Source organism: Gemmatimonadales bacterium, assembly GCA_036279355.1.
Classification (GTDB): domain Bacteria; phylum Gemmatimonadota; class Gemmatimonadetes; order Gemmatimonadales; family GWC2-71-9; genus DASQPE01.
Genome location: DASUJH010000040.1, coordinates 1 through 52,561 on the forward strand (window position 1 = coordinate 1; position 52,561 = coordinate 52,561).

Annotated in this window: 49 protein-coding genes; 25 read left to right on the plus strand and 24 right to left on the minus strand. The window is 69.9% G+C overall.

Annotated elements, in window-relative coordinates:
- Nucleotides 1–528: 528 nt before the first annotated feature.
- The 6 genes from VFW66_10105 to VFW66_10130 form a co-directional block, all read right to left on the minus strand.
- Complete coding sequence (locus VFW66_10105) at nucleotides 529–1,656, minus strand: hypothetical protein (GenBank protein HEX5387042.1); 1,128 nt, start codon at nucleotides 1,654–1,656, stop codon at nucleotides 529–531.
- Nucleotides 1,656–2,780, minus strand: coding sequence for a hypothetical protein (locus VFW66_10110; GenBank protein HEX5387043.1), 1,125 nt, complete (start codon nucleotides 2,778–2,780; stop codon nucleotides 1,656–1,658). Before VFW66_10110 ends, VFW66_10105 begins: the two co-directional genes overlap by 1 nt.
- A 51-nt stretch (nucleotides 2,781–2,831) precedes the next feature.
- On the minus strand, nucleotides 2,832–5,501 hold the full coding sequence (locus VFW66_10115) for a DUF5916 domain-containing protein (protein HEX5387044.1): 2,670 nt from the start codon (nucleotides 5,499–5,501) through the stop codon (nucleotides 2,832–2,834).
- Nucleotides 5,502–5,562: 61 nt separating this feature from the next.
- A complete protein-coding gene (locus VFW66_10120; GenBank protein HEX5387045.1) occupies nucleotides 5,563–7,236 on the minus strand; it encodes a HEAT repeat domain-containing protein in 1,674 nt (557 codons plus the stop codon).
- On the minus strand, nucleotides 7,236–7,964 hold the full coding sequence (locus VFW66_10125) for a hypothetical protein (GenBank protein ID HEX5387046.1): 729 nt from the start codon (nucleotides 7,962–7,964) through the stop codon (nucleotides 7,236–7,238). Before VFW66_10125 ends, VFW66_10120 begins: the two co-directional genes overlap by 1 nt.
- Nucleotides 7,965–7,975: 11 nt before the next feature.
- Nucleotides 7,976–8,509, minus strand: coding sequence for a sigma-70 family RNA polymerase sigma factor (locus VFW66_10130; GenBank protein HEX5387047.1), 534 nt, complete (start codon nucleotides 8,507–8,509; stop codon nucleotides 7,976–7,978).
- A 524-nt stretch (nucleotides 8,510–9,033) separates the two neighbouring features.
- Between VFW66_10130 and gyrA the strand changes: the two genes are divergently transcribed.
- The 4 genes from gyrA (at nucleotide 9,034) to VFW66_10150 (ending at nucleotide 14,782) form a co-directional block, all read left to right on the plus strand.
- Nucleotides 9,034–11,520, plus strand: coding sequence for a DNA gyrase subunit A (gene gyrA, locus VFW66_10135; GenBank protein HEX5387048.1), 2,487 nt, complete (start codon nucleotides 9,034–9,036; stop codon nucleotides 11,518–11,520).
- A gap of 95 nt (nucleotides 11,521–11,615) precedes the next feature.
- Entirely contained in the window at nucleotides 11,616–13,046 is a 1,431-nt protein-coding gene (locus tag VFW66_10140) for a diguanylate cyclase (GenBank protein HEX5387049.1), read from the plus strand.
- Nucleotides 13,043–14,161, plus strand: a complete 1,119-nt coding sequence (locus VFW66_10145; protein HEX5387050.1) for a protein kinase — start codon at nucleotides 13,043–13,045, stop codon at nucleotides 14,159–14,161. The genes VFW66_10140 and VFW66_10145 overlap by 4 nt, the downstream gene beginning before the upstream one ends.
- Before the next feature lie 120 nt (nucleotides 14,162–14,281).
- Nucleotides 14,282–14,782, plus strand: coding sequence for a hypothetical protein (locus VFW66_10150; GenBank protein ID HEX5387051.1), 501 nt, complete (start codon nucleotides 14,282–14,284; stop codon nucleotides 14,780–14,782).
- Here VFW66_10150 and VFW66_10155 read toward each other — a convergent pair.
- Nucleotides 14,731–15,894: an FAD-dependent oxidoreductase gene (locus tag VFW66_10155; GenBank protein ID HEX5387052.1), complete on the minus strand. Its 1,164-nt coding sequence runs from the start codon at nucleotides 15,892–15,894 to the stop codon at nucleotides 14,731–14,733. The two genes, VFW66_10150 and VFW66_10155, sit on opposite strands and share 52 nt — an antisense overlap.
- 272 nt (nucleotides 15,895–16,166) lie before the next feature.
- On the opposite strand from VFW66_10155, the gene hemA reads away from it, so the two are divergent.
- Complete coding sequence (gene hemA, locus VFW66_10160; protein HEX5387053.1) at nucleotides 16,167–17,369, plus strand: glutamyl-tRNA reductase; 1,203 nt, start codon at nucleotides 16,167–16,169, stop codon at nucleotides 17,367–17,369.
- Nucleotides 17,370–17,405: 36 nt separating this feature from the next.
- Here the strand turns inward: hemA and hemH are convergent, their stop codons facing one another.
- The 3 genes from hemH to VFW66_10175 are packed head-to-tail and all read right to left on the minus strand — an operon-like array spanning nucleotide 17,406 to nucleotide 20,938.
- A complete protein-coding gene (gene hemH, locus VFW66_10165) occupies nucleotides 17,406–18,467 on the minus strand; it encodes a ferrochelatase (GenBank protein HEX5387054.1) in 1,062 nt (353 codons plus the stop codon).
- A gap of 30 nt (nucleotides 18,468–18,497) precedes the next feature.
- The gene (locus VFW66_10170; GenBank protein ID HEX5387055.1) at nucleotides 18,498–19,160 is read right to left on the minus strand and encodes a response regulator transcription factor; all 663 of its coding nucleotides are present in this window, start codon (nucleotides 19,158–19,160) and stop codon (nucleotides 18,498–18,500) included.
- Entirely contained in the window at nucleotides 19,157–20,938 is a 1,782-nt protein-coding gene (locus VFW66_10175) for a GAF domain-containing sensor histidine kinase (GenBank protein HEX5387056.1), read from the minus strand. Before VFW66_10175 ends, VFW66_10170 begins: the two co-directional genes overlap by 4 nt.
- A gap of 245 nt (nucleotides 20,939–21,183) precedes the next feature.
- On the opposite strand from VFW66_10175, the gene VFW66_10180 reads away from it, so the two are divergent.
- Nucleotides 21,184–22,635: a HEAT repeat domain-containing protein gene (locus VFW66_10180; GenBank protein ID HEX5387057.1), complete on the plus strand. Its 1,452-nt coding sequence runs from the start codon at nucleotides 21,184–21,186 to the stop codon at nucleotides 22,633–22,635.
- Between the two features lie 3 nt (nucleotides 22,636–22,638).
- Here VFW66_10180 and VFW66_10185 read toward each other — a convergent pair whose 3' ends face one another.
- Nucleotides 22,639–23,319, minus strand: a complete 681-nt coding sequence (locus tag VFW66_10185) for a hypothetical protein (protein ID HEX5387058.1) — start codon at nucleotides 23,317–23,319, stop codon at nucleotides 22,639–22,641.
- A 134-nt stretch (nucleotides 23,320–23,453) separates the two neighbouring features.
- On the opposite strand from VFW66_10185, the gene VFW66_10190 reads away from it, so the two are divergent.
- Complete coding sequence (locus tag VFW66_10190; protein HEX5387059.1) at nucleotides 23,454–23,615, plus strand: hypothetical protein; 162 nt, start codon at nucleotides 23,454–23,456, stop codon at nucleotides 23,613–23,615.
- Between the two features lie 8 nt (nucleotides 23,616–23,623).
- Here VFW66_10190 and VFW66_10195 read toward each other — a convergent pair whose 3' ends face one another.
- Nucleotides 23,624–23,995, minus strand: coding sequence for a hypothetical protein (locus VFW66_10195; GenBank protein HEX5387060.1), 372 nt, complete (start codon nucleotides 23,993–23,995; stop codon nucleotides 23,624–23,626).
- Nucleotides 23,996–24,163: 168 nt separating this feature from the next.
- Between VFW66_10195 and VFW66_10200 the strand changes: the two genes are divergently transcribed.
- The 7 genes from VFW66_10200 to VFW66_10230 all read left to right on the plus strand — a co-directional run bounded on the left by VFW66_10200 (nucleotide 24,164) and on the right by VFW66_10230 (nucleotide 32,357).
- Entirely contained in the window at nucleotides 24,164–27,241 is a 3,078-nt protein-coding gene (locus tag VFW66_10200) for an efflux RND transporter permease subunit (protein ID HEX5387061.1), read from the plus strand.
- 5 nt (nucleotides 27,242–27,246) lie between these two features.
- Nucleotides 27,247–28,542 (plus strand): TolC family protein, encoded by a 1,296-nt coding sequence (locus VFW66_10205; GenBank protein ID HEX5387062.1) that lies wholly within the window; start codon nucleotides 27,247–27,249, stop codon nucleotides 28,540–28,542.
- A 119-nt stretch (nucleotides 28,543–28,661) separates the two neighbouring features.
- On the plus strand, nucleotides 28,662–29,669 hold the full coding sequence (locus VFW66_10210) for an efflux RND transporter periplasmic adaptor subunit (GenBank protein ID HEX5387063.1): 1,008 nt from the start codon (nucleotides 28,662–28,664) through the stop codon (nucleotides 29,667–29,669).
- Nucleotides 29,669–30,148, plus strand: a complete 480-nt coding sequence (gene bcp, locus VFW66_10215; protein ID HEX5387064.1) for a thioredoxin-dependent thiol peroxidase — start codon at nucleotides 29,669–29,671, stop codon at nucleotides 30,146–30,148. Before VFW66_10210 ends, bcp begins: the two co-directional genes overlap by 1 nt.
- Before the next feature lie 138 nt (nucleotides 30,149–30,286).
- Nucleotides 30,287–31,039 carry a signal peptidase I gene (gene lepB, locus VFW66_10220; protein HEX5387065.1) on the plus strand — a complete coding sequence of 251 codons (753 nt, stop codon included), beginning with the start codon at nucleotides 30,287–30,289 and terminating at the stop codon, nucleotides 31,037–31,039.
- A gap of 545 nt (nucleotides 31,040–31,584) precedes the next feature.
- Nucleotides 31,585–31,917 (plus strand): plastocyanin/azurin family copper-binding protein, encoded by a 333-nt coding sequence (locus VFW66_10225; protein ID HEX5387066.1) that lies wholly within the window; start codon nucleotides 31,585–31,587, stop codon nucleotides 31,915–31,917.
- 74 nt (nucleotides 31,918–31,991) lie between these two features.
- A complete protein-coding gene (locus tag VFW66_10230) occupies nucleotides 31,992–32,357 on the plus strand; it encodes a hypothetical protein (protein HEX5387067.1) in 366 nt (121 codons plus the stop codon).
- Here VFW66_10230 and VFW66_10235 read toward each other — a convergent pair whose 3' ends face one another.
- Nucleotides 32,358–34,052, minus strand: coding sequence for a methyl-accepting chemotaxis protein (locus tag VFW66_10235; protein ID HEX5387068.1), 1,695 nt, complete (start codon nucleotides 34,050–34,052; stop codon nucleotides 32,358–32,360).
- The gene (locus tag VFW66_10240; protein ID HEX5387069.1) at nucleotides 34,049–35,143 is read right to left on the minus strand and encodes an ABC transporter substrate-binding protein; all 1,095 of its coding nucleotides are present in this window, start codon (nucleotides 35,141–35,143) and stop codon (nucleotides 34,049–34,051) included. Before VFW66_10240 ends, VFW66_10235 begins: the two co-directional genes overlap by 4 nt.
- Nucleotides 35,144–35,292: 149 nt before the next feature.
- Here VFW66_10240 and VFW66_10245 point away from each other — a divergent pair, with 149 nt between their 5' ends.
- The gene (locus VFW66_10245; protein ID HEX5387070.1) at nucleotides 35,293–35,574 is read left to right on the plus strand and encodes a Smr/MutS family protein; all 282 of its coding nucleotides are present in this window, start codon (nucleotides 35,293–35,295) and stop codon (nucleotides 35,572–35,574) included.
- 29 nt (nucleotides 35,575–35,603) lie between these two features.
- Here VFW66_10245 and VFW66_10250 read toward each other — a convergent pair whose 3' ends face one another.
- From VFW66_10250 to VFW66_10260, 3 genes are all read right to left on the minus strand, one after another.
- The gene (locus VFW66_10250; GenBank protein HEX5387071.1) at nucleotides 35,604–36,197 is read right to left on the minus strand and encodes a hypothetical protein; all 594 of its coding nucleotides are present in this window, start codon (nucleotides 36,195–36,197) and stop codon (nucleotides 35,604–35,606) included.
- 66 nt (nucleotides 36,198–36,263) lie between these two features.
- Nucleotides 36,264–36,464, minus strand: coding sequence for a cold-shock protein (locus VFW66_10255; GenBank protein HEX5387072.1), 201 nt, complete (start codon nucleotides 36,462–36,464; stop codon nucleotides 36,264–36,266).
- 196 nt (nucleotides 36,465–36,660) lie between these two features.
- The gene (locus VFW66_10260; protein HEX5387073.1) at nucleotides 36,661–37,182 is read right to left on the minus strand and encodes a methylated-DNA--[protein]-cysteine S-methyltransferase; all 522 of its coding nucleotides are present in this window, start codon (nucleotides 37,180–37,182) and stop codon (nucleotides 36,661–36,663) included.
- Between the two features lie 96 nt (nucleotides 37,183–37,278).
- Here VFW66_10260 and VFW66_10265 point away from each other — a divergent pair, with 96 nt between their 5' ends.
- The gene (locus VFW66_10265; protein ID HEX5387074.1) at nucleotides 37,279–37,890 is read left to right on the plus strand and encodes a hypothetical protein; all 612 of its coding nucleotides are present in this window, start codon (nucleotides 37,279–37,281) and stop codon (nucleotides 37,888–37,890) included.
- Nucleotides 37,891–38,274: 384 nt separating this feature from the next.
- Here VFW66_10265 and VFW66_10270 read toward each other — a convergent pair whose 3' ends face one another.
- Nucleotides 38,275–39,267: an HD domain-containing protein gene (locus tag VFW66_10270; protein ID HEX5387075.1), complete on the minus strand. Its 993-nt coding sequence runs from the start codon at nucleotides 39,265–39,267 to the stop codon at nucleotides 38,275–38,277.
- A gap of 121 nt (nucleotides 39,268–39,388) precedes the next feature.
- Between VFW66_10270 and VFW66_10275 the strand changes: the two genes are divergently transcribed.
- Nucleotides 39,389–39,805, plus strand: coding sequence for a helix-turn-helix domain-containing protein (locus VFW66_10275; protein ID HEX5387076.1), 417 nt, complete (start codon nucleotides 39,389–39,391; stop codon nucleotides 39,803–39,805).
- A 9-nt stretch (nucleotides 39,806–39,814) separates the two neighbouring features.
- On the plus strand, nucleotides 39,815–40,405 hold the full coding sequence (locus tag VFW66_10280; GenBank protein ID HEX5387077.1) for a YceI family protein: 591 nt from the start codon (nucleotides 39,815–39,817) through the stop codon (nucleotides 40,403–40,405).
- A gap of 146 nt (nucleotides 40,406–40,551) precedes the next feature.
- Here VFW66_10280 and VFW66_10285 read toward each other — a convergent pair whose 3' ends face one another.
- Complete coding sequence (locus tag VFW66_10285; protein HEX5387078.1) at nucleotides 40,552–40,998, minus strand: GspH/FimT family pseudopilin; 447 nt, start codon at nucleotides 40,996–40,998, stop codon at nucleotides 40,552–40,554.
- Nucleotides 40,999–41,189: 191 nt separating this feature from the next.
- Between VFW66_10285 and VFW66_10290 the strand changes: the two genes are divergently transcribed.
- Genes VFW66_10290 through VFW66_10300 form a run of 3 tightly spaced genes read left to right on the plus strand, consistent with a single transcriptional unit; the run spans nucleotide 41,190 to nucleotide 43,467 of the window.
- Nucleotides 41,190–41,834, plus strand: a complete 645-nt coding sequence (locus VFW66_10290) for a MerR family transcriptional regulator (GenBank protein ID HEX5387079.1) — start codon at nucleotides 41,190–41,192, stop codon at nucleotides 41,832–41,834.
- Between the two features lie 21 nt (nucleotides 41,835–41,855).
- Nucleotides 41,856–42,425 carry a LemA family protein gene (locus VFW66_10295; GenBank protein ID HEX5387080.1) on the plus strand — a complete coding sequence of 190 codons (570 nt, stop codon included), beginning with the start codon at nucleotides 41,856–41,858 and terminating at the stop codon, nucleotides 42,423–42,425.
- Nucleotides 42,426–42,444: 19 nt separating this feature from the next.
- Nucleotides 42,445–43,467: a M48 family metallopeptidase gene (locus tag VFW66_10300; GenBank protein HEX5387081.1), complete on the plus strand. Its 1,023-nt coding sequence runs from the start codon at nucleotides 42,445–42,447 to the stop codon at nucleotides 43,465–43,467.
- 22 nt (nucleotides 43,468–43,489) lie between these two features.
- Here VFW66_10300 and VFW66_10305 read toward each other — a convergent pair whose 3' ends face one another.
- The 3 genes from VFW66_10305 to VFW66_10315 form a co-directional block, all read right to left on the minus strand.
- A complete protein-coding gene (locus VFW66_10305; GenBank protein ID HEX5387082.1) occupies nucleotides 43,490–44,554 on the minus strand; it encodes an HD domain-containing phosphohydrolase in 1,065 nt (354 codons plus the stop codon).
- An 84-nt stretch (nucleotides 44,555–44,638) separates the two neighbouring features.
- A complete protein-coding gene (locus VFW66_10310; GenBank protein HEX5387083.1) occupies nucleotides 44,639–45,481 on the minus strand; it encodes an MqnA/MqnD/SBP family protein in 843 nt (280 codons plus the stop codon).
- A 10-nt stretch (nucleotides 45,482–45,491) separates the two neighbouring features.
- Nucleotides 45,492–46,373: a zinc ribbon domain-containing protein gene (locus tag VFW66_10315; protein ID HEX5387084.1), complete on the minus strand. Its 882-nt coding sequence runs from the start codon at nucleotides 46,371–46,373 to the stop codon at nucleotides 45,492–45,494.
- Nucleotides 46,374–46,483: 110 nt separating this feature from the next.
- Between VFW66_10315 and glnA the strand changes: the two genes are divergently transcribed.
- Nucleotides 46,484–47,869, plus strand: coding sequence for a type I glutamate--ammonia ligase (glnA, locus tag VFW66_10320; GenBank protein ID HEX5387085.1), 1,386 nt, complete (start codon nucleotides 46,484–46,486; stop codon nucleotides 47,867–47,869).
- On the opposite strand, the gene VFW66_10325 is transcribed toward glnA, so the two are convergent.
- Nucleotides 47,870–48,637: a DUF3108 domain-containing protein gene (locus VFW66_10325; GenBank protein ID HEX5387086.1), complete on the minus strand. Its 768-nt coding sequence runs from the start codon at nucleotides 48,635–48,637 to the stop codon at nucleotides 47,870–47,872.
- A 22-nt stretch (nucleotides 48,638–48,659) separates the two neighbouring features.
- Between VFW66_10325 and VFW66_10330 the strand changes: the two genes are divergently transcribed.
- The gene (locus VFW66_10330; protein ID HEX5387087.1) at nucleotides 48,660–49,484 is read left to right on the plus strand and encodes a TIGR01458 family HAD-type hydrolase; all 825 of its coding nucleotides are present in this window, start codon (nucleotides 48,660–48,662) and stop codon (nucleotides 49,482–49,484) included.
- Nucleotides 49,481–51,115 (plus strand): hypothetical protein, encoded by a 1,635-nt coding sequence (locus tag VFW66_10335; GenBank protein ID HEX5387088.1) that lies wholly within the window; start codon nucleotides 49,481–49,483, stop codon nucleotides 51,113–51,115. The genes VFW66_10330 and VFW66_10335 overlap by 4 nt, the downstream gene beginning before the upstream one ends.
- 12 nt (nucleotides 51,116–51,127) lie before the next feature.
- On the opposite strand, the gene VFW66_10340 is transcribed toward VFW66_10335, so the two are convergent.
- Complete coding sequence (locus VFW66_10340) at nucleotides 51,128–51,487, minus strand: hypothetical protein (GenBank protein ID HEX5387089.1); 360 nt, start codon at nucleotides 51,485–51,487, stop codon at nucleotides 51,128–51,130.
- A gap of 209 nt (nucleotides 51,488–51,696) precedes the next feature.
- Between VFW66_10340 and VFW66_10345 the strand changes: the two genes are divergently transcribed.
- A partial coding sequence (locus VFW66_10345; protein ID HEX5387090.1) for a hypothetical protein occupies nucleotides 51,697–52,561 on the plus strand: 865 nt, incomplete at its 3' end.

Genomic DNA, 52,561 nt, shown 5'->3' on the forward strand with positions numbered 1-52,561 from the left:
CCGGAAGTACCGTGCTCCCTACAGTGTACGTCATCAAGCTCGGGAACAGCGGCTACGCGGTCAAGGACCCGAATCACCACGCTGGGCACTTCGACGTGGTGATGATCTTCGATCGACGCTGGAACCGAATCGGCGGCTGGACCGGTTAAGGGGCGGCTAGATTCGATCGGTCACACCTCACTTCTCGAATCCTAACGCGCCCGATTCTCGGCGACGCGTGTAACACTTAAACAAAGCAGTGGGCGTGACCTTCTCGCCTCAGGCTGGAGCACATAGACTGGGACTCTCCACCGCGGCCTGCGGGCCGAAGAGAGCCCACGAAGAAGCGCCGGTTCACCGAAGAGCAGATGGACTACAACACGGTCCGGCCCCACAGCAGCCTGGCAGACCGCACCCCGGCCGCCTTCGCCGACCACCGGCGATTGGTGCTCGTCACCCTGAGCGTAGCAGCCTAACTGCTCCAACGTCGGGGAGAAGGTCAGCTCGGATGAAAGCCCCTCCTGCACGCCGCTCGAATTCGCGTTCGCGCTACCCCGCCGTGAACCGCCCCACCGTCCGCCGCTCGCCGTCCTTGATGATGCCGTAGATCGCGCCGCCCTTGCCGAAGCCCGCGAGCGACACGCCGTCGGGCAGCGTCATCGCATGCTTCCACTTGGCGTCGGGCCCGTACACGTCGTACACCATCGGATCGTTGTCCGACGCCCGCGAGCGCTGCAGCCAGACATCCCCCTCGGGCGTCGCCATGCCGGACACGAACGGCGGCTTGTACTCCGCGAATGGCCAGACCAGGCGAAGGGTGTCGGGCAGCCCGTGCCCCCGGCCCTGCTCGCGCACCCGCGCGATCACCCGCGCCTTGTCCGCTTCGGTCACCGGAAGCTTCGTGTACGGCCGCGATTCGCCGTGGATCCACACCCCGCCAGGGCCGCGCCAGTCGATCCGATTCTCCCGCCCGCGCGCCACCCACACCCGCCCGTCCGGAAGCACGCCGAAGATGTCGTTCGGTGAGAAGATCTTGGGCACCTGCTGCACCTGGGTGCCGAATACCGCGTCGCCCTTCTCGGGCGCGGAAAGCTGCGCAACCGTATCCACCCGGCCGCTCGCGAACTGGATCCGTACCACAGGCACGCTGTCGGTGAGGACGCTATGCCCCGCGTCGGGGCCGCCCAGGATCGGGGTGAAGTCGGTCTTGTATCCGAACCCCTGGTGATCGTATATCAGCACCGGCGTGGGGCCGCCCACCGGCGGGATCGCGAGCACCGCGAGCGGCTGCGCGTGCTCATCCCAGAGCGTCGTGCGGATGGCCGCGTAGTCGACGAGCGCCACCGTGTCGCCCGCGAGATGCGCCACCCACCCGGGAAACTTGTACACCGAATCGGGCGCGCCCTGGGGGAGCGAATCCACCCGGGTGCCGACCGTGTCGAGCGCGCCGCTCTTGAAATCGGCGTTGAAGAAGAGGCGGTCGTGCGTGTCGGTGAAGGCGATGCGTCCGTCACCCAGCTCCACCACGTTGCTCACCTGCGCGAACGACGCCGGCAGCTTGGCCTCGAGCCGCACGTCCGGCTTGCCCGCTCCCGCGGCTTTGCCGCAGCCCGAGATACCGATCAGCGCGGCCGCGGCGACCACCGCCAGCGGCCCGATCCAGTTCACCTGCTTCATCAACTCTCTCCTCGGCTCACGATGTCGGCCGCCGGGGCCCCCACGGGCCGTGGCAGCACGAATTGCAACAGCCTCAACCCCGCGCTGTCCGCCTCGACCGCGAGCGCGTGCGCGGGGCCGGCCGCGAGAATACGACCATGGCCCGGCACCCGGATCTCGCGGACGAGCCGTCCCCGCCGGTCCACCACCTGATAGCGGCCGAGCGTATCGGTCACGGCCCGGCTCTTCTCCAGCCAGACCGCGCCGTCCGCCGAGGTGAACCCCGCGACAAACGGAGGTTTGATCGCGGCGAACGGAAGCTGCTCGGCCGTGCTCCGAAGCTCCGGCGGAAACGTGCGGGTAAAGAGCTCGCGGTCGGCGCGGGTCACCTCGAGGACGCGGTCCGGCAACGGGTCTCCCCGAATCATGGCGCCCGTCGGAAGGTGCCACTCGACCCGGTTCTCGTTCACCCGCGCGATCCAGACGGCTCCGTCCGGCTCGACGCCCCACACATCGGTGCCGCTCAATGCACGCCGCTCGAACCGGTGTCCGGCATCGCTCTCGACTTCGGCCACGTCCAGCGGCGCGAGCCGCGCCACCGTATCGATGCGCGCGAGATCGGGCGTGGTGCGCACGACGGCCGCCGAATCGCGCGCGCCGCTGCCGTCGGCGCCGGACGGCGCGATCATCAGCACGTAGAACCGACCCGCCCGGTCGCGCCCGCGCGGCAGCGCGCCGCGCGTGGCATCGGTGGCGCGCACGCTGCGGCCAAGCTGCCCGTCGCGAGTCCAGAGCGTCACCCGCCGGAGCCCCCAGTCGGAGACGCCGATCGAGTCGCCGGCCGTAAAGACGGCGAACGGGTTCTTGAGCGCGCTGGTATCGCGCCCGGCGAGCGGACGCACCGCGCGCGCGCCGAAGTCCGCCACCCCCACGAGACCGCTGCCCTCGGAGACGATGGCCCACCGGCCGGGAGCGAGCCACACCGCGCCCGCGGCATCGTGGAAGGTGGCCGTGAGCGTGTCCGCGGCCGGCGGCAGCTCGACCATGGGAACCGGCGCTCGCTTGTCGCACGCGACAGCCATTGCGACGAGCCCCAAGACGAGCCCGGCGCGCCGGCCGGCGGCGGAACGCGCTGGGAACAGCATGGGCGCAATGTAATGGGAGAGCGGCGGTACGGCGGCGGGCAGGCTGCGGCGCTACGGCCGCCACCAATACGAGACCTTCACCAGAAAGACGTTGTCCCCCGGGGACGAGAAAAGGCGGGAGAGGCCGTCTCCCACCCGGAATTCGCCGTTGGTGATCGTGTCCGAGCGGTTCTGCGTCCACACGAGATAGAGTGTTGAGCCGGGGCGGTACTCCCAGCGGAGCACGGCGTTCCCGCGGAGGGATGCGAGCGAAAAGTTGGGGTCGGCGAACTCGATCGGCGCAGCCCCGGGGTCGGCGGGCTGCACCACGATCGAGTCGGCAGCCGCCGGTGCCGGTGCGCCGGTCAGGGTGAACTGGTAACTCCGCGGCTGCGCCAGCTCCTTGTAGTTCCGGTACGCGCCGGACGAAAGCAGGGGCTGCGCGTAGAGCTCGAGGCTCAGACTCGGCGTGAAGATCCAGTTGAGGCGAAGGCTCGCGGAAAGCGTCTTCTGGTCGAGCGCGGCAAAGAGATAGCGGTGGCCGAAGGTCGCCGTGGCGCTCGCGTCGTCGAAGGTGCCGACGTACTGCGCGGTGGTCTGCAACCGCGCGAGCGTCGGGCCCACGCTCACCAGCAGCCGCGAACTCGGCCGCCAGTCGAGCGTGGGCCCGAAGCTCCAGCTCGACTGGCGATCCTGTGCGTATTCGTAGCCGTTGGCCGCTAGCCCGAAGACCCACGGCTTCCGCTGGTCGGACTGGAACGTCATGTCCCAATAGAAGCCCGGCGGATTCACGGTGAGCGGGCCGCCGCGGGTGCGCCGGGCGTTGAGCGAGCGCCGATCGTATCCCGCGTCCCACTGCCAGGTCGAGAAGTTGCGGAGCTCGAAGGTACCGCGGGTAAAGAATCCGGTGCCGGTGGGATTCCCGCCGAAGGTCCACGCACCGAACGTGGCGACGTCCAGGCGCGCGTTCTGGAACAGTGCACTTGGCCGCGTCCACCGATAGCCGGTGAGCAGGTGAGCATTTATCTCGTCGGCAAAGCTCTGGAAACCGAGGTCGTTGACCTCGAAACCCGGTGAGACCATGCCGAACGCCGAGTTGAACACCCAGTTGCCCTTCTGCTTGTTGATGGCGAGCCGGCCCGCGAATCCGGAGAGCGACCTGGCGGTGGAGTCGACCCCGAGATATCCGGCGTCGGGTCGCTGATAATAGTGCACCGAGCTCTCCTCGAGCGCGGCGATACGCGCTGCGGTGCCGCCCACCCGGGAGCCCCCCGCCCAGCCGGTGAGCACCCACTTGGCGCCGCGATCGAGCGTGATCCAGCCGTCGACGCCCCCGGTGAACGCCGTCCGGTCGAGCTCGTCGGGCAGCCGCGCGTCGGCAAAGCTCCGCGCCGTGGCTGTGCCCATAAAGCCGAGCCCTTGGCGCCCCTGCTGGAACTCCTTCTCCGCGCGCCACACGCCGTAATAGCTGAGCGGCTCGACCTCGGATCGCGACTGCACGCCGCCGGTGGACAGGGAGGCATACTCCGGCTTCGTAAGCGCGCTCAAGCCGCCAAGACTCCAGCTTCCGACTTTGCCGGTGAGCTTGGCCGCGCCCAGGATGTGGGTGCCGGATGGCATCGAGCTGTAATCGGCGTCCGGCAGGCTCCCCTCGGGTGCGCGGCCAATCCGGCGGCTGTAGAGATACTGCGGATTGTCCCAGTTGAAGCCCCAGAAGTCGTTCGCGCCGTCTGAGCCGAAGTTGAAGATGCTGGAGCCTTCGACGAAGAACGGCCGGCGCTCGGGATAGAACGTCTCGACGTCGGTGAGGTTGACGACGGCAGGATCCACCTCCACCTGGCCGAAGTCCGGGTTCACCGTCCCATCGAGCGTGAGGTTGCTACCGAGCCCGACCTTGAGATCGGCGCCGGCCCCCGGGCTCGCGCGAGTTCCATCGTTGAATGGATCGCCAGCCGTGTGGGACAGGTACTCGGCCTTGGCCGTGACGTATGGCATCACCTCGATGTGGGCCGGCGGCGCCACGTGCTCGATGCCCACGAGATCGGCGAAGCGCGAAACGAAACCGGCCGCGTCGGTCGGCTGCACCACGAGGTAATCGTCCTCGCTGCGCCGAGCGATGGTGCGCTTGAAGTTGATACCCCACACATAGGCGTCGCGCCGCTGAAAGCGGAGCTGCGAGTAGGGAATTCGGAGCTCGGCCGTCCAGCCGGCGGAGTCGCGGGCCGCATGGCCCTCCCACACCGCATCCCAGCTATCGTCGTTCCAGTCGTCGTTGTAGAGCGTGCCGTCGTACTGCGTGCCCGCCGCATTGATGCCGAAGTAGACGCCGGTGCGGCGGTCGTGGTACGGATCGAGATAGACCATGAACACGTCCGCGCTCGCCGTCCGGTCGCGCCGGGCGAGCAGCGCCACGACGGAGTCGGGCGCGGTATCGCGAAGCCTCGCGCCGATGTAGAGCGCGTCGTCATCGAAGAGCAGGCGAACGTCGGTGGGCTCGGTCGATGCGGCCCCCTCGTGCGGGCTCCGCTGGGTGAGCGCGGCCGCGGGCACGGCACCCGCCCAATCGGGCTCGTCGAGCCGGCCGTCGATCGTGATCGGGCCGCGGCGCCGGGTGGCGTGCACCTCTGCCGAGGCAGACGCCGCGGACGCGCCGCGGCTCGTCGAGGCGGAAGCCACCACGGAGTCGAATTGCGCGGCCTGGACCGGCGCCACGAAGGCGAGCAGGAGAGCGGGGACGATCATGAGCGCTCGCCTTAGATGGATCGGGGCGGCCAAGGGTTGCGCCGCGCCCGGCAGGCGCCCGCTACTGCTCCAGGATTTCCTGCAGGACGCTGGCGATGCGCGGGTCGTCCATCTGGCCGAGCCAGAACACGGCCTTCTTGCGCAGCTCGGGATCCGGATCGTGCTTCGCGATGTCAATCAGCTTGTCCGCCGCCGCGCTGTCGCCGCGTTGGGACAGGACGAAGATCACCTGACCGCGCAATTCGCGGCCCGCCTGCGGCGTGTAGATCGATGCGAGGTCGGCGGTGGAAGCGCCGCCCTGCTCCGCCCAGAAGAGCGCCTGCTTGCGCGACTCGAGGCTCTCGGCCGGGTTCCGAGCGATGCCGACGAGCCATTTGCCGCTCGCAGGCGTTCCGGTCTGCGAGACGGAGAAGAGCACCCGCTTCTTGAGCTCTTCGTTCTTGAGCCGGCCGTAGAGCGAGCGCAGGAACGCCGTGTTAGCCTCGCTGCCGCTCTGGCCCAGCCAGAAGATTGCGCGCTCCCGCGCGGCCTCGGGCACATCGTCGCGCCCCGCGTAGGTCTGGAGCGCCTTCTCCGCACGGGGCGAACCCTGCTGGGACAGCGCGAAGACCGCCTTCTCCTGGATCTCGGGGTCCTTCGTGGTGCGCAGGATCGAATCGAGCGCCGCCACCGAGCGATCGGTGTCCACCTGGGAGAGCCAGAACACCGCCTGCGCGCGCACCTCCGAATCGGGATCGGTGCGCGCGGCGCGCAGGAGTACGTCCACGGCGCCGCTGTCCTGACCTTGCGCCACGAGGAACAAGGCCTTCCGCCGGAGGCACACCGACGACGAATCCCGCCGGGCCAGCACCTTGTCGAGGATCGGTGCCGCGCGGGCCGGGTCCATCTGCTGCAGCGCGTTGAGTGCGGCGACCTTGATGTCGTCATCGTACTCGGCGCAGCGCGAGTCGCTGCCGAGCCCATTGATCACGACGGGCGGTCGGGGCGATCGCGGCGCCTTCGGCGCCTTCGGTGGTCGCGGGGCCCGAGGCGGCCGCGGAACAACGACTACCCCTGGCCCCATCGCGACCCCGGCGCGTCCGAGCTCGGAGGCCGCCTCTGCCATATCCGCCCTGGCCGCGGCCGTCGCTTCGGCCGCATTCTCGGCGCCTGCGGCCGCAGTCTCAGCGATGGTCCGCGCGGCCTCGGCGATTGACTGAGCGGCATCGGCATCGCCGCGCCGCGCGAGCTCGCCCTGGATGCGACGCTCGAGCGCCGCGGCGTCGCCGCGCGTTGCGGCTTTGGGGTAGGTGTCCCGCTGAGCTCGAAGCGAGCCGAGCGCCAGGTGGAGGTCGGACTGACCACCCAGGCGGTAGAGCGCAAACGCACGCCAGTAGAGCGCGTCGGCCGCGTAGCCCGACTTGGGGTAGCGCGCCACGATCCGCCCGAACTCGTCGGCGGCTCGGCGATAATCACGCGCGTTGAGCGCGGCGCGTCCCGCCCGGTAGAGCGTATCCGCCGGATCGCCTTGCAACCAGGGCGCCGGGGCCTCGCTCCGCGGCTCGGCCGCCTGCGGCGCTTCCGCCTGCGGCGCTTCCGCCTGCGGCTCCGCCACCCGGAGCGACGGGAGGAGCGCCGCCATGGTCGGCACACCGAGCGGCACCGGCATGTCCGCGGCGGCCCCGTGGGGTGCTCCGGGCGCAACCCCGAGTCCGATGGCGGCCGCCAATGCCGCGCTGCTCCAGGTCTGTCGCATTACAGCGCTCCTTGACTGAAGGTCGCGGCGGAGCCGGAAGGCACCGACGCCCTGAGACGCACCAGCATGCCGTCGCGCTCGAGCGCGGCGGTGATCGATTGGATGTCTTCGTGGCGACGCTGGGGCGAAAGCTCGGCGATCTGCGCCAGCACCAGCTCCACGTCCTGCAGGACCAGCTTGAGCTTGGGATCGTCCGCCGCGGGCGAGTCGAGCAGCAGCCGGTTCGTGGCGAGCAGTTGGCGCGCCGTGGCCGGAGCCAGGGCCAGCGGCTCATTGCGCCGCTCGTGGGCGGCGGCGCGGAAAAGCGTAAGGAACGCCTCCGCCTGGCCCAGGTGCTCGGCGGCCACGAGGCGATATGCGGTGCCTTCGCTCCGCGCGCGCGCGAGCGGAGCAGTGCCGTTCGCGCTCTTGGCCGCAGCGTCGTTCGCCGGCACGCCCGCGCCCGGCCGCGCGCTGCCTGGCAGCGCCGCCCCGCCGCCTACATGGACGGTGAGTCGCCCGATGCCTACGCCGAGCGCGAGCAGCGCGGCGATGCCGCTCACCCATGCGAGCCGGCGCACCCGCCCGCCGCCCGCTACCAGCACGCCGTGCGCCGAGGTGCGCGGCGCCATCCGGCGCCCGGCCTCGATGGCGCGCCACATCTCTTCGCGCGGCGCCGGCGGCGGCTCGTGGTACGTCGCGGCCAGCTTCCGGAGCTCGGGATCCAACGGATCGTCGGAGTCGAACATGGGCGTCCTCGTCAACCGGTCGCGAAATCGGCGAGCGCCTGGCGCAGCCGGGCGCGCGCCCGGAAGAGCTGCGCCTTCGAGGTGCCGGGACGGGTACCGAGAGCGCGGGCAATCTCCTCGTGGGTATAGCCCTCGACGTCGTGCATCACGAACACGGCGCGGTACCGCTCAGGCAGCGCGTCGATCGCCTGGTGCAGCCGGGCCTTGAGGTCCGGGTCCGGCGCGCGCTCCGCCAGGTCGGGCAACTCGGCCTGGTCCATCACGACCTCCCGCACCTCACGCCGCTTGGTCCGGCGCAGGCCATTGAGCCCTACCGATGTCGCGATCGCGCAGAGCCAGGTCGAGAGTGAGGACTCGCCGCGGAACTCGGCCAGCCGCGCGAAGGCTCGGATGAAGGTCTCCTGGGTGTAGTCCTGCGCACGATCCATGTCGCCCGCCAGCCGGTATACGAGGCGGAAGATCCGGTCCACGTATCGATCGTAGAGCTCGCGTTCGGCGCTCGCGTCTCCCGCCAGCACGCGCGCGATCAGGATGCGGTCGTCCACCGGGCTCCAAGGCGAGGGGTCGTCCGGCGTCTGCCCTCTGACACCGGCGGCCGGGAAAGGGTTGCGCGTAGTCGTACCGGGCTCAGCCGGGCCGCACCGCCTGCGCTCCGCTCTACGGGCAGCAACCCAATCGCGATTCAGTGCATCTCACTGCTCGTATGGATGACACTTCGACCGGGCACACGCCGCCGGATGCGCCTCCGATGCAGACGGAGCCGGCGCGCGGCGCTGGAGACATGATGATGCAGCAGGAAAGTCAGAGGTCGGTCTATCGCATGCTCGACGCGGACGGCCGCACGGTCGGCCGGATCGTCGACGCGACCGGCCAACCGCCGGTCGGGCGGGGTGCCGGAACGGTGCTCCTGAGGCCACCCCTGCCTGGGTCGGCGACAAGGGCGCAAGTCATTATTCCGCAATCGCTTCGATAGCAGCATCAGGATTGCCTCGCGGGGCCGGGCCCGAGTATATTTGTAGGTTCTCGGGCCGGACCTCCGGCTCGTCGTGTACCCTCGCCTCCGGCGCCCATGACCGCACCCAACTCGCGCGAACGCATCCTGCCCCGGCTCATCGAAGAGGAAATGCAGCAGTCGTTCATCAACTACTCGATGAGCGTCATCGTCTCCCGCGCCTTGCCGGACGTGCGTGACGGCCTGAAGCCGGTGCACCGCCGGATCCTTTACGCGATGAACGAGCTCGGCCTGGTGCCGGGCCGGGCGTACAAGAAGTCGGCGACGGTGGTCGGCGACGTGCTGGGCAAGTACCACCCGCACGGCGATGCGTCGGTTTACGACGCGCTCGTGCGCATGGTGCAAGAGTTCTCGCTGCGCTATCCGCTCATCGACGGCCAGGGCAACTTCGGCTCGGTTGACGGCGACCCCGCGGCGGCCTACCGATACACCGAGGCACGCCTCACGCGGGTCGCCATCGCGATGCTGGAGGACATCGACAAGAACACCGTCAACTTCCAGCCCAACTTCGACGACCGACTCCAGGAACCCACGGTCCTCCCGTCGAAGATCCCCAACCTCCTCGTCAACGGCTCGAGCGGCATCGCGGTGGGCATGGCCACCAACATTCCGCCGCACAACCTGCGCGAGGTGGCCAAGGCGGTCGAGATTCTGATCGACAACCCCGACGCGACCATCTCCGAGCTCAGGAAGGCGATCAAGGGTCCCGACTTCCCCACCGGCGCCTACATCTACGGCCGGGAGGGCATCAAGGACGCCTACGAGAACGGCCGCGGCCGCGTGGTCATGCGTGCCCGGGCGCAGATCGAGGAGAAGGAGTCGAGCGGCAAGTCGCAGATCGTGGTCACCGAGATCCCGTACCAGGTGAACAAGGAGAACCTGGTCAAGTCCATCGCCGAGATGGCGATGGCCAAGAAGATCGAGGGCATCTCGGGGGTGAACGACGAGTCGGACAAGGACGGCATGCGGATCGTGATCGAGCTCAAGCGCGACGCGATTCCCAACGTCGTGCTGAACCAGCTCTACAAGCACACCGCCATGCAGTCGACCTTCGGCGTCATCATGCTCGCCCTCGACCACGGCGCGCCCAAGGTGATGAACCTGAAGGAAATCCTCGGGCGCTTCGTCGAGCACCGGCACGAGATCGTGGTCCGCCGGACCCAGTTCGATCTCGAGGCGGCCGAGGCCCGCGAGCACATCCTCGAAGGGCTCAAGATCGCGGTCGATAACATCGACGACGTGGTCGCGATCATCCGGCAGTCGAAGGACGTGCCGGATGCTGATGCGCGGCTTCGCAAGCGGTTCGGCCTCTCCGAAAAGCAGAGCGACGCGATCCTCAACATGCGGCTCGCCAAGCTCACCGGGCTGGAGATCGAAAAGCTCGAGGCCGAGCTCAAGGAGGTGCGCGCCACGATCAAGGAGCTGAAGAGCATTCTCGCCTCGCGCCCCAAGCGGATGGCCATTCTCAAGGACGAGATGGCCGAGGTCGCCAAGGATTTCGGCGACGACCGCCGCACCGAGATCGTGGCCGACCAGGGCGAGTTCACGGTCGAGGATCTGATCGCCGAGGAAGATATGGTCATCACCATCTCCCACTCGGGCTACATCAAGCGGATTCCGGTCTCGACCTACAAGCGCCAACGGCGCGGCGGGCGCGGGCTCAACGGCGCCGACCTGAAGGAAAACGACTGGGTCGAGCACCTGTTCATCGCGAGCACGCACGACTACCTCATGTTCTTCACCACCCGGGGACAGGCGTACTGGCTCAAGGTGCACGAGATCCCGCAGGCGAGCCGCGCCGCGCGGGGCAAGCCGGTGGTGAACTGCGTCGCGATCAAGCCGGACGAGCAAATCGCGGCACTCGTGCCGGTGCGCGACTTCACCGAGGACAAGTGCCTCATCTTCGCCACCCGCGGCGGCACGGTGAAAAAGACGGTGCTCTCGGCCTACGGAAACGTCCGGACCAACGGCATCTGCGCCATCAACGTCGAGAAGGGCGACGAGCTGATCGATGTCCAGGTCTGCGATGCCAACAGCGACGTGATCCTCGGCACCCGGCAGGGCATGAGCATCCGGTTTCACCAGGGCGACGTGCGCGACATGGGCCGCGCCACGACCGGAGTGAAGGGCATCGAGCTGGACAAGGACGATGCGGTCATCGGCATGGTCGTCGTGCGGCGTGACGCCACGATCCTCGTCGTAAGCGAGAAGGGGTACGGCAAGCGGAGCGAACTCACCGAGTACCGGGTTCAGCGGCGGGGCGGGAAGGGGATCATCACCTTCAAGGTGACCGAAAAGACCGGCACCATCGTGGCACTCAAGGAAGTGATCCCCGAGGACGAGCTCATGATGATCACGCGCCACGGCATCATCATCCGCGTGCCGGTGAACGGCATTCGCGTCATCGGGCGCAACACCCAGGGGGTGCGGGTCATGCACCTCGATCCGGGCGACGCCGTGGTGGACGTGGCCCGCGTGGTGAAGGAAGACGAGACCGGGACCGAAGTGGTGGGCGACGTGGAGCCGGAGCCCGCCGCCGAGTGATGCGGCGGCGCGATCCGCGCTCGTACGACCGCCCCACGGCCTGACCGCCCGCCCGGCCTTCTGCCCAGGGCGGTGGATCGCGTACCTTTGACGCTATGAGCCCCGCACAGAAACTGCTGGTTGCCGACGACGACCCGGTCCTCTCCCGCACGCTCTGGTGGATTCTGCGGGAGAACGGCTACGACGTGACCACCGTGCCCGGCGGCGAAAACCTGCTGGAGCACCTCGCGGCCGAGTCGTACGACCTGCTGCTGCTCGACATCATGATGCCCAAGGTGGACGGGCTTCAGCTCCTCGAGCGGGTAAAGACCGACGAGCGATTCAAGGACCTCCCGGTCCTCATGATCTCGTCCATGCCGCCGGAGGAGGCCACCGTCCGCTCCTTCGGTCTCGGCGCCAGCGACTTCATCCCCAAGCCATTCAAGACCAAAGAGCTGCTGGCCCGGGTGCAGGCGCACCTCCGGGCGAGGCGCGAGTTGAGCGAAGCCCGCGCCGAGGCCCGCACCCGCTCCGAGATGGTGGACATCATGCAGGAGGTGGCCACCTCGCTCAAGCCGGACGAGATCTACGCGGTCCTGGTGCGCCGGGTGGCACAGGCGCTCAACATCTCGCGTTGCTCGATCATCCTCGCCGGTCCGGGCGAAGGGGGCGCCACGGTCGTCGGCGCCTACGAAAATCCGATGCTGCGAAACCTTCCGGTGGACCTCCGGCGGTACCCGGAGATCCGGCAATGCCTGGAGACCGGCGAGGTGGTGCTCGCGCGGGATGTCTGCACCGACCCGCTGTATCGCGAGGTGCGTGACGCGTGGGAGGCCGAGGGGCAGCGCGTGCCGACCCGCTCGGCCATCTGCATCCGCTTTCCGCTCAAAGGCCAGCCGGCCGGCGTCTTCTTCCTCCGCACCACGGGTGATGACTCGCCACTCACCGAATCCGATCTCGAGTTCGCCGAGCAGGTGATCCGCTCCGCGGTGACCGCGCTGGAAACGGCGTACGATCTGGAGCACGCCGTCGCCGGCCAGGAGGAGATGCGGCAGCTCGCCGAGACCGATCCGCTCACGGCGGTCTACAACCGCCGCGCGCTCATGGAGAAGCTCGAGCAGGAAATGGATCGCGCGGCCCGATACGCCACGCGGCTCACCTGCATGATGATCGACATCGACAACTTCAAGCAGATCAACGACAGCCACGGGCACCTGGTGGGCGACAAGGTGCTGCGGCAGCTCGCGGCGCTGCTCCGCCGCGAGCAGCGCTCGGTGGACATCGTGGCGCGCTATGGCGGCGAGGAGTTCGTGGTCCTGCTGCCGGAGACCACGGTGGCCGAGTCGCGCAACTTTGCCGAGCGCATCCTCAAGCGGGTGGCCACGCACGATTTTGGCGAGGCGGGGCGGGCGGTGCGGGTCACCATCAGCATCGGACTCGCGTCCTTCCCCGACGAGCGCATCTCGGATGGCCAGTCACTCCTCAAATTGGCCGACAACCACCTCTACCGCGCCAAGAACGACGGCCGCAATCGGTTCCGCGATTGAAGAATCGCCGCTGCCCGCGGTGTCACGCCCACTACGCTTCACCCGCCCGCTTCTGCACCCGCGACGGCACGCCGCTGGTCGAAGTGGACGCCGGCGCCGGGCCCCGCCCCGCATCGCGTGTCCCGCCTGAACAGGAGGCCGGGGGCGCACTGGACGGCGGGGCCGAATCGTCGGCCGGAGCCGGTCCTGGCGCGCGCGCCGACGCGATCTACACCAGCCTCACCGGGCAGGTGCTCGACGGCCGCTATCAGATAACCCGGCGCCTGGGCGAGGGCGGGATGTCGTACGTCTATCTGGCCCAAGCCATCGGGGACGGACGGGCAGTCGCGGTCAAGGTGTTGACGCCCCGGCTCTCGCGGGACCCCGGCTCGGTCGAGCGACTTCGGCGGGAAGCCTCGATCGCGATGCGGCTCGATCACCCGAACGTCTGCCCCATTCTCCGCGTCGGCGAGACGCCCGATGGTCTGCTCTATCTCGTCATGCCGTACCTCGAGGGCGAGGCGCTGAGCGACGTCGAGACCCGCCGCGGACCACTCTCGCCCGCCGAAGGGATTCCGCTGTTGGTCCAGATGTGCCGGGGCCTTCAACACGCCCACGAGCTGCAGATCGTCCATCGCGATCTCAAGCCGGAGAACATCATGCTGGTGCCGGACCGGGCGGCGGCCGAGCAGCCGGGTGCGGCGCTCCGCACCCGCGCGGTGGTCATGGACTTCGGGCTCGCCAAGGAGCGGCGCGCCGGCCCCGAGGTCGTCAAGCTCACGGCGACCGGGATCGTGCTCGGCACCCCGGAGTTCATGAGTCCCGAGCAGATCCGGGGCAAGCCGCTCGACGGGCGCAGCGACGTCTACTCGCTCGGCGTGCTCGCGTTCGAGATGTTCACCGGACGCTTGCCCTTTTCGGGCAAGACGGCGCAGGAAGCGATGCTCGCCCGGCTCAAGGGCGGGCCGCAGCGGCTCCGCGCCGTACGCCCCGAGCTCCCCTCCAAGCTCGACGCCATCATCGCGCGCGCGCTCGAGATCCGCCCTGACGACCGCTATGCCTCAATGAACGAGATGTCCGACGCGCTGGCCGGCGCGGGCAGCACCGGCGTGTTCGCGCGGATCTTCGGCCGCTAGGTCGGCGCACCGCGGGGCGCCAGCGCGCCCGTGACGGCCGACACCGCCCCTCGCCCCTCCGCAACGTTCAATTGACCCGGCGTACCGCCCGCCCCGACTCCCACCGTGAGGTCCCGGATCATGCGCGTCCACCAGTTCCCACTCGCGACGCTGCTGGCTGCGGCCATCGCGCTTCCCGCCTGCGGCAGCAAGCCCTCGCCCGATGCCAACCCGGCGGGGACGGCGTCCGTCTACTCGTCGCACGGCGACAGCGGAGCCAGGCAAAATGGTATCGCGCAGACCGCGACCGGTTCCGAGCTCGAGGCGCCGGCGCGGCTCCGCGGCTTCGTTCCCCGGATCGATGCGATGGCACAGGAGCCGCTCGACCGCTTCAACAAGAACCTGACCGCCTACAAGAACACGTTGGGCGATGTGGTGAAAGCGATGGCTTCGGATCGGACCCGGCTGGGCCTGCCGGGCACCGGTACCTTCAGTGAACTAAGCGATTCGATGCTGAACGAGATCGGCGGCGGTACCGGTTTCGCGCCGCCGATGAGCGACGCGCAGCGCCAGCGGCTGATCGGCCAGCTTCACCGGCTGATCGGGATGTACGAGTCGGACGTGGGGAGGGCGAGCCGCTGAAACCGCCGCATGAATCGCCGATCGATGCGATCCTTGAGTCGCATCGCCCAGCGGGCCCTGAGCGCGAGCGGGCCGTACGAGAGAATGGCCCGCCCATCGCCGGTGTTGAAGAGCGCGAGAAAGCGGTGCTGCGGGGAGTAGGATCGCGAGGGGTCACGTCCGTGGCATGCGGCGGCGAGGTTGTCGCGGAGCACCGGGCCTTCGCGCACGGCGTATACGCCGGCCTTGGGGGTCGCCGGGTACGCGGCGAGCGTGGCGGCGTCGCCGGCGGCGAAGATGCGTGGGTCCGAGAGGGAGCGGAGCCGGTCGTCGACCAGAAGAAATCCGCGCGCATCGGTCTCGAGCGCGGAGGCGCGGAGCAGGTCGCTCGGGCCCGCGCCCGCCGCCCAGACCAGCAGATGCATCGGGACCGTGCTGCCATCGGCCAACGTTGCCCCGCGGCCATCGACCGCGTGGACTTGGGCGCCGAGCTTGAGCTCGATGCCGTTGAGCGCGAGGGCTCGACGCACCTTCCGCCGCGCCGCCGGCGCACGGTCGGGCACCACCTCGGAGCCCGATTCCAGCAGCGCCACCCGCGCCGATGCGGCCGCAGAAAGCGTCCGGAGCCGCGCCCGGAGTGCCAGAGCCACCTCGGCGCCCGCGGCGCCGCCGCCCACCACGACCACGCGCAAGGCACTGCCGTGCTCGGCCGCTGCTTGCTCGAGGGCCGGCACGATCACTTCCGCGCGATCGATGGGCTTTACGACGAGCGCGTGCTCCCGCACGCCGGGGAGATCGGTGCCGCGCACGGTCGAGCCGGTGGCGACCGACAGAAGATCGTAGCCGATGCGGCGACCGTCCTCGAGCTCGACCTCGCGCTCGGCGGGCAGGATCCGCCGCGCACGGCTGCAGACAAACGTCACGCCCGCCCGCGCCGTGGTCGCCTCGAGGTCGAACGACAGCTCTTCCGTCCGATATCGGCCGCCGATCAACCCCGGCACCATCCCGGAGTACGCCTGGTGGCGCACCGGCGAGACCAGCGTCGCGTCGACCGGACCGAACAATCCGCGGGCAAGGCCCTCGAGCACGAAGAGGTGCGCATGGCCGCCGCCGAGCAGCACAAGACGGGTCATGGGGTTCCAGTCACCTCGAATGAACCGTTACCGACAGCGAGTCCGAATATGCCGACGAACCCGCGAAAGGGCAGACCGAAGTCTCCGCGCCCCGCCCCCCAGGATCCGGACCGGCGCACGACAAGCCAGCCGCCGCCAGAGAAGGACCCGGCCGAGGAGGGCTCCTCGGGCCGGGTGCCGCGTCCGCCGGAGCCGTCCCCGTAAGATTACGGAGGTGGATCTCCGCGCCTGCGCGGATTGCGGCAGCACGCGGCCTGCTCTAGCGTTGATCCGTGCCCACCGCGCTACAGCTCCAGCTTGCCGGCATCAGCCATCACACGGCCGACGTGGGCCTCCGGGAGCGGCTTTCGCTCGAACCGGAGGCGATTGCCGCGTGGCTCGCGCGCGAGCGCGACGCCGGGCGGCCCAGCGTGGTCCTCGCGACCTGCAACCGCGTCGAGCTCTACTGGTGGGGCGACGCGGAGGAGCGCCGGCTGCACGTGCTCGCGGCCGAGCGGGGCGTCGCGCTGCCACCACCGGCGAGCTACGAGCTGAGCGGTACCCAGACCGTGCGGCACCTCTTCCGGGTCGCAGCGGGGCTCGACTCCCAGGTGTTCGGCGAGCGCGAGATCCTGGGCCAGGTGCGGCGCGCGCACGAGCTCGCCCGCGCGGCCGGCGCCACCAACTGGCAGATCGACGCGGCGTTCTGCGCCGCGCTCACGGCCGGGCGCCGCACTCGGCACGAAACCACGCTGGGCCTCCACCCGGCGTCGGTGAGCAGCGCTGCGCTTTCGCACGCGCGGCTCTGCTGGGGAGGCTCGCTCGCGGGGCGCGCCGTGCTCGTGCTCGGCGCGGGCGAGGCGGCCGAGGGCGTGCTCCGCGCACTCGAGGATGAGCCGGGCGGCTCGGCCATCGTCGTGAATCACCACGACGACCGCGCCAGCGCGCTCGCCGCGACGAGCGACGTGGCGGCCAGCGCGCACTGGGATGAATTGCCCGCTGCGCTCGCCGATGCCGACGTCGTGGTCACGGCGACGGCGTCGCCGCATCCCGTCCTCTCGGCCGCGGCGCTCGAGGCGGCCGTGGCGGCGCGCGCGGGGCGTCCGATCGTGGTGCTCGATCTGGCCGTGCCCCGCAATGTCGAATCCCTCGCCCGCGACGTGCCGGGCGTGCGGCTGTTCGATCTCGACGATCTCCGCATGCAGCACTGCCCCGTCACCGCAAGCACGTCGCCCGCGCTCGACGCCGCCGAAGAGATTCTGCGGCAGGAGCTGGTGCAGTTCCGCCGGCTGCTCCGAAATCGCGCCGCCGCGCCGCACCTGGCCGAGCTGCACCGGCTCGGCGCGCGGCTTGCCGCCGAAGAAGCAGAGCGCGCGCTGGCCGAGCTGCCGTCGCTCACCGAGCGCGAGCAGGAGGTACTGCGCCGGATGACGAGCCGGCTCGTCCGGCGGCTGCTCTACCCTGCCAGCAAGGCAATCCGCGAGCGCGAAGGCTGACGCAGCAGCGACGCCGCCTCGCGCGCGGCGGGTGCATCATCCGATGGGCCGCAGCACCTTCCGACATTGTGGATTGGTACATCCCGCGCACGTCGTCGCGTACTGCGAGCCGTACGGTCGTCCGGACGCGAGATGCTCCCGCACCAGGTCCGCCATCGCATCGAGGAAACGCGGCCGGTCGTTGAGCGCGGGCGCGCGGTGAAAGTGGGTGATGCCGCACTCCCGCGCCAGGTGGCCGTACTCGCGGTCCAGCTCGGAGAGCGTCTCGATGTGATCGCTGGTGAACGCGATCGGCACCACGAGCACGTGCCGGTGGCCCCGTGCGGCGAGCAGCTCGATCGTGCGCTCCGTGCTCGGCCCCAGCCACTTCACCGGTCCCACCTCCGACTGATACGCCAGCACGAAGGGGTGGGAGAATCCGAGCGCCTCCATCACCCGCTGCACGCTGGCCCCGACCTCCTGCGGATACGAGTCGCCGCGGTGAATCACGCTCATCGGCAGCGAATGCGCGCTGAAGAGGATGAGCACCTTGCCCCGATCCTCCTCGGCAAACCGCGCAAGGCCCTCGCGCACCGTTTCCGCCATCGCGGCGATGAACCCCTCATGCACCGGCCAGCGATCGATGATGCTCCAGCGGAAGGCGTTCTCGAGCCCGAGGCGCGCCGAGGCGCGCCACAGCTCGTTGAGACTCGACCCGGTGGTGGTGCAGGACCACTGCGGATACTGGGTAAACGCAACGGCGCGCTCCACCCCATCCGCCCGCATGGCGCGGAGGGCGTCCTCACTGAATGGCGTCGTGTAGCGGAAGGCGATGTAGAAGCGATGCGGCGCCGTGGCCGGCGAGAGGCGGTCGAGCCGCTCCACCATGCCGCGCCCCTGCGACTCGGTCCAGCGCCGAATCGGTGAGCCGCCGCCGATGGCCTCGTAGAGTCCGCGCACCTTGGGCGCCCGGCGCTTCGCGATGAATGGTCCAAGGAATCGCTGGAACGGAAGCTGGATGATCTCACGATCCTCGAAGAGGCGGAGCAGGAACGGCTCGACGGCGTCGAGTGTCGCGGGGCCGCCCAGATTGAGCATGACGATGCCGGTTGGTGCCATGATGCGTTGGTTGGGGTGTATGGCCTTTGGTCAGGCGCCGCCGACGACGCCGGTCTCGAGGGCGAACCTGGTGAGGCCCGCGACGGTGCGGATGCGGAGCTTGCGCATGAGGCTCTCGCGGTGGCTTTCGACTGTGCGGTGGCTGATACCGAGCCCGGCCGCGATCTCCTTGTTGGTGCGGCCGAGCGCGATACCGAGCAACACCTCGCGCTCGCGCGCAGTGAGAGAGCCGAGGTCGCCGCTCAGCCGCTCCCGCTCGAGCTCGCCGCGTACGAGGTCGGTGAGCCGCCGCGCCACCGGCGGACTGAAGAACGCCTCGCCCTCGTGCACCGCGCGCACCGCGCGGCGGAGCTCGGTGGCGGCGGTGTCCTTGAGCAGGTACCCATGCGCACCGGCGCGCACGCTTTCGAGCACGTACTCGGGGTTGTCGTGCATGCTGAGGATGAGCACCCGCGTTTCGGGCGCCGCCCGGCGGAGATGCGCGGCCGCTTCGAGCCCGGATTCACCCGGCATCGAAATGTCGAGCACCGCCACGTCAGGGCGGTGGCGCTCGACGAGCTCCGCCACATCGGCGCCGCTCGCCGCCTCGGCCACCACCTCGAACCCCGGTTCACTCTCCAGGACGTGCCGAATACCCTCACGCACGACGGTGTGGTCGTCGGCCACCAGCACGCGGATCGGTGCGTCGCTCACCCCCGTGCTCCGGCGGGCGCCGGCACCCGCACCTCGACCCGGGCACCTGCACCCGGCCGGCTCTCGACCACGACGGTGCCGCCCAGCGCGCTGATGCGCTCGCGCATGCCCGCAAGCCCCATGTGCCCGTTGCGCTCGAGCTCGCGCCCTGCCGCGGAACCCGGAAAGCCGGAACCGTCATCGCAGACCGCGAGCACGAGCCCGTCGCCGCGCACTCCGATCGCCACCTCCACTGCCCGCGCCCCCGCATGCCGCGCGATGTTGGAGAGCGCCTCCTGCAACGCGCGGAAGAGTGCCACCTCCGCTTCCTTCGAGATCTGCGGCAGCGCCGGCGGCGCGTCGAGCGCCACGGCGAGGCCGCTCCGGTCGCCGAACTCCGCCACCAGCGAGCGAAGCGCCGGCAATAGCCCGAGGTCGTCGAGCAGCGACGGGCGCAGCTCGTTGGTGACGTTGCGGATGCTGCGGATGCCCGCGTCGACCAGCTCGAGCGCGCGGTCGAGCCGCTGCACCGCCGGCGGTGCGGCGCTCTCCCGCACCACGCCCAGCTCCATCTTGACGGCCGAAAAGACCTGAGCCGTCTCGTCGTGCAGCTCGCGGGAAAGGCGGCGCCGCTCCTCCTCGTGCTGCTCCACCATGCGGGCGGAGAGACGCCCGAGCTCGACCGTGCGCGCCTGCAACCGCTCGTAGAGCTCCGCGTTTTCGAGCGCCGCGCCCACCTGCTGGCCCAGCGCGACCAGGAAACCGTCGTCCAGCGCGGTGAACGGGTCGCGCGTGTCGCCCACGATGATGAGCGCGCCGGTCACCACGTCCCCCGTGAGCACGGGGAGCACGGCCGCGTAGGCGTACCGCGCCGCGCGTTCAGGGCAGGGGTCGACCCAATCGTTAGTAACCCTCGGCCGGCCCGCCGCAACGGCCTGCGCAAGAACCGCCGCTGCGGCGCCGGTCGGATGGATGTCGGTCCAGGGCGCCGCCACACCATGGCCGTGGACGAAGCGGCCACCGCCCGCGCCGTCGAGCAGATAGAGCGCGCTGCCGGTCACGGCCGGGAGCGTGAGCGGGCGCGCGAGCAGCCCGTCCAGCACGTCGCCGGCGCGGCCTCGACGCTGGAGATCGCCCGAGAGCGCGGAAAGCGCGCCGAGGCCGCGGCGCAGATCATCGACGACGAGCAGCAGAATGCCGGCGCCCACCGCAAGCTCGAACAGAATATCGAGGTAGTAGCCCCAGGGCGCCCATGCCCCCCGCGCGCGGAGGAACGGATAGTCCAGATGGTGGAGGCCCCAGAGCCCGAACGCCGCCGCGAGCAGCGCCGCGCCGGTCGACGCCACTCGGAAGCGGTAGCGCAGGAACACCCACCCGGTCCACAGCGTCGCGATGCTCAAGAATCCGACGGCCGGCCCCGCAGCCCAGGCGAATCGATCGATGCGGTAGATCGCGATGTACGACCAGACGACTGGAAAGAGGGCGATCGGCAGATAGGCCCAGCGCCAGCGGAAGCCGCGCGAGAAGACGAGCGCCGCCCCGAGGAGCGCGAGCGCCGTCCACCCGGTCACAACCTGATGCCAGAAGAGCCAGCTTCGCTCGCCGCTGGTGAGGAAACTGAGTATCGCCCCGAGGCGCAGGAGGTAGAGTGCCCAGGCGGCGCTCCACCAGGCGAAGTAGGGCTTTCGGTAGCGCTGGAACAAGAACCCGCAGAGGACGGCGAGCGCGGCGGTGACGGCAGCCTGGAGCAGGGCCGCCGCGAGCTCGACATCTCCGGCGACCGGAGGCTCGACTGGCATGGCTCTCAAGAAAAGGAGATCCCGGAAGCGGCGCAATAGAGGCGCAACGGGGCCACGGTTCGAGGGGCCCGCGCTACGGAGTTACGTGGGCGACTACTACACCATCCTGCGTCTAAATGACTATCGCCGCGATATTTCGCACCGCCGGTCCGCTGACGCACGGTTGGTATGTCGAGTGCACGTTGTCCGCGGGTCACCGCGGCTATTGAGCCCTTGGAGCGCCGGTGGAATCTCACGCTGACTTTGTGAAGCGGTTTGGAGATCTGGTTGCGCTGCTCCGGGTCGACCCCGGCAACGATGCCGCCCAGGACCTGGCGCTCGCCGCCGCCTGCCGAGCCGTATCGGCGCGCGCCGTGAGCGTCGAGGGCGGCGTAGAGCGCGGCATTCCCGACGACGGGCTCTCGCTTTCCGGCCGCCTGCGCGCGCGGCAGATCGACGCGCTGCACGTAGCGGCGGGCGCGAGCGCGCGAGAGTTGCTGGTGCTGGCGCGCGCGCTCTCGCACGATACCACCCCGGTCGTGGCCAGCGCGCACGTGCGGATCGAGGCGCTGGTCGCGGTCGCGCGTGCGGGCTTCGATTTTACCGGCGGTCCCGCGAGCGATCCGCTCGGACCCCCGCGTGACGACACCGACCGCCGGCATTGGCTCGAGCGCCGCCGCGCATTCGGGGCCCGCTGGCGAGCGCGCGAGCATCGCACTGCCGCTGACCGCCGCGCCCGCGGCGAGCGCCGCCTTCGCGCCCTCAAGCATCACGAAATCGAAATCGCGCAACTCCTCAACCGACTCGATCACGCCGCGCTCCTCAGCAGTTGGAAGCACGCGCTCGAGCTGGCCGATTGCCTGCGCGCGTACGCGCCGCGGGTCCCGGCAGAAGCGCGGCGGACGTTCGGCATCGTGGCGCGTCGCCACCTCCCGCCCGCCGCGCTCGACGGGATGGTGGGCGTGGCGCTCCGCGAGCCCGGCCTCCGCAACGCCGCCGCGGGCGTGCTCCAATGGGCCGGGCTGGCCGGCGCCGAGGTCATGCTTGCGGCCATCTGCCGGAGCGAGGGCGTGGCGGGGAGCGAGTTCCTCTACGACGCGCTGGGGGAAATGGACGAGGCGTTCGTGTGCGTGGCGCCGCTGCTCGCGAGCCTGCACTGGCACGAGGTGCGTCACGCCGCGCTCATCCTGGGCCGCCAGCGCAGGCCTGAGGCCCTCGAACCGCTGCAACGGCGCCTCGGCCACGGCGATGAGCGCGTGCGGGCGGCGGTGCTGCACGCGTTGGCGGAATTTCCGCTCGATGCATCGGCCGATGCGTTCCGATCCGCCCTCGCGCATCCCTCTGCGGGCACGCGCGCGGCCGCTGCTGCGGCACTCGCCCGCCCCGAGGCAGCGGCCTTCGCCGACGCGCTCACCTCGGCGCTCCGGCAGGAGCGCGATGCCGCCGCCTGGGCTGCCGTGGCGCGCGCCCTCGGCGCGATCGCGTCGGCGGACACATGCGACGCGCTGGCGAGCGCCGCCCTCGCGCGGCGCAAGCTCTTTGCGATGCGTGGATTCGGCGTGACCCGGCGCCGCGCCGCGGTGGCCGCACTGGCGCGGGCGTCCGGCGGGCTTGCGGCGGCAGCACTGGAGCGGGTGGCGCGGGAGGGTGATGCTCCGGTCCGGGAGGCCGCGCGCGCGGCGCTCGCCTCCCGGTACAAGGCCGTTACCGCTCCCTAGCGGCTACTGCTTGGTGACCGTGTAGTCCGCGATATGCAGGTCCAGGTTGTGATTGATCCTGAGTCCCACGATGCCGGCCGCATCGAAGAGTCGCGGGTCGGCATTGTAGACCTCCCGCCCGTTCACCATGAAGCTCGCCTTGTCCGGCGCCATGACCACCTCGAGGTCGTTGGTGGCCTTGCCGCTCCGGTCGGCGTGCACGATCGCGGGATGGCGCGACCACCCCGAAATGATGCTCGAGGTACTGTCGCCGCTGCGGCGCTTTATGAGGTACCGGCCGTCCCCGCGGATCATGAAGTAGGTGTATTGCCGGGCAGGGCCGTCTAGGTTCTTTCCGCCGATGAAAATCCCGTAGCCCTCCGGATGGGGTGGCGCCTTGGTCTGGGTGAACGTGACCGACACGTGGAAGGGGCCGGTCATCTTGTCGGCCGCCCGATAGAGGATCGCGGCGGGCCCCAGAGTCACATGGTAGCCGGGGGCCATAGTAACGAATTTCACGTCTACGAGATCGGAATCGCTGTCCGTCCGAGCGGTCCATCCGGGCGGTAAGTCGGCGTCGACCTTCGCGGCGCGGTCGTGATCGGCGGCCTTGGCGGGGCGCTTGGCGCCCTGCGCCGCAAGCCGAGTGGTGGCGAGCGGCGCCACAATGAGCGTGAGCGCGGCAAGTGTCAGATGCAGGCGCATAGGGCGACCTCCGATTAGCGACATCGGCATCCGCCGCGGGAGCGGCGGGAGCGGCGCCGGCGGTTGCGGGCCGGCGTAGCGTCGGCTAATCTACCGGCTCGCCGCATCCGACGGCCCTCTCAAGGAGAGCGACAGTGTTCTGGTACTGGTTCGGCGTGCTGTTCGCGGCAGTCGGGGCCGGGGGTATCCTCTTTGCGCTCGCGTTCGTCTCGCTTCTCATCGGCGTGCTGGTCAACGCGGCGATCGTCCTCATGCTCGGCCCCGTGATCGATCGGATGGTGGTGCGGCGCCGCTGAGCCGCGGGTCAGCCGCCGGTCGGGCACCCATCGCCGGCCGCGGGCTCCGGTGTCGTTGCCTGGCGCAGCGCGCCCTCGTAGTTGACCTTGAGACTCCCCCAAAGCTCACGCAATCCCCGCACCTTCATCTGGATGCCGCCGCCGCGCCGGGCGAGAGTGGACATGAGGCCGGCCGTCTCGGCCAGCGCCGAGAGATTGAGGGCGCTGGTATTTGCCTTGAGCTCGTCGAGCGACCGGGTGAAGGCGCGGATCGTGGTCTCGTCCGCCTGAAGCGCCCCCATCTGCTCGATCACGCTGCGCATCCGGTCGAGCTTGGGCGCAACCGTCTGGAGGTACGCGGCCTGCGCCTGCTGTCGTGAGGTGAGCCTGGGCGCGTTCATGCGAGCCTGTCGAAGGTGCGAGCGTGACGGGGTGGAGAGGGACAATGTAACCCGAAACGCGGGCCGGCTGAATCTCCCCGGCCAGCGGCGCGTAGTACACCCAAGGATTCCTGACGCTCCCGCGATCGGCTTCACGACTGCTCACGGCTTCACCGCCCGGCGCCGACGATGAAGATCTCCGACCTGTCGATCCGACGCCCGGTGTTTGCCAGCATGGTGAGCGCGGGGCTCGTCCTGTTCGGCGTCATCGGGTACACCCGGCTCTCCGTGCGGGAGTACCCCGACGTGGACCCGCCGATCGTCTCGGTCTCGACCGAGCTCCCCGGGGCCAACCCCCAGGTGGTCGAGTCGGCCGTGACCGACATCCTGGAGGAAGAGCTCAGCACCGTGGAGGGCCTCCGCACCCTCACGAGCTCGAGCGAAGAGCAGTTCAGCAACATCACGCTCGAATTCAACCTCGACCGCCCGGTCGAGGCGGCGGCCCAGGACGTCCGGGATAAAGTCGCGCGGGTGCGCGGCCGGCTTCCCGAAGACGTGCGCGAGCCGGTGGTGGCCAAGCAGCAGGCCGACGCCAACCCGTTCTTCTGGCTCGCGCTTTCGGGCGCGAACTACGACCTGCTGCAGCTCAGCGACATTGCCGACCGCCTGGTCAAGGCGCGCCTGCAGACACTCCCGGGCGTGGGCCAGGCACGCATCTACGGCGAGCGGCGCTTCTCGATGCGCGTCTGGCTCTCGGCTGAGGAGCTGGCCGCACGCGGGCTCACGGTGCAGGATGTCGAGAGCGCCATCCGGAGCCGCAACGTCGAGATCCCCGCCGGACGCATCGAGTCGGACCGCCGCGAGTTTACCGTGCGCTCCCTGGGCGAGCTCAAGTCGCCGGCAGAATTCGCCGAGCTCACGGTGTCGAACGCCGGCGGCCGGCTGGTGAAGCTCAAGGACCTGGGCCGGGTCGAGCTCGGGGCCGAGGACGATCGCAGCGCGCTCCGCTACAACCAGACGCCGTCGGTAGCCATCGGCGTCATCCGGCAATCGAAGGCAAACCTCATCGAAGTCTCCGACGAGATCCGCCGCGCATTGCCCGCGATCCAGCAGGGGCTCCCGCCGGGCGTCAAGCTGGACGTGGCGTTCGACGATGCGATCTTCGTCAAGCGCTCGATCCGCGAGGCGGAGGATACGCTCCTCATCGCGGGCCTGCTTGTGGTGGTGATCATTTTCGTGTTCCTCCGTAACCTCCGGGCCACGATCATCCCGGGCCTCGCCATCCCGGCGTCGATCGTCTCGACGTTCGCGGTGATGTACTTCCTCGGCTTCTCCATTAACAACCTGACGCTGCTCGCGCTCACGCTCGCCATCGGCATCGTGGTGGACGACGCGATCATCGTGCTGGAGAACGCCTACCGGCACCAGGAGGAGCTGGGCGAATCGCCGGAAGAGGCGGCGACGCAGGGAACGCGCGAGATCGCCTTTGCCGTGGTGGCCACGACGATCTCGCTCATCGCGGTGTTCACGCCGCTCGCCTTCCTCAAGGGATCCACCGGTCGGCTGTTCAACGAGTTCGGCATCGCGGTGGCCGGATCGGTGGCTATCTCCGGCCTCGTGGCGCTCACGCTCACGCCGATGCTCTGCGCCAAGATTCTCCGCCTGCCCGCGCGCCATGGCCGGATCTACCGCGCGCTGGAGCACGGATTCGACCGGCTTGCCAACACCTATGCCCGTCTGCTCGACCGCGCGCTCCGTGCGCGCGGCGCCGTGGTGCTCGGCGCGCTCGCGATGGTGGGGTTGGCCGTGGCGCTCTTCGCCGCGCTCAAGCGCGAGTTCGTGCCGCCGGAGGACCGCGGGTGGTTTCTCTCGTTCATCATCGCGCCGGAGGGCTCGTCGCTCGGCTACACCGACGGCTACCAGCGGCGGATCGAGGCCATCCTCGGCCGCACGAAAGGTGTCGAGAGCTTCTTCAGCGTCGTCAACGTCGGCGACGGCGTGAGCCGCGGCCTCATCTTCACCAACCTCGAGGACTGGTCGCGGCGCACGCGCTCGGTCGACGCCATCCTGGCCGAGGTGCAGCCGCAGTTCTTTGCCGTACCGGGCGTGATGGCGTTCGCGAGCAACCCGCCGGCGTTCGGCTTCGGCAGTCCGGTGCAGTTCGTGGTGCAGCATCCGGATTTCGGCCTGCTTGCGTCGGCGGCGGACAGCTTCGTGGCGCGGGCGCGTGGCATCAAAGGCCTGATCAACGTGGACACCGACCTCCGGGTGAACAAACCGGAGCTCACGGTGAGCTTCGACCGCGACCGCGCCGAGGATCTGGGCGTGCCGGTGCGCGACGTCGCCACCACATTGCAGACCCTGCTCGGCGGCACGCGGGTGAGCACCTTTACCCGCAACAACAAGCTGTACGACGTCATCGTGCAGCTCGAGCCGAAGGAGCGGGCTACGCCGAGCGACATGACCGGCCTCTATGTGCGCGGCCGCGACGATGCGCTGGTCAAGCTCGACGCGGTGGCCAGCGTCAAGGAGGGCGTCGGACCGCGGGCGCTGAACCATTTCGACCGGGTGCGGAGCTTCACGCTCACCGCGAGCCTCGCCCCGGGCTTCACACTGGGTGAGGCTCTCGACTCGCTGCGCCGGGCGGCGAACGAGGTGCTGCCCAAGGGGAGCACGACGGCGCTCGCCGGGGAATCGCGCGAGCTGGAGGAGAGCGGCGGCGCGCTCTACTTCGCCTTCCTCCTGGCGCTGTTGGTCGTGTTCATGGTGCTCGCCTCACAATTCGAGTCGCTGATCCATCCGTTCACGGTGCTGCTCGCGGTGCCACTCGCCGTGACCGGGGCGCTGGTGACCCTCTATCTGGCCGGGTCCACCATCAATCTGTACAGCCAGATCGGCATGATCCTGCTCATCGGCCTCGTCACCAAGAACTCGATCCTGCTGGTCGAGTACGCCAACCAGCTCAAGGAGCGCGGGCTCGATGCCGCGGCGGCCGTGCGCGAGGCCGGCCGCATCCGGCTCCGGCCCATCCTCATGACCTCGGTCGCAACCATCATGGGCGCCTTGCCCGTGGCGCTCGGCCTGGGCGCGGGGTCGGCCAGCCGGCGCCCGCTGGGTTACGCCATCGTCGGCGGCGTGCTGGTCTCCACGCTGCTCACGCTGTTGCTGGTGCCCGTCGTCTATGTGCTGCTCGACGGCCTGCGCGCGCGGGCGGGCGCCGTCCGGCCCGTCGCCGGCGCGCGGCCGGCCGCCGCGGAGGCGGAGTGAGGGCGATGTTCGCGGCGGCCCTCGTGGGCGGCGCGCTCGCCGCGCCGATCGCAGCTTCGGCTCAGGACTCGATCCCGCAGGTCACCCTGGCCGACGCGCTCCGGCGTGCCACGCGCCTCGACCCCGATTATGTGCGCGCGCTCGGCCAGATCGACAACGCCGAATGGGGGCGCAAGGCGGCCCGGCTCGCGTTCGTAGTGCCGGCGCTCACTGCCGAGCTCGACGCCACGCGCTACTCCACGGAATTCTTCAACATCGGCACCGGCGAGCCGACGGCCTCGTCGGTGAACGCGACGCTCACGGCTCGCTACGAGCTGCTGAGCGTGCGCAAGCTCACCGACCTGCGCGCGACGACGGCCGAGCTCGAGAACGCGCAGTCCACCGGGATGCAGCAGCGGTTCCGCACCGCGTTCCTGGTCGAGTCCGACTTCTACGGCGTGCTGGCCGATCAGGCGCTGCTCACGGTCGCGACGGATCGGGTGCGCCGTGCCGAGGAGCAGCTCGCCGTCGCCCGGGCCCGCGTCATCTCCGGCGCGGCGGTGCAGACCGATTCGCTGCAGCTCGTGCTGGAAGTCACCCGGGCGCGCATCGACCTCACGCGGCAATCGGCCGCGCTCAGGGTGGCGCAGCTTCAGCTCGGCCGCAGGGTGGGGGAGAGCGGCGCGGTGGCGGCCGAAGCGGCTGACACGGTCCCCCCGGCGGAGCTGCCGGTGACGCTGCCGGCTGCCGTGCAGGAGGCGCTCCAGCAGGGGCCGCAGTATCGCGCCGCGCGGGCCAACGAGCGCGCTGCCGCCGCCGTGCTGCGCGGGCGTCGCGGCGAGTACCTGCCGACGCTCACGCTCTCGGGCACGAACACCACGTTCGACACTCGCTTCTTCCCGAAGGCGCGGAACGTTTCGGCGCTCACGCTCACGGTGAGCCTGCCGGTATGGGATCTCGGCGTCCGCGAAGCGGGGATCACGGCTGCCCGGGTCGACCGCGACGTCTCGCGCGCGGTTCGCGAGGACCTGGAGCGCGGGGCGCGCCGCGACGTGACCGAGGCATACGACGCCTACGGTACGGCGCAGGCGACGATCGCGCTCTCGCGCAGCGCCCTCGCAGCGGCGGCCGAAAACTTCCGCGTGCAGGACGCGCGTTACCGCTCCGGCGCCACCACGATCCTGGAGCTGCTCGACGCGCAGATCAGTCTCACCCAGGCGCAGGCCGATCTGGTGCAGGCGAACTACGCCACCCGGCTTGCGCTCGCCGGCCTCGAGGTAATCCTCGGCCGCCGGCTCTTTCCGAGCGGGGGCGCCCAGTGAAGAGAGTACTCGGCGTGGCACTCGCCGCCGCACTCGCGGCGTCTGCGTGCGGCAAGGCGGTGCCTGAGTCCCGCGCGGGCGGCGGTGCGAAAGGCGCTGCTGCCGGGGGCCCCCCCGCGATGCCGGTCGAGATCGCCGTCGCGCGCACCGACACGGTGGTGGACGCCATCGAGGCGTCGGGGCAGATCGAAGCGGTGCAGTCGATCGAGCTCAGGCCGGATGTCGAGGGGCGGCTCGTGGCGATTCTAGTGCGGGAAGGCGCCCAGGTCACCCGGGGGATGCCGCTCTTCAAGGTGGATGACGCGGAGCTCCGCGCGGAGGTGGCGCGGGCCGAGGCCGACCGCGACCTCGCCCGGCAGGCCCTCGCGCGCACCCGCGACCTCATGGCGCAGCGCGCCTCGTCCCAGGCGGATCTCGAACGCGCGGAGGCCACCGCGCGGAGTACGCAAGCCCAGCTCGATCTGCTGACGTTGCGGCTCACCCGGACGACCGTACGCGCCCCGTTCTCCGGCGTCGCGGGCCGGCGGCTCGTGAGCCTCGGCGACTACCTGACGACCGATTCGCGCCTCGTGATGCTCCAGACCTTCGATCCCGAGCGCGCCTCCTTCCAGGTGCCCGAGCGCTATGCCGACCAGCTCCGGATTGGACAGCGCGTCGCGTTCCGGGTGGCCGCGCTGCCGGGACGTGAGTTCAGCGGCGTCGTGGACTTCGTCGATCCGGTGGTGCAGCTGCCGGCCCGCACGATCACGGTGAAGGCGCAAGTGCCGAATCCCAGGCGGGAGCTGCAGGCGGGCATGTTCATCGAGGCGCGCCTCGCAACCGCGGTGCGGCCCGGTGCGGTCGTGATTCCGGAGGACGCGGTGGTCCCGCTCCACGGCTCCACGTTCGTCTGGGTGGCGCGCGGCGGCACGGCGACGCGGCACGAAGTCGAGCTCGGCGTGCGCACGCCCGGGTTCGTCGAAGCGCGGAGCGGCGTCGACGCCGGCGACCAGGTGGTCGTGGGCGGACAGGAACGGCTCTTCGAGGGCGCGCCGGTCGCCGCTCAGGTGGTTCAGCGGGAGGTGGTGACTCCGGCGGACAGCGCTGCGGCGCCGAGCCGGGGCGCTGCCGACAAGGCACCCCGGTAGTGCCTACGCGTAAGCCCGCCGCCAAGCTCGCCCCCGGCGACGGGGCACCCAACTTCACCCTGCCGGCCGACAACGGCTCGATGGTGTCGCTCGCCGATTTCGCCGGGAAGCCGGTGGTGCTCTACTTCTATCCCAAGGACGACACCAGCGGCTGCACCCGCGAGGCCTGCGGATTCCGCGATCATTGGCGCGATGTCCAGCAGCGCGGCGCCGTGGTGCTCGGCGTTTCCCCGGATGGGGTCGCCTCGCACAACAAGTTCAAGCGAAAGTACGAGCTGCCGTTCCCGCTTCTGGCCGACGAGCAACACGACGTGGCGCAGGCGTATGGAGTCTGGGGCGAAAAGTCGATGTACGGCCGGACCTACATGGGCATCCTGCGCACGACGTTCCTGATCGGGCCCGACGGTCGGATCGCCCGCATCTTCGAAAAGGTCAAGCCCGAGGGGCACGCCGCCGAGGTGCTCGCGGCGCTCGGCTGAGCGCGCGCGTGGCGCACGTGCGGCACAAGCTGGCGGCCGTTTGCGCGTGAGGGCATCTTTCAGGATGCCGCGCCGGAGCTCCAACGTTCCCGGCGCGCGATTCCAATATCCCTTTGAAGCAGATCGAGTACCGCCGACATGACCGTGTCCTCCCGCAACGAAACGTCCTATACCGCGACGCCCACTCCGCCCGGCCGCTCGTTCGCGACCTGGCTCTGGGAATGGACCAAGTCCATCGTGGTGGCGCTCGCCGTCTGGTTCCTGCTCCGCACCTTCCTGGTGGAAGCGTTCCGGATCCCGTCAGGGAGCATGGAGAACACGCTGCTCATCGGCGACTTTCTCTTCGTGAACAAGGCGCTGTACGGCGCCGAGGTGCCGCTGGTGCACGCGCACCTGCCGGCCGTGCGCGAGCCGGAACGCAACGACGTGCTGGTTTTCGATTCGGTGGAAGAACCGGGGCTCAAGATCGTGAAGCGGCTCGTCGGCATGCCGGGCGACACGCTCTCGATGGAAAACGGCGAGCTCTATCGCAATGGCCGGAAGGTGGACGAGCCGTACGTGATCCACACCGATCCGACGCGCTCGGAGGATGCGGCGGAGCGAGCCAAGATGCGCGCGTGGCAGTTGCCCCACCTGGTCAATCGCGACCGGGCCACCTATCGCCCCGACCTGCAGGATTGGGGACCGATCGTGGTGCCGGCCGATTCGTTCTTCATGATGGGAGACAACCGGGACAGCTCGTACGACGGCCGCTACTGGGGCTTCCTCCCGCGGGAAAATGTGCGGGGGCGCCCGCTCCTGGTGTACTTCAGCTACGATCCGGCCAGTTGGCGCTCGCTGCCGTTCGTTTCGGCGGTTCGCTGGGGACGCCTCTTTACCGTGCCTGAGTGATCCCTCGGCACCGCGTCGCGGTGATCCGCCGAGCCAGGGCGTCAGCGCGGTGACGCAGGCGGCGTGACCGCGCTAACGCCGTGGTCTCGACGCGTCGGCCGTGGCCGCGCGGGTCGGCCCGCGGTCGATGTAGACCGCCGTGCGACCACACGAGCCGCAGTGCAACGTCACCCGGCCGCCATGCTGATCGGAGTCTGCCGCATCCCGCGGAGGGATGCGCTCGATGGACGCCGAACTACACGAGGGGCAAACCAGAGGCTTGTGGTCCCGATCGGCCGCGATCAAGATCAACGCCTCAGGTGCTCGATATTCCTTGACTCCCCGACGACCCACAGTCGGCCCTTCCGGTGGGACAACAGTGAACAGGGGACGACAAAATCCCACCCACGCCCAATCTAGAACGAGCCGAAGGACGACGCAAAGTGTCTGACGCACATTCGGGCTGTGCCATGGCCCCGAACTCGGGTCGGCCAGCCCTTGCCTTGCTCGTTGCCCTCGGGCTCGGGGTGGCCGCACCGCGCGCTCTGACCGCGCAAGCGGTGCACGTGGTGAGACTCGAAGTCGAGATATCCGAACAGCTTCACCGATTCGTTCCGGAGCGGGTGACCGCCCGAGTCGGCGACGTGCTCCGTTTCCGGGTGGTGAGCGGCGCCCCGCACAGCATTGCCTTCGAGCCGGCCGGCATCTCGCCCAACGCCCACGCGGCCCTCAACGCCGCCATGCCGGACCGGTCCGGCGACTTGAGCGGTCCCGTGCTCCCCGCCAACGGTGCCGAGTACCGGATCGTTGTGCCTCCGCTCCCGCCAGGCCGATACGTGTTCTACAGCGTTCCCCACCGGGCGTACGATATGCGGGGAGAGCTTGTCGTAGCGAAGTAGCAACCCATACGCCGCTTGACGTCCCCACTCACCCGTGATACGTTGCCGCCTCGGAGCTTGGCCAAGGAGGCCCAGTGGCGTCGGAGCTCGGCGGTTCCCAGATCTCGACCCTTCTCGAGACCCTCCCGGGGATCGCAAACGTGTTGCGGAGCCCGGTGGCGGATGCGCTCGTGAACACGATTCGCGCCGCCGCCCGGATCGGTGAGTTCGCGCTTGCCGATGCCGAGGAGTTGGTTCGCTATGCGGTGCGGCGCGGGCTGCTCGCGGCGGACGAGGGCGACCGCCTGCTTGCCGACGTGCAGGAGGCCGAGCGGAAGCGGGTCGAGCGCGCGGCGGCCCACGCCAAGGCTCAGAAGGCAAGGGCCAAGGCGAAGGCGGTGAAGCCCGTGAGGACGGTAAAGACGGTCAAAAAGGCGGCAAAGAGCGGCCGGCGCCGCTAGTCAGATCTTGAAGTCGCCCATGAGCCCGGAGAGTCGCTGAGCCCCTTGCACCAGATCGCTGGCGGACGAGGCGATCTGTTCCGTCGAGGCGCTCTGTTCCTCCGCCGCCGCCGTCACCTCCTCACCCATCGCGGCGTGCTCCGCCGCCGTGCGGCTCGCCTCGGCCGTCTTGCTCCCCAAATCATCGACCAGCTTCCGGTTCTCCGTGGTCCGCCGGGCCACATCGCCGGCGGCACGGGTCACGTCGTCGACGGCGACGGTGATCTCCTCGAGCCCCCGCGCCGCACCCGACGCGATGTCTTCCACCCCGCCCACCTTGCCGGATCCGGCCGCCATCGTCGCCGAAACCTCCCGAATGCGGTCGCGGATCAGCTCGACGGTCTGGGTGACCTCCTCGGCTGCCGCAGCGCTCGAATCGGCGAGGCGCCGGACCTCTTCCGCCACGACGGCGAATCCGCGGCCATGCTCGCCGGCGCGCGCCGCCTCGATGGCCGCGTTGAGCGCGAGCAGGTTGGTCTGCGACGAGATCTGCTTGATGAGATCGATGAAGTCGGTGATCGAGTCGGACAGCTGCGCGAGCTGCTCCACCTGCGTCGCGGAGGTCGTCACCACCTCGCGCACGTCGAGCAGGGTGGCGCCCGCGGCATCGACACTCGCGCGGTGATGCGCGGCCAGCTCGCGAATCCGCTCGCCCAGACTGACGACGCTTGCGGCAGCGTCGGCGTTGCTCCCGACCGCGCCGCGCAGCGTCGAGAGGAGCGCGTCGGCGTCGCGCATGCCGCCCACCTGCTGCTCGGCGCTCGTCGTGAGCCGCACCATCGCCGTCGAGATCTCGCCGCTGCTCGACGCCAGCTCCTCGCTCATGGCCGAGAAGTCGCTTGCGCTCGCGGTGATCTGGTCGGTCTCGCGCGTGACCGCCCCGACGATGCTGCGGAGGCGGCTCGCCATCGCGTCCATCGCGTCGCCCAGGCGAGCAAGCTCGGCCGGCATGGCGCCGAGCTTGGCGGCGCGCAGGTCGCCCGACCCGAACCGGTCGGCGGCGCCGGCCAGCCGGCGGAGCGGCACGTTGACCGACCGCAGCGTATACAGCAGGGTGACGAACGCTACCGCGAGCGCGAGCGCAAAGATGAGCCACACCAGCGCCCCGCGCCGCGAGGCGCTCCCTTCGAGCTCGGCGGCGCGCGCCATCGAGCGGTTCGTCTGTGCGAGCGTCAGCGCGGTCACGTCGCCCACCAGGGTGTCGGCCATCGGGCGCGCCGTACCGGCGAGGGCGCGGGCCTCCTCGGTGCGCCCCAAGTCGGTAAGCGCGTGCGCGCGGGCGTACGTCACCTCGAGCCGCGCCTGCAGCGCGCCGACGCGGTTCAGGATGTAGCGGTCGGAGGTGGTGAGCGAGGGGAGGTCGCGATAGCTCCGCTGGTAGGCGTACGCCGAATCGCCCTGGCGCACGAACTCGAACCGCTGCTCGGGCGAGGGCAGGTCGAGGTACTCCTCAGCTCCGCGAATTTCCGCGGTGAGCGAATTGACCAGCGCGCTGCTCAGGCTCGTCGTGCGGAGGAGGAGCGCCAGCTCCTCGCTCACCGAGCGGTCGAGCGAGCGGATCGCGCCGACCGCCAGCACCGCGAGCGCGAAGACGAGCGCGATCAACACCGACATTCCCGCGCCGATGCGGCGCGCGAGGCTGCCGAGGACGGTCACCGGCCCTCCGCGAGCAGCATGGCGCCGTGCCGCACCACGGCGAGGTGCACGGCCGCGTCCGGCACGTCACCCAGCGAATCGAACGCGATCCGTCCGGTGACACCGTTGAAGGGGGGCGCGGTCGTGCCGATGGCGGCGACCGCCGCACGGATGGCCGCCCGACTCGTGCCGGCTCGCCAGATCGCGTCGCGGAGCAGGTAGATCGCATCGTAGGTCGCCGCGGCCGGCTGGTTCGGAAGGCCGTCCTTCGGAAACTTGTGCTGGTAGGCAGCGACGAAGCTCCGGTTGGCCGGGTTCGGCAGCGACGGCAGATAGGCCTGCGACACGTACACCCCTTCCGCCAGCGCGCCCGCCGCCTCGATGCCCTCGAGGCCGTCGCCGCCGAGCACCGGCAGGGTAAGCTTGCGCTTGGCGGATTGGCGGAGAACTTCCTCCGCTTCGGATTCGTTGCCCGCGACGAGCAGAAACTGCGCGCGGCCCATCTTCGCGACGCGGTCGAGGTAGACGCCGACATCGGGCCTGTCGCCGAGATATGGATCGATGCTCACGGCCTCCCCCTTCATGCGGGTGAAGTCGCGCACGAAAGTGCGCCGCACGCCGCGGCCGTAGTCATCGTCCAGGTAGAGCACGGCGCCGCGCTCGAAGCCGAGCCGATCGCGCGCCCAGCGGGCGAGTGCGGCGCCGTACGCCAGGTCGCTCGGGCAGAGCCGGAAGGTGTACGGCCCGGCGGCGCTTACATCGGGCGACGAGGACGACGGCGAGATGGCCACGACCGGGTTATCGCCACCGTTGTACACCGGTGCCGCGGCAAGCGTGGTGGCGGACCAGAGGTGGCCGACCACGGCCACGACGCCCGCCTTGTACAGGTCGGACGCGACGAACACCGCCGAGTCGGGGTCGGCGAAGTCGTCCCGCGCCACCAGCTCGATCGGCCGGCCGCCGATGCCGCCGTGCGCGTTGATCTCCTCGGTGGCGAGCTCGGCGCCGCGCAGCATCGGCGCGCCGACCGGGTCGGTGAGCGAACCGGCAATCCCGATGAGGATGGGTTCGCTGTTGCGCCGGCACGCGGCGGCGGTGACGCTCGCGGCCATGAGGAAGGGCGCGGCGCACGCGAGAGCCCGGCGGAATCGGCGCGCGGAGCGCCGTGGGTGCTGGGGCACGAGTCGGTTCAGGTCGTGATCTGGGGGACGGCGAAGGTTACCCGCGCGAACCTAAGCAAGCAATGGGCCAAGGAGGCGGAATGCTCGACTGGTCCGACCGCCCGCCAGCGGCGACGTTCGACCTGCACGGCCAGACGGTGCTCGAGGCCGCGACCAACGCACGGCACTTTCTTGCAAGCCAGGCGAAGGCGCGGCCCGGAGCGGTGGTGCGCCTCATCACGGGCCGCGGCCGTTCCGGCGGCGGAGCGCCGATCCGCACTCGCACCCGCACGCTGCTCGCCGAGCTCAAGGCGAGCGGACAGGTCGTGCGCGACTATCTGCTGGAAGACACCGATGGAAGCTTTCTGGTGTTGCTGCGCTGATGTGATGCTGCGGCGCTCGTGCCGTGGCGCTAGCGGCGGGCGCGGTCGCGCCCCCACGCGTCCAGCACGCGGCCGTCGACCAGCGCCACCGAGGCGACCTTTGCACCCTGCGTCAGCCGCCATGTGAGCCGGATCATCCGTCCGCGCCGCACCCACTGCATCATCCATTGCGGTCCTTGCACCGTGGCACCGACGCGGCCGTAGCTCGCCTCGAGGTCGCTGCGCCACGCGTCGAGCTGCGCTGGGTCGACGCTCCCGGAGAGCGTGAGGACGCTGACCGCGCTGTCCACCGCCGAGACCCAGACGTCCACGGCGCCGCCGAAGCTCGAGTCCGCGAGCCGGCCACGACACTCCGTGATACGCCGGTCGGCGTGCGCACGCCGGCAGTGGAGCGACGTCCCGCCGAGGGCGTGCAGGTGAGCCGCGAGATCGGCGAGCGTTTCACTGGCGCGGAAGCCGTGAAATTCGAGCGCAGCGGTGTCAGGCGCCGCCGCGCCGGCCGTGCGCTCAGGCGCCGCAGCGGAAATGTCCGCGGCCGGCGGCGGCCCTTGCGCGGCGAGCGGCGCGGCGGCCGACGTGAGACACCCGAGCGCGATCGACAGCTGCCGTCCGAAAAGGCGCATGGGAGAAAAGGGCCGCCCAAGGCGGCCCCTCAAGGTGGTTGCGTGGTGAATCGGCGCGGCGCGGCGCTAGACCTTGCGCACGTTGGCGGCTTGCAGGCCCTTCGGGCCCTCCACCACCTCGAACTCCACGTTGTCGCCTTCGGCGAGCGATCGGAATCCCTCGGCCACGATGGCCGTGTGGTGCACGAAAACGTCCTTGCCGCCGTCCTGCGCGATGAAGCCGAAGCCTTTCGCATCGTTGAACCACTTGACCGTGCCCTTCGCCATTGCGCCAACCTCTTCTTCAGGGGAGCCCAAAGGCTCCGGGAAACCCCCGGCCCTCGTGGCCGGGCATACAAAAAGCGCCGTCCGGAGAAAGCTCCGGCCGGCGAGTACCACCGAGGTCTAGACGGAAGGGACCGCGCAGAACATGAGGATAAGCTCCCGCCCGCCCGAGGTTTTGTCAATATCGAGGGGGTCCGGGCTAGCGGAGCACCACCCCGGCCGCCCGGATCTCATGACTCAGGAGCCAGCGCTTCGTGGCGAGGCCACCGCCATAGCCGACCAGGCTTCCGTCCTTTCCCACCACGCGGTGGCAGGGGATGAGGATGGCGAGATGATTGGCTGAAACGAGCCAGCCGATCTGGCGCGGATGCAACCCGGTCGACCGCGCGACGTCGTCGTACGAGCGGGTCTCGCCGAAGCGGATGCGGACGAGGGCCTTGTAGACGGCGATCTGCGCGGGCGAGAGCTCGAACCAGTTTCTCAGGTACTTGGGAAATGCGAAGGGGCGGGGGGTGCCGGCAAAGTAGGCGTCGAGCAACGCCGAGCTGGCGCGGCAGGGCCCCTGGACGATGTGCAGCTCGGGGACCGCGGCGCGGAGCCGCACCGCCCAGCGGATGCGGCCCGCGCGCGGGGGGAACTCGACGGCCAGCGGTCCCTCGTCACACTCGATGACGGTGAGCGCGCCGACCGGCGAGGGGTAGGTGGTCCACTCGACTCGCATGGCGGCTCCGCGGTGTCCCGATCGTGTCCCAAAGCTAGCCGGCTCCGGGCGTCAGGGCCATGTGCGCCGCGCCGGGCGGACGATTAGCTTAGGCCCATGGCCACACCGCAAACGCTGGTTGTGCGGACCTTCACCGACCGGGCTGAAGGCCTGTCGCATTTCATCCTGCGCGCAGGCGAGGCGCCGCGGCTCTTCGCCTTCGACGACGCGCTCGGGTGCCCGGTCGAAACGGCGCTCGCTGCGCTCGAGTGGACGGGCGCCGTCGGCATTCTGATGGATGACGATCTGCTCCATGCCGCGCGGCTCACCAGCGAAACCGCGGCGGCCGTGATCGAGCGCAAGGCGCAAGGGGGCCGCCGCTTCGTGTACCTCGGGCCGCGGCTCGACGCACCGCCGATGGACGTTTTCGAGGGTGCCGTGCTGTTCGACGAGCCCGGCGTCAAGGCGGTCGAGTTCACCCAGCGGGCGCACGGCCTGGCGCACTTCCTTCGCGCCACCTCCGGCACCGGCGCGCTCCTCGCGCTCCTGGGCCGCCGCGCGCCCGAGCTTCGGCACCTCAAGCGCTGGCTCCCCCCGATCATCCAGGAGCTGGACGCGCCGCGCCGCCTCATCGCCGGGTGGTTTGCTGCGAGCTCGGCCGGATGCCTCTTCGGCGGCACCGATCTCGAGGCGAGCCACCGCTACGTCGAGGTCGGGCTGGAATCGTGAGTCCAGCGAGTGCGTGGGACGATGTAGAAAACCGGAAATGCACATCTCCACAACCTGTGGAGAGGAGCGGCCAGATGCTGCTCCGGTCTTGGCTTAGCTGTCCACAAGCGACCCGCGACAAAAGGCGGTAACCCGAAGAAACATAGGCACTTGCGAGGCTTGTCGGCCGCCGTATACTTCGGCTCGACGCGGCCAGTCGCGCGCTCCGTCCTCTCCGATCCGGCGCCTCGGGGAGCCATGCGAAGGATAGGTCCGCGACCCTGTCCGACTCGCAGCGCCCGCACGGATGAACCGGGCAGGATGGCCATTCGGCCTGGGGATCGAAACAATCCATGTGTGGAGCGGCCGCCCAGCCACGACTGGGTGGCCGCTTCGTTTTGGATCCTATCGCGAGTCTACCAACCCCCAATCGCTGCGGCCGCGGTAGGCGCGGCGCCGCTCCAGCTGCCAGAGCGGGCGCGCGCTCACGAGCGCATCGCCTGAGAAGTTTTCGGGATCGGCGAGCGCGTCGGCCATGCTCGCCGTCTTGGCGCTCGCGTTGTCGGCATAGTGCAGGACCTCGGCCTCGAGGGTCATGGGCGCGACCGGCGCACCGTGCTCCAGCTCGCCGTGGTGTGAGAGGATGAGGTGGAGCAGCAGCGTCAGCTCGCGGTCGGTGCACGGCGAAGGGTTTTCGTCGCGGATGCGGCGCTCCAGCATCAGCGCGCCCAGGACGACGTGCCCGAGCAGCGAGCCGCACTCGGTCATCTCGAACGAGCCATTCCAGCTATACGACTCGAGCTTGCCCAGGTCGTGCAGCAGCACGCCGGCCAGCACCAGATCGCCGTCGGCACGCGAGACCTTGGCGATGGCGCGACCGATGGCCGCCACCTCGCAGGTGTGCTTGAGCAGGCCGCCCAGCTCGGCATGATGTCCGCTCAGACTGGCGGGACACTCTTCGTAGCGGCGGCGGAAGTCGGGATCTTCATAGAAGAGCGCGAGCGTGGCGCGGAGGCGCGGCGCGCGGACCTCGCCGCGCCACTTGTCGAGCGGATCCCAGTAGCGGGAAATATCTCCCACCGACGGCAGGAGCGCGCGCAGGTCTACGCCGTCCTTCGGCAGCACGCGGATGGAGCTCACGTCGAGCTGGCGCTTGCCGCGATACGTGCCGACCTCGCCGATCACCTGCACGACGTCGCCCCGCGAAATGCCCGCCACGCAGGCCTGCTCGGCGCCCCAGAACGGCGCGCTGGAAATCCGGCCGGTGCTGTTGCCGAGAATGAGAACGGTGCACTCCTTGTCCGCGGCGTAGGTGCGCTGCTCGACGTCGAGCACGAGCAGCGCGTCCTGCACCCGGTCTCCCTGGGCGAGTTGCTTGAGCTGCGGCGGTTCGGGCATCGCGGCGACTCGAGCGTTCGGGTGGATGTGCGGGTAGGGCGCGCCCAAGTTAACTCGCGCGGGGGCGGCCGGCCATCGGCCGCCGATGGCTGCCGGCCCCGCCTCGCGGTAGCTTGTGCAAATGGGCCCCGTCCACATCGTACTCCTGGATCATGACACCGAGCGGCGGCGCTCGCTGGCGGAGCTGCTGCGGGCGGGCGGCTGCAGGGTGTTCGAGACGGGCGACGCACCGACGGCCGCGGGGGCGCTGGGCGAGGCCGGCGTGCACGGGTTCGGTGCGGGCGAAGCCGGGGCGTTGGTGGTGACCCTCGAGCTGCCGGCCCTTGATTTCGACGCGTTGCGCGCGGCCATTGCGCCGGCGGCAGAGCTGGCGCCGGTTTCGCTCGAGGCCGTCGAGCGGGGGCACATCGCGCGCACGCTGGCACACACGGCGGGCAATCGAAGACAGGCGGCAATAATTCTTGGGATCTCGCGGTCTACGCTCTTGCACAAGATCCGCAAGTACGGGCTCGACGGCGGGACCCGCCGGCAGGGGTGAGGAGAATCGATGCATTGCGTTCAAGCGTTGTATCTCGCCGTCGTGCTTGCGGCGGAGCCGGCGCTCGCGGCCGGGCAGCAGCCAATTCCGCCAGGTAAAGTGGTGAGCGGCACCTTGAGCTTCGACGGCCGCGCCACCGCCGGAGATTTCACCGGGAAAACCAGCACGGTGAGCGGCGAGATGACGGGCGGCGCCGACCTTTCGGCCGTGCGCGGGTGGGTGGAGGCGCCGGCGGCGAGCCTCACGACGGGCAACGGACGGCGGGACCGCGATCTCAACAAGTCGATGGAGACGCAGAAGTTTCCGACCATGCGGTTCGAGCTTGGCGCGGTGGAGACGGCCGCGGCACCCGACAGCGCCGCCGGCGCCGACAGCGTGCCGGTCCGGCTCAAGGGCCGCCTCACGCTGCACGGCGTGACGCGCGACATGGAGATTCCGGGCGCCGTGACGCTCGGGCCGGACGGAGCGCGGGTGCGCGGTACACTTCCGGTCAATCTCAAGGACTATCACATCGGCGGCCTCTCGAAGCTGTTCGGTACGCTGCGGATGTACGAGGACATCGTGGTCCACATCGATCTTCAGTTCGCATACGCCCGCTGAGTCGACAGTCCCGCACGGCCCTGATCCGCATGCCTTCCGGGCCCGCTGACGACCCGGAGCCGTGACGGCCTCCGGGCCGGCCGGCCGCCGGGGGTGCCGTCTGGCCCCCGGACGTCCGGTATTCCGCGGTTTCGCGTGGTCCCCTTTCAATTCTCCAGTGTTCCTCGCGCGATGCGAACTCGGCCGAGCCGAGAGATGACGACCTGCCGCACGGAGCGGCGGCGGGTGAGGGTGAATGTGGCGTTGGAGACGCCGCGGGCGATGCCGTTCGAGCCGAAGGCGACGCGCCGCGAGGGGCCGACGATGGTGACGCCGTCCCCGTCAGGACCGGGCGCGCGCCACGCGACGCTCGTGTCAGCACCGCGGACGATGAACACCGTGAGAGATTCGGGCGACACGATGAGGAACGTGGGCGCGCCGCGCATGACCGCGGTGAGGCGGGCCACCGCGTGCGCGGCCGCGAGCCGCTGGGCCGCGCCCTCCACCGCGACCCCGGCCAGGAGATCCGCGGTGCGGGGAACGGCGATGGCGGTGAGGGTGCCGATCATCGCGAGCACGATGAGCAGCTCGATGAGCGTGGTGCCACGTCGCATGGAACGATGGTACCGTGCGCGTGCCGTGGCATCGTCATCGTTATTCCGCGGCGCGGGTCCGATCAGCGCGGGCGCGGTGCGCGCCCCTTGCCCGCCGTGTCACCCGCGGCGATACTAGACGCTGGATGCCCCCTGCATCCGCATCCCATTCGACAAGAGGAGAGGCCCGGCGTGTTCTCTCCGCATAGCGCATGACCGCGGTGCTCTCGAGCCCGCCGGCGGCCGATCCGCTCGTCCTGCTGCGCGAGTACCGCGGGCTCGCGCCGTGGGGGCTCAGGGACCTCTCGGCGCTGGCTGGGGGCATTCTCGACGCCTCGGCCATCGTGCCGGTGAGCGCGGTGGCGCGCGCGCATCCGACGGAGCGCACCATCCGGTTTTACGTCGCGCGCGGGCTCGTGAGCCCGCCCGAAGGACGAGGCACGGCGGCGACGTATGGCTACCGCCACCTCTTGCAGGTGCTCGCCATCAAGCTCCGGCAGATGGAGGGCGCCACGCTCGACGTGATCGTGCGCGAGCTGGCCGGACTCACCGGCGACGCCGTCGAGCGCCGGGTCGCGGCGGCTCTTGGCCCGGGGCTGCCGCGGCCGGCGCAGCTTCCACTGGCCCGCGGACCCGGCACCGCGCGCGGACGGGTGGGCCGCGCGCTGCACAGTTGGCTCGCGCCTCCCGGGGGCGAGCCGGTGCCGCAGTCGAGCACGTGTCGCCGCATTCCGGTGGCGCCCGGGGTCGAAGTGCTGGTCGACGAGCGGCATCCCGCGCTCCGCCTGCCCGAAGGTGAAGCGGCGCTCGCCGCCGGCATCCGCGCCGCGCTCATCGATTTCCTCCCGCCCGAATAGTCCGCCAACCGGGGGAGCCTCATGGCCACCATCGTGCTGCTTGTCATCCTCGCGCTGATCGCGCTCTGGGCCATCACGACCTACAACTCGCTCGTCGCGCTCAAGAACCGGGTGGCGAACGCGTGGAAGCAGATCGACGTCCAGCTCAAGCGGCGCCACGACCTGATCCCAAACCTGGTGAACACGGTGAAGGGCGCCATGGACTTCGAGCGCTCGACGCTCGAGGCGGTGATCTCGGCCCGCAACAAGGCGGTCGCGGCGACGGGAGTGCCGGCCACGGCCCGGGCGGAGGGGGAGCTGACGCAGGCGCTTGGGCGGTTGTTCGCGCTGTCGGAGAACTATCCCGAGCTCAAGTCGAACACGAACGTCATGCAGCTGCAGGAGGAGCTGACCAGCACCGAGAACCGGATCGGCTTTGCGCGGCAGCTCTACAACGACACGGCGACGGCATACAACACCCGCCAGATGCAGTTCCCCGCCAATCTGCTCGCCGGGCTCGCGCAGGCGACGCCCGCGGAGTTGTGGGAGATCGAGGACGCCGGGGAGCGCGCGCTGCCGACGGTCGATCTCTCGATCAAACCGCCAAGCTGAGCGACCGGGTCGCGCGTCATTGAGCGATAGCGATCTCTTCGCGCAACAGGAATCCAATCGCCGGCGCTCGACCTGGCTCGTGGTCGGGTTCGTGGTGTTTTTCGCGTGGGTCGGGTTCGGCGGCGACATTGCGTTCGGCCTGCTCACGGCCCATGCACCGCGCGGCGCCTATCACCACGTCGTCCCCTTCATCGGCATCATCACAACGCTCGTCGCCGGCGGCATCGCGTGGTCGGCGTGGCGCTCGGGGGCGCAGCGGATCCTCTGGTCCACCGGGGCCTGGGAAATCATCAATCCGGCCACGCCCGAGCAGCAGAAGCTGGTCAACGTGGTCGAAGAGATGGCCATCGCTGCCGGCGTGCCGCGGCCGCGCATCTGGATCGTGCCGGACGACGATCCCAACGCGTTCGCCACCGGGCGCGACCCGGAGCACGCCAGCATCGCCGTCACGCAGGGGCTGCTCGACACGCTCAGCCGGGACGAGCTGCAGGGCGTCGTGGCGCACGAGATGGCGCACGTGCAGAATCTCGACACGCGCCTGATGACACTCCTTGCCGCGATGGTGGGGGCGATCGCGCTGCTCTCGGACGGCATGGGGAGGATGGTGCGTGGGGGAGTGAGGGTCGGAGGGGGTGGCAGGGGCGGCAGAGGCGGTAAAGGCGGTGGGGGGCTTGGGCTCATTATTCTGGTGCTGTGGCTGCTCACGCTGGTGGTGGCGCCGGTGCTCTCGCGGCTGCTGGCGATGACGGTGAGCCGGAAGCGAGAGTACCTGGCGGACGCGACGGGCGCGCAGTTTACCCGGAATCCTGGCGCGCTCGCGTCGGCACTGGAAAAGCTGTCGGTGGCGGCGGCGCCGACCCGCACCATCACGCAGGGAGCGGCGCACCTATGCATCGTCGATGCGGCCGGGAACGCATTCACCAACCACGAAGGCTTCGCCGGCGACCTCTTCGCCTCGCACCCGCCGATCGCGCAGCGCATCATCCGGCTGCGCGGGATGGCCTACCAGCAGGCCAAGCAGTCCCAGCAGAGCATGGCCTGACCCGGGCGCACGCCGGCCGCGCTCAGGTCGGCTCGTCCTCAAGAAACACGAGCGCCATCCGCCGCGTCACCGCCGCCTCGAGCGCGCTGTGCACCGCCGGATCGAGGACGCTGCCTACGAGGTCGCGCATCCGGGCGATGGCGGTGCCCGGGTCCATCTTCTCCTGATACGGTCTGGCGGTGGTGAGCGCGTCGTAGATCTCCACCGTGCCGATGATGCGCGCGCCGGTGGGGATTGCCCCCCCCGCGAGTCGATCGGGATAGCCGCTGCCGTCCCAGCGCTCGTGATGGCTCCGGACGAAGCCGATGACGTGTTGCAGGTGGACCAGCGGCGCCAAGATCTGCGAGCCGACGACGACGTGCTGCTTCACGTGGTCGTACTCCTCGTCGGTGAGCGGCCCCTGCTTGCCCAGAATGCTCTCCCGGATTCCGATCTTGCCGATGTCGTGCAGGCGGCCGCCGGTGCGGACCGCCTCGACCTCCTCGTCGGAGCAGCCCATTTCCGCGGCGACCGTGGCCGAGAGATCGGCGACACGGGCCGAGTGTCCGCGGAGGTACGGGTCCTTGGCCTCGAGCGCGTTCACCAGCGCCTCGAGCGTCGCGAGCGAGATGCGCTCCAGGCTGGCCCGCTCCTGCCGGAGCTCGACACTGCGCGCGGCCACTTCATCGCGGAGCAGGCGCGTGGTCTGCTGGCCTTCGAGGAGCTCCTGCCGCCGCTGGAGCGCGCGCTGGATGGCGCGGCCGAGCGGCACGAGGTCGATCGGCTTGGTGAGATAGTCCATCGCGCCCCGCTGCATGCAGAGCGCGGCGCTGGTGGCGTCGTTCTCGGCGGAGAGCATGAGCAGGGCGAGCGCCGGCTCGAGCTCGAGCACGCGCGGCACGAGATCGATGCCGCTCACGCCGGCCAGGTGCACGTCGAGCAGCATGCCCGTGACCTTGCGGCGGCGCAGGAATTCGAGCGCCTCGTCGCCCGTGGCGGCGGAGAGGGATTCGTAGCCCTGGCGCTGGAGAAACCGGGACAGCGTCGCGCGCACCGCGGGCTCGTCGTCCACGACCATGATGGTGACCGGGCCATCGGGCAGGGGCACCGTTGCGCTCCTCGAACGTGAATTGGGAGGGGATCGAGAAGTTACCCGTCCCGCGCGGACGGGGTCAATCAGTGATGCGGCGACTCAGTCGAGGAAATCGACGGCGACTCGTTCGGGGATGAGCGCAGCGGCGTGCGCGCGGTCGAGGAGCAACTGCACCGCGCGCCGGCCGCGGGGGCCGTAGTCCAGCGTCCACTCGTTGACATACATGCCGACGAACGTGTCCGCGCGCTCATCGGTGAGCCCGCGGCTGAATTGCTTGGCGTGCGCCAGCGCCGGCGCCCGATGCTCGAGCCCGTAGCGGATGCTCGCCCGCAGGTCTCGCGCGATCTGGCGGGAGATATCGGGCCCCAAGTCGCGCCGCACCACGTTGCCGCCGAGCGGAAGCGGCAGGCCGGTGTCGTCGAGCCACCAGGCGCCGAGGTCGGCCCAGAGATGGAGGCCATTATCGGCGTAGGTGAGCTGTCCTTCGTGGATGAGGAGGCCGACCTCCGCCTCGCCCGCATGAACGGCATCCTCGATCCGGTCGAAGGGCAGCACGACAGGGTCGAACTCGGGCTGGTAGAGCTGCAGCGCGAGATACGCGGTGGTGAGCTTGCCGGGGATCGCGATGCGCCTGCCGCGGAGCGCCGCGCGCGGATCGGCGGGCGGTGCCAGGCGCGCTACGAGTCGCGGTCCATAGCCATCGCCCATCGACGCACCGCTCCCGAGCAACGCGTACGTCCGCGCGAGATACGCGTACGCGTGGATCGAGACCGCCGACACCTCCAGCTCGCCGCGCAACGCCCGCCGGTTGAGCGTCTCGATATCCGCCAGCTCGTGCACGTAGCGAAGGCTTCGGGTCTCGAGCTTGCCTTCCGCGAGCGCGTAGAACATGAAGGCGTCGTCGGAATCGGGGCTGTGGGCAACGTGGATGACGAGGGGCATGGGACCGCCCTTACCGCCCATTCACCGCCTCCTGCCTGAACGCCTCAATCGCCGGCTTGTGGTCCGCGTACTCGGGCCGCCCCGCCTTCATCTCTGGCGCGTAGTGCTCCTTGAATCCCTTCAGTGCTGCATCGCGTGCCCGCGCATCTCCCGACAGACCTGCGACGGTGCCGCGGACCATATACCCGAAGAGGTGGCCCGGCTGGGTCGCCAGAATCGTGTCGGCAAGCGCGAGGGCAGCGGGGAAGTCGCCCGCCTGGGTGTAGAGCACGGCCGCATGATAGCGCGCGTCGGTGTTCACGGTGTCGAGTTGGCCGTAGGCGCCGAGCGCCATCGGGGTGAACCGGGTGACGGTGACGGTGTCGCCCTGCTCGGCGGCGCTCATGATCCGGTTGAAGAGCCGGTCAAACCGCTCCCGCGGCGACATGCGGCTGATGTCGGGAGCGGGACCGACGGGCACGCCGGCGGCGCTGCCGCCGGCGGAGCCGTTCTCGGGCGCGCCGCCATTGGCGAACGGTGCAAACGGGGCGGCAGACTGGGAGCCGACGTTGGCCATGTCGGGCGACGGCGCCGGCGCGGTGCCACGCTCCACCTTGAGCACGATGCCGCCGATCGCGAGCGCGATCACCGCACCGGCCGCGAGCCAGATGGCCCGATCGGATCGGCCGGCGCCGGGTCCGGTGCCGCGCACCGGCGGTGCGCCCGCCGCCGGCGCGCCGGCCCAGGCGACCGCGGGCTGCCCGCAGCGGTGACAGAATCGCGCATGGGTCGACAGCTCGGAGCCGCACGCCGTGCACTTGCGCGCCGCGAGCGAGCCGCCACAACTGCTGCAGAAATTTCCGCTCGCGGCGGCGCCACAGGCGGGACAGGTCGGGGACTGCGGTGCGGACATGCGGCTCCGGCGATGCGAGGTGACGAGCGGGCAATGTAACGGCGGCGCGGCTGGCGTGGGAGCCGACGGCGTCCTTACGTTTCTGCGAACTTCATACGAGACGAGGTCGCATGGCGACGGGCACCGAGCCGCGCCCAGCTCGCGAGTCCTTTCCGACCGATCTGGCCGGCGCGGGCAAGCGGGACATCCTGGAGCTGGCCGAGCAGTACGGGGTGGATTTTCTCCGGCTCCAGTTCACCGACATCCTGGGCATCAACAAGAACGTCGAGGTGCCGCGCACCCAGTTCGAGAAGGCGCTCGACGGCGAGATCCTCTTCGACGGCTCGTCGATCGAGGGGTTCGTGCGGATCGAGGAGAGCGACATGCTCCTCACGCCCGACCTCGCGACCTTCCGCATCCTGCCGTACCACGACGAGGGTGGTCGGGTGGCCCGAATCATCTGCGACATCCTCACGCCCGAGCGCGAGCCCTTCGCCGGCTGCCCGCGCACCACGCTGAAGCGACAGATCGAGCGGGCCCGCCGGCTCGGGTTCACGATGATGGCGGGGTGCGAGGCGGAGTTCTTCCTCTTCGAGAAGGCGCCCGACGGCGCGCCCACCACGCTCACGCACGACGCGGGCGCCTACTTCGACCTCACGCCGATGGACCGGGGTGAGGAGCTGCGCCGCCTCATGGTCGAGCAGCTCGAACTCATGGGGTTCGAGGTCGAGGCGGCGCACCACGAGGTCGCGCCGGGCCAGCACGAGATCGACTTCCGCTATGCGGAGGCGCTCACCACGGCCGACAACATCGCCACGTTCCGCTTCGTGGTGCGCGACGTCGCCCACCGCGCCGGCTTTCTCGCCTCGTTCATGCCGAAGCCGATCCAGAACCAGAACGGCAGCGGGATGCACACCCACCAGTCGCTCTTCCGCGGGCCCAAGGAGAACGCGTTCTTCGATCCCGACGCGGAGAACCAGCTCTCCGACGTGGCGCTGCACTACATCGAGGGCCTGCTCCAGCACGCGCGCGGCTACTGCGCCATCACCAACCCGCTCATCAACAGCTACAAGCGGCTGGTGCCCGGGTTCGAGGCGCCGGTGAACGTGGCGTGGTCGATCCGGAACCGCTCGCCGCTCGTGCGCATCCCCGCGCGCCGCGGCATCGGCACCCGCTGCGAGCTGCGCATGCCGGACCCTTCGGCCAATCCCTATCTCGCGCTCGCCGTGCAGCTCGCGGCCGGGCTCGACGGCGTGGAGCAGAAGCTGCCGGCGCGGGAGCCGGTCAACCGTAACATCTTTCGCATGAGCTTCCGCGACCGCCGGAAGTACCGCATCGACGAGCTGCCGCGCGACCTGCACGAGGCGCTCGAGTTCTTCGAGAAGGACGACGTGATCAAGGCGGCGCTCGGCGAGCACCTCACCGAGCGGTTTCTCGAGGCCAAGCGGGAAGAGGTGGCGCAGTACAATCAGCAGGTGAGCCGCTGGGAGATCGAAACCTACCTCGGCCGCTACTGATCAGCGCCGGGCCGACTCCGACCCGGCGCCGGCGCCGACGCCCGCAAGCTGCAGCGTCACGGTGCCGAAGTTGAGCGGCACGCGCGCCTGCGCGGGGAGCCGGCGGGCGTCGTCGGTGAGCCAGAGGTCCGACGCGCCGGCTCGCGTAGTCACGTGGAGTACGAGGCACGTGGGCGTCTCGCCGGTGGGGAGCCGCACCGCCTCGCGGCCGGTGACCTGCACCTGCACCGGGTTGAAACCGGTCCGGAAGTAGCGCGCCCAGGAGTACGTGCGGCCCACCTCGAGCGGTGTCGTCCGAAGGAAGTACAGGAAGGCGACCTCATCGAGCGCGTCGCGCGGGGCGACCCACGCCTCCGGGTTGCCCACCTCCCGATATCGCGCCGAGTCAGGGTAGATCAGAAAACTCTGATCGGTCACCTGGCCCGCCTGGGCGACGCGGCGATGGAATCGGCGCGAGGTGAACTGCTTGGTGCCCACCCATGAGGTTGCCTCGTAGGAGATGCCGAACCCAGGCGGCCCGCCCTCGCCCGACAGCGTGAGAACGAAGGTCTCGGCCCCGCGCTCCCTGGCGAGCCCGGTGACGGCGAGATCGGCGGAGCCGATCGGCAGGTAGCCGATGCTGGCCGTGTAGTGCAGCGTCTCCCCGACCTTGAACGGGTAGGTAACCGTCGGAGGCTGCGCGGCGGGAAGCGAATCATGGATCGCGGGCACGGGCAGTGCGGGCGGCAGCACGCCGATGTGCGCGAGCAACGTGAGCGTGATGAGCATACCGAAAGATAAAGCAGGGTACATGACACTGCCGGCAGGTTATCTCCTCGATCTCGACGGTACGCTCTACAGCGGCGGGGCAGCGGTGCCCGGTGCCCCCGAGACCCTCGCGCGGCTTCGCCAGGCGGGGGTGCCGTTCCGATTCGTCACCAACACGACCAGCCGGCCTCGGGCCGGCCTGGCCGAGCGGCTCAGAGGCTACGGGTTCGAGGCGGGGGAGGAGGAGATCTTTACCCCGGTCACTGCGGCCGCCGAGCTCCTGCGCGGGCGCGGGGTGCGCGTCGTCGCGCCATTTTTGCCGCCCGCCGCTCTCGACGATCTGGATGGGTTCACCCTCGCGGGCGGCCTGGCCCGGCGGGCCGCCGAATCGTCCGCTACCCGGCCCGAGGCGGTCGTCGTAGGCGACCTGGCGGAACGCTGGACCTACGGCCTCATGCAGGAGGCATTCGAGTATCTGCTGCGCGGCGCGATCTTCGTGGCGCTCTCGCGCGACCGATACTGGCTGCGCGACGGCGCGCTGGCGCTCGACGCAGGGCCGTTCGTGGCGGGGCTCGAGTACGCGGCATCGCGCACGGCGCTGGTGGCCGGCAAGCCGAGCGCTGCGTTCTTCGATGAGGCGGTGGCGAGCCTCGGGCTCGACGCGGCGGCGCGGCACGACGTGGTCATGGTGGGCGACGATCTCTGGTCCGACGTGCGCGGCGCCCAGGAAGCGGGCTATCGAGGCTGGATCGTACGCACCGGCAAGTTCCGGGAAGACGTGCTCCGCGAGAGCGGCATCGCGCCGGACCGGGTGATCGCGAGCGTGGCGGCACTCGGCGATGCGCTGCCCGCACGGAGCATGGGATGAGGGGGGCGGCGCGAAATGCGGTAGCGATCGCGGCGCTGGCGCTGGGGCTCGTGAACGTGGCCGCGCCGGGCACCGCGTGGGCGCAGACCGCCGCGTCACCACAGGCACCCGCGTCGGCAGACTCCACCTCCGACACGTCGTCCGTGATCCGCGGCGTCATCATCCGCCGGCTCGGCATCTTCGAGCCGGGCGAGGATGACAGCTGGCTCACGCACGTCGCCAACGCGCTGCACGTCACCACGCGCCGGCGCGTCGTGGAGCGCGAGCTGCTCTTCCACGCGGGCGAGCGGTTCGACGCCGCGCGCGTGGCCGAGACGGAGCGAAATCTTCGTGCGCTCGGCATCTTTCGGCGGGTGCTGGTGGACAGCGTGCGCACGGATTCTGGACTCGTGCTCCGGGTCACGACCAAAGACGGCTGGAGCGCGCGCCCGCAACTCGATTTCTCCAGCGCAGGCAATCAGACGGAGTACACCATCGGTCTCGCGGAGCAGAATCTCTTCGGCAACGCCGCGTATGGCGCGCTCGCGTACTCCGACCAGCCCGACCGCACGACGATCACCGCCCTGTTCCGCCAGCCGCGCCTCATAGCAAACCGGATCTACCTGCAGTTGGGCTATCAGCACCGCTCGGACGGGCGCTCGCTCAGCTTCGGGCTCGGGCAGCCGTTCCTGAGCTATGCCGCGCGCACCGGCGTGCAGCTCGGCGCGGTGGACTTCGATGGCGACGTGCTCCGGTTCGTGAACGGCGGGCGCACGGCGTCGACGGTGCTCCGCCGCCGGTACGCGCTACTCAGGTTCGATGGCGCGCGCGCGCTCAGCGCCTCAACCGGCGGGTTCGTGCGCGTCGGATTCGTGGCGCAGCTCCGGCGCGACGACTTCGTGTCGCGCGACGCGCTCGGGCCCGCGCCGTTTCCTCGGACCATCACGGCGGCGGCGGGCCCGTATCTCTGGCTCAACCGGGCGCACTTTCTCGTGGTGCACAACTACCGGAGCTTCCTTCGCGAGGAGGACGTCGACCTGAGCCCCGCGCTCATCGTCGGTGCGTACGCGGCCCCGCGCGCCTTCGGCTACGCGCGTAACGGCGTGGGCGTGCAAGCAGGCGCGCAGGCGGGGTTGCCGATGCCCGGCGGCTTTGCCCAGGTGGGCGCGTCGGCCACCGGTCTCTATACGGGCGCGGGACTCGACTCGGGAACGGTGCGCGTCACCGGCACCTGGATGGTGCAGCCGGCCCGGCCGCACACGCTCGTGCTCCAGGCGCAGCTAGGCTGGCAGAAGAATCCGCTGCCGGGGGAGGAGTTCGATCTCGGGCTCACCAGCGGGCCGCGCGGCTTCTACGCGCACGCGTTCACCGGCGATCGATTCGTGAACCTCACGGCCGAGTACCGCTGGACCGCCGCGGAGGATCTCTGGGGCGCGCTCGGCGTGGGCCTCGCGGCGTTCGTGGACCACGGGGGCGCGTGGTACGACGGCTCGCCCCGGCGCACGGGGACCGACACCGGATTCGGGCTCAGGCTGGGCCCGAGCCGCACGACCGACGGCGAGGCGGTGCGAATCGATTTCGTGCGGAGGTTCTCTACCGACGTGGAACCCGCCGGGTGGGCGCTCGTGGTGGGAAGCGGGGTGCGGTACTAGCGGATTGTACCGCTAACGAATCTGCGGCGGGCGTCCTTCCACCAGCAGTCCGGCGGCAAGCGCCGCGACCAGGCCGAGCGGAACGATCGAAGCTGTGAGCGCAAGCTTCCGGGTCCAATGGCGGGCGCGTCGCTGGGGTCCGGGGGCGTCAGCGGCCATGTCGGCCCCGGCTCTTCCGTCCCGGAACTCGAGGCACACCTCCGGCACGTTGAGCCGGCGCACCCCCAAGTCGAGCAGCACCATGCCCGGCCGGTTGTCATCGTGACGGCGGCCCTGCGCGATCGGATACCAGCGGTTGTGCTCCACACTCTCGGACAGAATGACGCGGTCAGGCAGGAACCTCGCCTGACGGCGGATCGTCTCAGTTGGCATGGGCCGGGTGCTCCCACAAGAAAGGCCGGGTCGGGGCGGACTGGGGAAGGAACCTACGATAACGCGGGGGCCGCCATGAGGCCAGAGGCTGCCCCTCGCCCCTCTCCGGTATTAGGTTCACTGCGTTCGGCAGTCCTGGCTGGACTGACCATTCGCGGATTCGTTCGATCGGGACCGCTCGTGGGCAGCACCCGTACTTCGGAGCCCGCATGCGTCGCCTGCGCGTCGGCATCCTCGATCTGGTCACCAAGTCCCCCAATCCATCGCTCTACGGCCGAGTCATGAACGCCAACCTGGCGAGCATCATGCCCCAGGTGATCGGCGTGTGGTGCGAGCAGGCCGGCCATGAGGTGCACTTCGTCTGCTACACCGGCGTTGAAAATCTGCTGGCTGAGCTGCCGGCGGACCTCGATCTCGTGTTCGTCGGCGCGTTCACCCAATCGGCGCAACTCTCGTACGCACTGAGCAATCTCTTCCGGCGGCGCGGCGCGGTGACGGCCGTCGGCGGCCCGCACGCGCGGTGCTATCCCGAGGACGCCGCGCTGTACTTCGACTACGTGATGGGCTTCACCGACCGCGCCGCGGTGGACGAGGTGCTGCTCGACTGCGCGCCGCACCGCCCCATCGGCCGCCAGCTCAACGCGGCGCGCCATCCGGCGGAGCTGCCGAGCCTGGCCGAGCGCTGGCAATTCGTGGAGGCGACGCTCGCCAAGGCGCCCACGATCAAGATCGTGCCGTTGATCGGGAGCTTCGGCTGCCCCTACACGTGCAGCTTCTGCCTCGACTCGACGGTCGAGTACCAGCCGCTCGGCTTTCGCGCGCTGCGCGACGACCTCGCCTTCCTGCTCACCAAGCAGCGGAATCCGATCGTCGCCTGGCACGACCCCAACTTCGGGGTGCGCTTCGACGACTACATGGGCGCGATCGAGGACGCGGTGCCGCCGCGGCGGATGCGGCACATCGCCGAGAGCAGTCTTTCGCTCCTCTCGGAGCCGCACCTCGAGCGGCTCAGGAAGAACGGCTTCCAGGCCATCCTGCCGGGCATCGAGTCGTGGTACGATCTGGGCAATAAAT

What these genes read in the sequence shown, in the direction of transcription:
- VFW66_10245 (HEX5387070.1), top strand. Translation starts at nt 35,293, where the DNA reads ATGCTCGACTGGTCCGACCGCCCGCCAGCGGCGACGTTCGACCTGCAC.
- VFW66_10210 (HEX5387063.1), top strand. Translation starts at nt 28,662, where the DNA reads ATGCCGGTCGAGATCGCCGTCGCGCGCACCGACACGGTGGTGGACGCC.
- VFW66_10330 (HEX5387087.1), top strand. Translation starts at nt 48,660, where the DNA reads ATGACACTGCCGGCAGGTTATCTCCTCGATCTCGACGGTACGCTCTAC.
- VFW66_10260 (HEX5387073.1), bottom strand. Translation starts at nt 37,182, where the DNA reads ATGCGAGTCGAGTGGACCACCTACCCCTCGCCGGTCGGCGCGCTCACC.
- glnA (HEX5387085.1), top strand. Translation starts at nt 46,484, where the DNA reads ATGGCGACGGGCACCGAGCCGCGCCCAGCTCGCGAGTCCTTTCCGACC.
- VFW66_10185 (HEX5387058.1), bottom strand. Translation starts at nt 23,319, where the DNA reads ATGCGCCTGCATCTGACACTTGCCGCGCTCACGCTCATTGTGGCGCCG.
- gyrA (HEX5387048.1), top strand. Translation starts at nt 9,034, where the DNA reads ATGACCGCACCCAACTCGCGCGAACGCATCCTGCCCCGGCTCATCGAA.
- VFW66_10195 (HEX5387060.1), bottom strand. Translation starts at nt 23,995, where the DNA reads ATGAACGCGCCCAGGCTCACCTCACGACAGCAGGCGCAGGCCGCGTAC.
- VFW66_10335 (HEX5387088.1), top strand. Translation starts at nt 49,481, where the DNA reads ATGAGGGGGGCGGCGCGAAATGCGGTAGCGATCGCGGCGCTGGCGCTG.
- VFW66_10115 (HEX5387044.1), bottom strand. Translation starts at nt 5,501, where the DNA reads ATGATCGTCCCCGCTCTCCTGCTCGCCTTCGTGGCGCCGGTCCAGGCC.
- VFW66_10275 (HEX5387076.1), top strand. Translation starts at nt 39,389, where the DNA reads ATGGGCCCCGTCCACATCGTACTCCTGGATCATGACACCGAGCGGCGG.
- VFW66_10150 (HEX5387051.1), top strand. Translation starts at nt 14,282, where the DNA reads ATGCGCGTCCACCAGTTCCCACTCGCGACGCTGCTGGCTGCGGCCATC.
- VFW66_10340 (HEX5387089.1), bottom strand. Translation starts at nt 51,487, where the DNA reads ATGCCAACTGAGACGATCCGCCGTCAGGCGAGGTTCCTGCCTGACCGC.
- VFW66_10315 (HEX5387084.1), bottom strand. Translation starts at nt 46,373, where the DNA reads ATGTCCGCACCGCAGTCCCCGACCTGTCCCGCCTGTGGCGCCGCCGCG.
- VFW66_10295 (HEX5387080.1), top strand. Translation starts at nt 41,856, where the DNA reads ATGGCCACCATCGTGCTGCTTGTCATCCTCGCGCTGATCGCGCTCTGG.
- lepB (HEX5387065.1), top strand. Translation starts at nt 30,287, where the DNA reads ATGACCGTGTCCTCCCGCAACGAAACGTCCTATACCGCGACGCCCACT.
- hemH (HEX5387054.1), bottom strand. Translation starts at nt 18,467, where the DNA reads ATGGCACCAACCGGCATCGTCATGCTCAATCTGGGCGGCCCCGCGACA.
- VFW66_10310 (HEX5387083.1), bottom strand. Translation starts at nt 45,481, where the DNA reads ATGCCCCTCGTCATCCACGTTGCCCACAGCCCCGATTCCGACGACGCC.
- VFW66_10125 (HEX5387046.1), bottom strand. Translation starts at nt 7,964, where the DNA reads ATGTTCGACTCCGACGATCCGTTGGATCCCGAGCTCCGGAAGCTGGCC.
- VFW66_10250 (HEX5387071.1), bottom strand. Translation starts at nt 36,197, where the DNA reads ATGCGCCTTTTCGGACGGCAGCTGTCGATCGCGCTCGGGTGTCTCACG.
- VFW66_10140 (HEX5387049.1), top strand. Translation starts at nt 11,616, where the DNA reads ATGAGCCCCGCACAGAAACTGCTGGTTGCCGACGACGACCCGGTCCTC.
- VFW66_10240 (HEX5387069.1), bottom strand. Translation starts at nt 35,143, where the DNA reads ATGGCCGCGAGCGTCACCGCCGCCGCGTGCCGGCGCAACAGCGAACCC.
- VFW66_10325 (HEX5387086.1), bottom strand. Translation starts at nt 48,637, where the DNA reads ATGCTCATCACGCTCACGTTGCTCGCGCACATCGGCGTGCTGCCGCCC.
- VFW66_10155 (HEX5387052.1), bottom strand. Translation starts at nt 15,894, where the DNA reads ATGACCCGTCTTGTGCTGCTCGGCGGCGGCCATGCGCACCTCTTCGTG.
- VFW66_10285 (HEX5387078.1), bottom strand. Translation starts at nt 40,998, where the DNA reads ATGCGACGTGGCACCACGCTCATCGAGCTGCTCATCGTGCTCGCGATG.
- VFW66_10265 (HEX5387074.1), top strand. Translation starts at nt 37,279, where the DNA reads ATGGCCACACCGCAAACGCTGGTTGTGCGGACCTTCACCGACCGGGCT.
- VFW66_10290 (HEX5387079.1), top strand. Translation starts at nt 41,190, where the DNA reads ATGACCGCGGTGCTCTCGAGCCCGCCGGCGGCCGATCCGCTCGTCCTG.
- VFW66_10200 (HEX5387061.1), top strand. Translation starts at nt 24,164, where the DNA reads ATGAAGATCTCCGACCTGTCGATCCGACGCCCGGTGTTTGCCAGCATG.
- VFW66_10205 (HEX5387062.1), top strand. Translation starts at nt 27,247, where the DNA reads ATGTTCGCGGCGGCCCTCGTGGGCGGCGCGCTCGCCGCGCCGATCGCA.
- VFW66_10105 (HEX5387042.1), bottom strand. Translation starts at nt 1,656, where the DNA reads ATGAAGCAGGTGAACTGGATCGGGCCGCTGGCGGTGGTCGCCGCGGCC.
- VFW66_10110 (HEX5387043.1), bottom strand. Translation starts at nt 2,780, where the DNA reads ATGCTGTTCCCAGCGCGTTCCGCCGCCGGCCGGCGCGCCGGGCTCGTC.
- VFW66_10280 (HEX5387077.1), top strand. Translation starts at nt 39,815, where the DNA reads ATGCATTGCGTTCAAGCGTTGTATCTCGCCGTCGTGCTTGCGGCGGAG.
- VFW66_10120 (HEX5387045.1), bottom strand. Translation starts at nt 7,236, where the DNA reads ATGCGACAGACCTGGAGCAGCGCGGCATTGGCGGCCGCCATCGGACTC.
- VFW66_10255 (HEX5387072.1), bottom strand. Translation starts at nt 36,464, where the DNA reads ATGGCGAAGGGCACGGTCAAGTGGTTCAACGATGCGAAAGGCTTCGGC.
- VFW66_10270 (HEX5387075.1), bottom strand. Translation starts at nt 39,267, where the DNA reads ATGCCCGAACCGCCGCAGCTCAAGCAACTCGCCCAGGGAGACCGGGTG.
- VFW66_10175 (HEX5387056.1), bottom strand. Translation starts at nt 20,938, where the DNA reads ATGCCAGTCGAGCCTCCGGTCGCCGGAGATGTCGAGCTCGCGGCGGCC.